Below are 46,563 nucleotides of genomic sequence, written 5' to 3'. Positions count from 1 at the left end.
GTATTGTCCCAGTTCAGGAGGCATTTTCGTGGTTCCCACGCCGATCACCAACGACCGACCGTCCACGGATTCAGGCTTAGAACCCAATCCGGCGATCAGGTTGATAGTGACCGCCAAGACGACCGCGCCCAGCAGATAGGACAGCAGCGCGTGGCGCAACACCGTGGCCCTGATCGATGTCAATCCGATCTCGGTGTCCGACACCTGAAAGGTCATGCCGACGGTGAAGGCGACATACGCGAAGTCCCGGAAGCGGGGCCGCTCCGGGTCGTGGAAGTTGATGCCGCCCGGCTCGCCCGAGTAATAGAGCCGGGCGTAGTGCACGGTGAACAGTGTGTGCACGGCGAACCAGGATGCCGCGACGGTCAGAACGCCGAGCACCGCGGCTTCTATGGCTCCCGGTCCCGAGCGCGACGCAGCGGCCACCACGTAACCGACGCCGCCCAGGCTCGCGACGCTTGCCGACACGATGAGCGCGTCGGATGCCCACCGGGTGGGGTCCTCGCGGGTCGCATATCTGCAGGTTTGGTCGGCATCCATTCCGCCCAGGATCAACCGCGTCCACACCACATAGACACTCGCGGCAACCACCCAGCCGGACAGCGCGAATCGCCAGCCGACGGTGTTACCCACCACAACAGCGACGACAACTCCGAGCGCGGCCGCAACCACTATCCGAACCGCGACCGTGTCGCGGAACAACACAACGAGGGATTTCACAACCCCGACCTAAGCATGCGCAGGCATCGTCGCCGTAGCAACGGCCAAACGCGCGCTCAGACGGCCGTTACAATGTGTCGGGACATAGGTTGTGTTGCGCGGCCTGTATCAGCATCCGGCCGGTACCGGCATCATTCGGGCTCAACTGTCCAACCAACTGATCAGGTGACTCGCCCAAATGCAGTCTGTTGCAAGCCATATAGCCTTGCGCCACCAGCACGCCGTCGGGCATCTGCTGACCTCCGACCGACCAGCCTCCGAAGCCGTTGGATCGAAGTTCGTTGAGAAATCCTTGATCGTCGGCATGAGCCGACGGCGCGCCGATTAACCCGACTGCCAGACCAGCCGCGGCGATAGTTCCGAATACAAGCTGCTTTCTCACGGTGCTATCTCCTGCTCGGCCGAACAATGACGTGACCGTAACAACCGCCATGCCCGTCGAGGGCTGCTCGGCAAAAATCGCAGCTCAGCCGGCATGCGCGTTTAGTCTCCCAGCATGGACCGCATCTTCCAGTGGGTATGGGACCGGTACGGGTCGAGATACTCATGGGCGCTCTGCGCCTTGATGTATCCGTTGTCGCTGCCGGTCTTTCTGCTCTGGTCGTTCGTCATTGTGGCCTTCGAAAGATCCGGTCACTACGGTCAAGCGGCCGCCTTCACGGTTGTCGCCGTCCTGGCGCGGGCGTACGTGCTGGTTCTTCCTGGATTGAAGGGGATGCGCCCTATCGAGCAGTGGGCCGCGGGCCGTGCGGTCGATCCCGCGACGGCATTGGCCGCCACATACGCCTACGCTCGGCGGGCGGTTGGCCGGACAGTTGGGTCCGACGCGGTGTGGACTGCTCTGTTCATGGTCGCCCTTGGTGCGATCGCCGGGGCAACCGGGCCGCGGCTGGTCCAGTACGCGATCCTGGGCGTCGCGAGCGGAGTTGCCAACATGCTGATTGCAGTGCACAGCTTCGCTGAAGGCGCGTTGCGGCCTGCTCGAGCCGCCATCGCGGGTGACAGCGGGATCGGTGACCCCCTGCCCCGCGCTCGCCCGACGTTCGCCAATTGGACGAACCTGTCCATGATCATGACGGCGTTCGCGTTCGGCCTGTCGAGCGCGATACTGGCAGCCGTGTTAGACCTGGCCAGGTACGGCCCCGCGCTCGCCGTGGCGATCGCGTGTGCGCTAACGCTGACCGTCGCGATACCGATTGCAGTGGCCGCCTCGTTCGCGCCGGCGCTGCAACCGATTCGCGACCTCGCCGAAGGCACCAAACGCGTTGCGGCCGGCGACTACAGCCGACGCCTGCCGGTGGTCCAAGACGACGACCTCGGAGCGCTCGCCGCATCGTTCAACCGCATGCAGGCCGGATTGGCTGAGCGGCAACGACTTCAGGCCGCGTTCGGCACCTACGTCGACCCGGCCCTTGCCGCGCGGCTACTCGAACAGGGCGACGACATCTTCACCGGCGAGCGCCGCGAGGTCACCGTGATGTTCGTCGACATCCGCGATTTCACCCCGTTCGCCGAGGCGAACACCGCCGAGGACACCGTCGCCCGGCTCAACGCCCTGTTCGAAATCGTCGTGCCCGCCGTCGTCGACGCCGGTGGCCACGTCAACAAGTTCCTCGGCGACGGTGCACTGGCAGTCTTCAACGCCCCCAACGAACTTAGCCAGCATGCCGACGCGGCCGTGGCCGCGGCGGCGCTGATTCATCGGCGCGTAGCCGAACGGTTCGGCCGCGAACTGCGGATCGGGATCGGCATCAACACCGGTGTGGTGATCGCCGGAACCATCGGCGGCGGAGGCAAGCTCGAGTTCACGCTGATCGGCGACACCGTCAACGTCGCCGCCCGCGTCGAGCAGCTCACCAAGACCACCGGTGACGCGATCCTTCTCACCCAGCAGGCAGTCGACGCCCTGGCTTCTCGACCACTCGGACTGGCCGACAGAGGATTTCACGCGCTCAAGGGCAAGTCCGCTGCCGTGCAGGTGTTCGGCCTCGACCCGGCGAGCGACCCGATTGCGTCCGCGCGAGCAGACTAAGCCGTGCGGCGGATCCCGCGCGAGCGGCCCAAGTCGCGCTTGAGCAGCACGTCACGCTCGGTCTCCGACAGCCCGCCCCAAATGCCGTACGGTTCGCCGACTTCCAGCGCGTGGGTGCGGCACTGCTCGATCACCGGGCAGCGCCGGCACAGTTCCTTGGCCCGCCGCTCGCGTTGAATGCGAGCACGGCCGCGTTCGCCGTCGGGATGGAAGAACACCGACGAATCCACACCGCGGCAAACACCCTGCAGTTGCCATTCCCAGATATCCGCGTTGGGGCCCGGTAGCTGTTCCGGCTGTGGCATGGAAATCCCTCTCTACACGCGCATGTGGGGGCCAGTTGTGATCATGTGAATCGTCAACTGATTCGAGCGATGTCGCCGATGACTACCCGTCGGCATAAAGGTAGGGGTGCGGATGAAATTCCGTCAATAGCAGCGCAAGCTGCCGAATAACTAACTGTGCCTTGAGAATTTACTTTTCGTTCATCGCTGCGATGCTATTGCCGAGGGTGCCGCGTGCTACTGCGAACTCGCTCTATCTCGCGATTTGCCTGTTCGCGCCGGGGCCGGATGGCATCGTTAATTTCCGATGTGGGCGCAACGGTTAATATCGCCGTAACGCAGAAACCACAGACTTTTAACTAATGCTCACAGTGATTGATATCTCTTCCGATCCAACGGTCGAGGCAACCTTGGCCGCGGCCGCATTCGGCGACCAGCCCGGTCGCTGGCCGCTGCCGACCGCCCGGACGCCGCAGCAACTCTGGCTGCGCGCGATCGCCGCGGGCGGGCAGGGCCGCTATGGGAATGCCCGGAGCGACTTGGCAACGCTACTCCGCCTCGCGCCGACGGGTCGGCTCGCCTCGCTGGCGCACAGCACGCAGGGGTCGTTTTGGCGCCAGCTCGGCTGGCACGGGCTGGCCCGCGGCTGGGACGGTCGCGCGTCAACTCTCGCCGGCGACGACCCCGAGGCGGCGGCTGACGCGCTGATCGGCCTGGCCGCCGACGCGCTGGGCATGGGTCGCTTACACGCGTCGGTGGCATTGCTGTGCCGTGCCGAGCCGCTGGCAAAAGAGGCCGCCGTGCACCGACAGCAGGTGCGCCACGCGTGGGTCGCCGCCGAGCTGGCGATGGCCTCCGGCGACGGCCATACCGCTGTCAGGCACGCTGAAACCGCAACCGAATTGGCGGCCTCGGGCGGATCGAGGCGACATCAAGCCAAGAGCGAGGTGGTGCTGGCCGCGGCGCTGTGCAGCGCCGGGAACGTCGAAAAGGCGCGCGCCGTCGGCGACGCCGCGCTGCAGACCACAGCCAAGTTGCGGCTGGTGCCGCTGCGGTGGGCGGTGGCGTGCTTGCTCGTCGACGTCGGAAGCGCAACGCGCACAACGCAACAGCTGCGCGACATCCGCGACGCGTGCGCCGAGGCGGTGCGCCACGCCGGGGGCGCTTGGAGCGCGGGCTAACCCGGAAACCGCGTCACGGCCCTTATGGTTTAGCTGTGCCACCGCGCCGGGCCACGTCCGGTTCGTAACGTTGGAGATGCCGCGGTCGATGACAATCCAAGAAGAACGTCTCGACGCTGTTGTCGCTGACGCCGTGGCAGGGGATCGGGACGCGCTCCGCGAAGTGGTGGAGACGATCCGCCCGATCGTCGTTCGATACTGCCGCGCGCGGGTGGGCACGGTCGAGCGGGGCGGCCTCTCGGCCGACGATGTGGCGCAGGAGGTGTGCTTGGCGGCCATCACGGCGCTGCCGCGCTATCGCGACCGCGGACGCCCCTTCCTGGCCTTTGTGTACGGCATCGCCGCGCACAAGGTGGCCGATGCGCATCGAGCCGCCGGCCGCGACCTTTCGTATCCCGCGGAGTCGCTGCCGGAGCAGCGGTCGGTCGAGGCGGGACCTGAGGAAATGGCGCTCGAAGCCGATTCCGTCACCCGGATGAACGAACTGCTCGAGGTGTTGCCGGACAAGCAGCGCGAGATCCTGATCTTGCGCGTGGTGGTCGGGCTGAGCGCCGAGGAGACCGCCACCGCCGTCGGCACCAGCGCGGGCGCTGTCCGGGTGGCGCAGCATCGCGCGTTGGCGCGGCTGAAGTCCGAGATCGTCGCGGCGGGACGTGACTATGCCTGATTTCAGTCAGCCCGACCTGGCCGCGGTGGCACGCACCGATCGGCTGCTCGACGCCCTCGCGACCCGGCGCCCGGTCGACCTCAGTGAGCCCGGCGACGAGGCGCTGGCCGTGCTGCTGGCGGAGTGGCGCGACGACTTGCGGTGGCCGCCGGCGAGCGCACTGGTGTCGGACCGAGAGGCGGCGGCGGCGCTGCACCAGGGGCTGGCCGAGCGGCCGCCCAGCCGGCGCCGCCTGGCACTGGCCGGGTCGGTGGCCGCGGCCGTGCTGACGCTCGGCGGGTTCGGCGCCATGGTGGGCGGCGCCCAGCCCGGCGACGCGCTCTTCGGCGTGCACACGATGTTGTTCGGTGAGCCTCAGTCGGTGCATGACGACCGCGTCGAGTTGGCCGCCAAAACCGAGATCGAGCAGGTCCAGCAAATGATCAACCAGGGCCAGTGGGATCAGGCCCAGGACAAGCTCGCGGCGCTCAGCACCAGCGTGCAGAGCGTCAACGACAGCACCCGTAAACAGAATCTGATCGACCAGGTGAACCAGCTGAACGCCAAGGTATCCACCCGGGATCCGAATGCGACGGCTGCCCCCAGCTCGACGGCGAATCCCGTTGTCGCACCGGCAACATCGGCGTCCACGACGTCGGTGAGCGCTTCGGAGTCCAGTTCTGAGACGACGACTTCGACGACGTCGTCCCCGACGGCGACGACCACGTCCACTCCGACGCCTTCGGAGGCCGTAACGACATCGCCGACCTCGCCGAGCGCCACGACCCCCTCGTCCACAGCCGCGGCAACCACTACGCCCAGCCAACCGACATCCTCGGGGTCGACGTCCACCATCCCCTGACGGGGTTGCATGGCGATGCAGTTCATCACGCATCATGATGCGTCCGCGTGGGTACCATGGTGTTATGCGCACCACCGTGGTGCTCGATGACGATGTAGCCGCCGCAATCGAACGACTACGTCGTACCGGAATGGGCCTCAGCGAGGCCCTGAATTTTCTGGCACGTCGCGGCATGGTCGACGAAAGCGCCACGACCAAGGCCGCCACGTATCAGCACCGAACGTCGAAGATCGGGTTGAAGGTGGACATCACAAACGTCGCGGATGTGCTTGATCTCCTCGACGATGATCGTTGACGCGAACCTGTTGCTCTATGCGGTGGACGAGAGCAGCAGGCATAACAAAGCGGCTGCAGCCTGGCTGGAGGAAACGCTTCACGGTGATATCCGAGTGGGACTGCCCTGGCAGACCATCGGAGCTTTCCTGCGGGTCGTCACGCATCCGCGAGTTACCGAGAACCCACTTCCAGCCGCCGACGCGTGGAGGTACGTCGAAGATTGGCTCGCAATTCCCGTGGTCTGGATTCCACCCGCGACGGACACCACCGCACGGGTTTACGCGAGACTGTGCGCACAGGTCGAGATCACCGGCAATCTTGTCCTTGACGGACAGCTGGCGGCGCTCGCGATCGAGCATGGGGTCGAATTAGCTTCTGCGGACGCAGATTTCACCCGGTTTCCTGGCCTTCGTTGGACCAATCCGTTGGCCGCGTGACTCAGCGGCGCCCGTGGAACCCCTCGGTGTCCGACGTCGCCTCGTTGAGCGAAGCGTCGGCGTACCCGCGGCAGTAATCCCACGTGACGTAGGCGTCCGGCTCGGGGTCGTAGGCCGGCTCGTGCGGACGGACGGTGCCGTCGACCAGCAGCTGCAGGAGGTTGGCCCGCAGCATGTCCCAGTCGTGGTAGTGGTCCTGCTGACATTCGTCGCAGCACACCACCAGGCCGCGAATTCCCTTGTGCGCCAACAAAGCCTCGTAGACCGCCAGGTCGGCCAGGTCGGCTTCCACCGCCATCCGCTCCTGAGGGTCCAGCGGTTGACCCGGCTCGACGGCGTCCAGCGCTGCCGACGGATCGCACGGGTCGTCGGCAAACGGATCGGGCGGCAAACCCGGTGGAAGGTAGTCGCGCACGTCTCCACATTACGCAGCCCCACAGGCATCGCGCCAGCGGATCACCGGCCCCCCGGCGCGCGTCGCCGCGGGTGCCGGGCGAGCCGATAGGATGGGTTTCTCACTCCGCCTGCGTATGGAGGACCCGGCGATGTCCACCGACGACCTCATTGTCAGCCCGTACGCGCGCGTCGGTGGGATCCCCGAGGACGCGGTGCCCACCGGTGGCGACGATCCGCACAAGGTCGCGATGCTGGGCCTGACCTTCGACGACGTGCTGCTGCTACCGGCGGCCTCCGATGTGGTGCCGGCCACCGCCGATACCTCCAGCCAGCTGACCCGCAAGATCCGGCTGAAGGTGCCGCTGGTCAGCTCGGCGATGGACACCGTCACCGAGTCGCGGATGGCGATCGCGATGGCCCGCGCCGGCGGCATGGGCGTGCTGCACCGCAACCTGTCGGTGGCCGACCAGGCCGGGCAGGTCGAAACCGTCAAGCGTTCCGAGGCCGGTATGGTCACCGATCCGGTCACCTGCCGGCCGGACAACACGTTGGCCGAAGTCGACGCGCTGTGCGCCCGCTTCCGGATCTCCGGCCTGCCGGTGATCGGCGACACCGGCGAGCTGGTCGGGATCATCACCAACCGCGACATGCGCTTCGAGGTCGACCAGTCCAAGCCGGTCTCCGAGGTGATGACCAAAGCCCCGCTGATCACGGCCCAGGAAGGCGTGACCGCCGACGCGGCCCTGGGTCTGCTGCGCCGCCACAAGATCGAGAAGCTTCCGATCGTCGACGGCCGCGGCCGGCTGACCGGGCTGATCACCGTCAAGGACTTCGTCAAGACCGAGCAGCATCCCAACGCCACCAAGGACAGCGACGGTCGGCTGTTGGTCGGCGCCGCCGTCGGCGTCGGCGACGACGCCTGGGTGCGCGCCATGACCCTGGTCGACGCCGGTGTCGACGTGCTGGTCGTCGACACCGCGCACGCCCACAACCGGCTGGTGCTCAACATGGTCGGCAAGCTCAAGGTCGAGGTGGGCGAACGGGTCGAGGTGGTTGGCGGCAACGTCGCCACCCGATCGGCGGCCGCCGCGCTGGTCGAAGCCGGCGCCGACGCGGTCAAGGTCGGGGTGGGCCCCGGATCCATCTGCACTACGCGGGTGGTCGCCGGCGTCGGCGCCCCGCAGATCACCGCGATCCTGGAAGCGGTGGCGGCCTGCGGCCCGGCGGGTGTGCCGGTGATCGCCGACGGCGGGCTGCAGTACTCCGGCGACATCGCCAAGGCGCTGGCCGCCGGGGCCTCGACGACCATGCTCGGGTCGCTGTTGGCCGGCACCGCCGAAGCGCCCGGCGAGCTGATCTTCGTCAACGGCAAGCAGTACAAGAGCTACCGCGGGATGGGATCGCTGGGTGCGATGCAGGGACGCGGCGAGGGCAAGTCGTACTCCAAGGACCGCTACTTTCAGGACGACGCGTTGAGCGAGGACAAGCTGGTCCCCGAGGGCATCGAGGGCCGGGTGCCGTTCCGCGGGCCGCTGGCGACCGTGATCCACCAGCTCACCGGAGGCCTGCGCGCCGCGATGGGCTACACCGGGTCGGCCACCATCGAAATGCTTCAGCAGGCGCAATTCGTCCGCATCACCGCGGCGGGCCTCAAGGAAAGCCACCCGCACGACATCACGATGACCGCCGAAGCGCCCAACTACTACGTGCGGTGAACCGATCGAGAAGGGTCGCTCATGCGTGACATGGTCGAGATCGGCATGGGCCGCACCGCCCGCCGCACCTACGAGCTCGCCGACATCAACATCGTGCCGTCCCGGCGCACCCGCTCCTCCCAAGACGTCTCGACGGCGTGGCAGCTCGACGCCTACCGATTCGAGATCCCCGTCATCGCCCACCCCACCGACGCGCTGGTGTCCCCGGAGTTCGCCATCGAGCTGGGCCGGCTCGGCGGGCTGGGCATACTCAACGGCGAAGGGCTGATCGGCCGGCACGCCGACGTGCAGGCCAAGATCGCCCAGGTCATCGAGGCAGCCGAGAAAGAACCCGAGCCGTCGGCGGCGATCCGGCTGCTGCAGCAGCTGCACGCCGCGCCGCTGGACCCCGAGCTGCTGGGCGCCGCGATCGCCCGCATCCGCGAGGCCGGGGTGACCACCGCGGTGCGGGTCAGTCCGCAAAACGCCCAGGCGCTGACCCCGTCGCTGCTTGCCGCCGGGGTGGACCTGCTGGTCATCCAGGGCACGATCGTCTCCGCCGAACGCGTCGCCAGCGACGGCGAGCCGCTCAACCTCAAGACGTTCATCGCCGAACTCGACGTGCCGGTGGTGGCCGGCGGGGTGCTCGACCATCGCACCGCGTTGCACCTGATGCGCACCGGCGCGGCCGGCGTCATCGTGGGCTACGGCTCGACGCGCGGTGTGACCACCAGCGACGAGGTGCTCGGCATCAGCGTGCCGATGGCCACCGCCATCGCCGACGCCGCCGCCGCCCGGCGCGAATACCTCGACGAGACCGGCGGCCGCTACGTGCACGTGCTGGCCGACGGCGACATCCACAGCTCCGGCGAGCTGGCCAAGGCCATCGCCTGCGGCGCCGACGCGGTGGTGCTGGGCACGCCGCTGGCCGAGGCCGCCGAGGCGCTGGGCGACGGCTGGTTCTGGCCGGCCGCCGCCGCGCACCCGTCGCTGCCGCGCGGCGCGCTGCTTCAGGTCGCGATCGGGGAGCGCCCGCCGCTGCGGCAGGTGCTCACCGGCCCGTCCGACGACCCGTTCGGTTCGCTGAACCTGGTCGGCGGCCTGCGCCGGTCGATGGCCAAGGCCGGCTACTGCGACCTCAAGGAATTCCAGAAGGTCGGCCTGACCGTCGGCAGCTGAGGGCTAGGCTGGCCGGGTGGAACCGGATTACGACGTCCTGATTATCGGTTCGGGTTTCGGGGGCAGCGTCACGGCGCTGCGGCTGACCGAGAAGGGCTACCGAGTCGGCGTGCTCGAGGCCGGCCGCCGCTTCGCCGACGACGAGTTCGCCAAGAACTCGTGGCACCTGCGCGAGTTCCTGTGGGCGCCGAAGCTGGGCTGCTACGGGATCCAGCGCATCCACCTCCTGCAGAACTGCATGATCCTGGCCGGCGCCGGGGTCGGCGGCGGATCGCTGAACTACGCCAACACGCTCTACGTCCCGCCCGATCCGTTCTTCAACGACAAGCAGTGGAGCGGCATCACCGACTGGCGTGCCGAGTTGATGCCGCACTACGAGCAGGCGCAGCGGATGCTCGGCGTGGTCACGAACCCGACCTTCACCGACGCCGATCGCGTGGTCAAAGAGGTCGCCGACGAGATGGGGGTGGGCGACACGTTCGTGCCGACCCCGGTCGGCGTGTTCTTCGGGCCCGACGGCACCAAGGCGCCGGGCAAGACGGTGCCCGACCCATACTTCGGTGGCGTCGGCCCCGACCGCACCGGCTGCCTCGAATGCGGATCCTGCATGACCGGATGCCGCTACGGCGCCAAGAACACCCTGGTGAAGAATTACCTCGGCCTCGCGGAAACCGCTGGGGCACAAGTCATTCCGATGACCACCGTAACCGCGTTCGAGCAGCGGCCCGACGGGATCTGGGAAGTTCGCACCGTGCACACCGGGCGCTGGGTGCGCCGCAAGCGGCGCACCTTCACTGCCAAGTATCTGGTGCTGGCCGCCGGGACGTACAACACCCAGAAGCTGCTGTTCAAGATGCGCGACAAGGGGAGGCTGCCCAAGCTGTCCGAGAGGCTGGGCGAGTTGACCCGCACCAACTCCGAATCGATCGTGGGCGCCGGGCGCCTGGAGGTCAGTCCCGACCTGGACCTGACCCACGGGGTGGCGATCACGTCGTCGATCCACCCGACGTCGGACACCCACATCGAACCGGTCCGGTACGGCAAGGGGTCCAACGCGATGGGCCTGTTGCAGACGCTGATGACCGACGGGCCCGGCCCCGAAGGCACCGACGTGCGGCGCTGGAAACAGCTACTAGAAAACGCCCGGAACGACCCGCGCGGCACGCTGCGGCTGCTCAACCCGCGGCGGTGGAGCGAGCGCACGGTGATCGCTTTGGTCATGCAGCATCTGGACAATTCGATCACCACGTTCACCAAGCGGAACAGGCTCGGCATTCGCCGCTATGCCAGCAAGCAGGGCCATGGCGAACCCAACCCAACGTGGATCCCGGTCGGCAACGAGGTCACCCGCCGGATCGCGAAGAAGATCGACGGCGTGGCCGGCGGCACCTGGGGCGAGCTGTTCAACATCCCGCTCACGGCGCACTTCCTGGGCGGCGCGGTGATCGGCGACAGCCCGGAGCACGGCGTCGTCGACCCGTATCAGCGGGTCTACAACTACCCGACGCTTTCGGTGCACGACGGCGCCGCGATCTCGGCGAATCTCGGTGTCAACCCGTCGCTGTCGATCACCGCGCAGGCCGAGCGGGCCGCGTCGCTGTGGCCCAACAAGGGCGAGGACGACCTGCGTCCGCGCCAGGGTGAGCCGTATCGCCGGCTGGATCCGATCGCGCCGAAGAGCCCCGTGGTGCCCGCCGACGCGCCCGGCGCGCTGCGCTGGCAGCCCAGCGAGCCGACCCGCTCCGCGGGTTAGCTTGCGACTGCCTCCAGGGGCGCGCCGCTGACAACCCGGCTGCGCTGCCCGTGCACGTCGACGGGCACGTCGCCCATCAGCGTGACCCGGTGCATGAGGCGGTGCTGGTCGTCGTAGTCGTCGACGGCGCGGTGCTGGGTGGCCCGGTTGTCCCAGATCGCGACGTCGCCCGGTTCCCAATTCCAGCGGATAGTGTTCTCCGGCACGGTGATTCGCCGTTGCAGCAACTCCAGCAGCACGTGTGACTCGTAACTGTCCACGCCGAGGAAGCCACGCACGAAATCGCCCGCGACCAATGTTCGTTCGCCGGTCTCCGGGTGTACCCGCACCACCGGATGTTCAGTGCGAAAGTCAATCTGCTCGAATGCTTCTCGCAGCGCACGCTGCTGGTCGGTCAGCGCTGCCGGGGCGGCGGCGTAGTCATAGCGATTGCTGTGCAGCGCCCAGAGATTCTCCGCGAGGTGCTTGAGCGGTTCGGGCAGTGCGGTATAGGCGGCCGCGGTGGAGGCCCACAGCGTCGAGCCGCCGTAGCCCGGCAGGGTGACGGCGCGCAGGATCGACGCCGCCGGGTAGTTCGCCACGAATGTCACGTCGGTGTGCCAGCGGTTGGCCTTGCCGTAGTCGGAATCGATCGGCGTGATGACGGGCGCATTGTCCGCCTTGATCGCCGGGTGGCCGATCGGAGTGCCCAGCAGCCGCGCAAATGCGAGCTGCTCGCTGTCATCGAGGTGCTCCTGGCCGCGGAAGAAGATCACCTTGTGGCGCAGCAGCGCCTGATGAATCGCATCGGCCGCGTCGGCGTCGAGGTCGCCGCTCAGGCGCACCCCGTCGATCCGCGCCCCGATGCGGCTGCCCAGCTTGGTCACGTTCAGAGTCATTGAAGTCGTCCTCTCGATCCGACGTGTAGTCATCTGACTACACCAAGGTATGCGCTACTGTAGTCGCATGACTACAGCCGGGTCAAGGGCCAAAAAGGAGCGGCCGCCAGTCGGTCGCGAACAGGTGGTGGCCGCCATCCTGGACGCCGCGTCGGATCTGTTCGCCGAACGCGGTCCGGCGGCGACGTCGATCCGCGACATCGCCGCTCGGTCGAAGGTCAACCACGGCTTGGTGTTTCGCCACTTCGGGACCAAGGAACGACTGGTCGGCGCCGTGCTCGACCACCTGGGTGCCGGCCTGACCGAGCTAATGGAGAACGGGGCGAGGGCCGAGGACATCGACCGGGCCGTCGACCGGCATCTGCGGGTGATGGCCCGGACGCTGCTGGACGGCTACCCGGCGGGGCAGCTGCAGACCCACTTTCCCACCGTGGCGTTGCTGCTCGAACGGGTTCAGCCGCAACACGACAGCGACCGAGGCGCTCGCCTGGCGGTGGCCAATGCCGTTGCGATGCAACTGGGTTGGCGGCTCTTCGAGCCGTTTCTGCGTTCGGCGGCGGGCATCGACGACATGCCCGAGGCGGACCTCAAGAATGCCGTCGGCGCCGAGGTCGCCCGGATTCTCGAACCGCACTGACCGTCGTCAGCTCTGCGGGACCGTCGTGCGCACCCGGGCCAGCGTGCGGCGGTGGGTGGGCTCGCGGCCCGGCGGCTGAGACGGCGGCGGCAGCAGCGGCTCGCAGGGATGCAACTCGATGGTCGTCGGCGACTCGGTGCTGAGCTCGATGTCCTCGCCGGCGTGCCGGATGGTCAACGTCCCGTCGGGCCCGTCGCGCAGGGTGTAGGTGACGTCGTGGTGGGTGATGCTCACGGTGAGCCGAGATCCCCTCCAGCGCAGCCGAAATCGCAGACGCGCGATTCCGTCGGGCAGGTGCGGGTCCAGTGACAACACGCCCTCGTCGTCGCGCAGGCCACCGAATCCGGCCACCAGCGCCGTCCATGCGCCGGCCAGTGACGCCATGTGCAGGCCGTCGCGGGTGTTCGCGTGCAGGTCACGCAGGTCGATCAGCGCCGCCTCGTAGGCGTAGTCGTGGGCCAGCTCGAGGTGTCCGACGTCGGCGCACATCACCGACTGGGTGCACGCCGACAGCGACGAGTCACGCACCATGCGCCGCTCGTAATAGTCGACGTTCCGCGCTTTCTGCTCGCGGGTGAACGCGTGGCTTTGCCATTGCATGGCCAACACCACGTCGGCTTGCTTGATCACTTGCGCCGGGTACAGCCGCACATACGGCGCGTGCAACAGCAACGGATAGCTGGTGTGCCCCTCAAAGTCCCACTCCGCCAACGTGGTGAAGCCTTCACACTGCTGGTGCACACCGAGTTCCTCGTCGTAGGGGATGTGCGCGTCGTCCGCCGCGGCTCGCCATGCGGCCATCTCCTCGGTGCTGACACCCATGTCGTGCGCGGCCAACGGGTGACGGGCGCACGCGTCGGCGGCGACCCGCAGATTGTGCGCCGCCATCAAATTCGTGAAGACGTTGTCGCGGACCACCGCGGTGTACTCGTCGGGTCCGGTGACGCCGTCGAGATGCCAAACACCGTGCCGGTCATGGTGTCCCAGCGACAGCCACAGCCGCGCGGTTTCTACCAACACCGTCAGCCCGCACTCCGCCTCCAGCGAATCGTCGCCGGTGACAATGCGGTACCGCTCGAATGCCATTGCAATGTCGGCGTTGACATGCCAGGCCGCCGTGCCGGCCGGCCAGTAGCCCGAGCACTCCTGACCGCGGATCGTGCGCCACGGAAATGTCGCTCCTTCGAGGCCGAGTTCGGCCGCCCGCTCCTTGGCCAAATCCATGGTGGATGCACGCCAGCGCAGCGCATCGGCCGCGGCGTACGGCGCGGTATAGGTGAGCACCGGTAAAACGAAACCCTCGGTGTCCCAAAACGTGTGCCCGTCGTAGCCGCTGCCGGTTAGGCCCTTGCCGGGGATCGCGCGACGTTCGGCACGCGCGCTGGCCTGCAGCACGTGGAACAACCCGAAGCGCACGGCCTGCTGGATGGCGGGGTCACCTTCGACTTCGACGTCGGCGCTGTCCCAGAACTCGTCGAGATATTTGCGCTGGGCATCCAGCAGGCCCTGCCATCCGCTGTAGCGGGCGCCGGTCAACGCGGCCGCCGCCTGATCGCGCAGCGCGGGCCGCGAGCGCAGACTCGACCATCCGTAGGCCAGGTACTTGACGATGCGCAGCTTCTGGCCGGGACGCAGCCCGCAGATCACCGTGGTGCGGGCCACGTCCGCCCGGGCCTCGGTGGACACCTCGACTCGGCCCGGCACGTCGACCTCGTGGTCCATCACCGCGGCCATCATCAGTTCGCTGGCCTTGGTGCGGTGCATCAGCAGCGAGCGGTGTTCGGTGTGCTCGTGCTCGACCGGTTCCAGCGGGTGTTCCAGGATGGCCGCCACCCGCGGATCCCCGGATGTCTGCGGCTGGTCCTCGTTGGCGACGAGTTCGGATTGCACTGTGACACGGACGAATTCGTCGAGCGCCTCGACGACGTACTCGATGGCCGCGACGCTGCGCTGGGCCAGCGACACCAGTCGCGTCGACGTCACTTTCACCTGCTTGTCCGCCGGTGAGCGCCAGTGCGCGCGGCGGATGAGCGTGCCGGCCCGCAGGTCGAGGCATCGTTCGTGGTCGATCAGCTGGCCGTAGCGCACGTCGAACGGCTCGTCGTCGACCATCAGCCGGATGAGTTTGCCGTTGGTGACGTCGACGACGGTCTGGCCGGCCTCCGGATAGCCGTATCCGGCCTCGGCGTAGGGCAACGGGCGCACCTCGTAGAACGAGTTCAGATAGGTGCCCGGCAGCCCGTACGGCTCGCCCTCGTCGAGGTTGCCGCGCAGCCCGATATGGCCGTTGGACAACGCGAACAGCGACTCCGATTGCGCCAGCACGTTCAGGTCGAGGCGAGTTTCGCGGACCTGCCAGGGTTCGACGGGGAAGGCTTCCTCGGTGATCATGGTCGGGCCTTACAGCAGATCGGCCAGGTCGGTGACGACGACGTCGGCGCCGTTGCGGCGCAAGTCCTCGGCTTGGCCAACTCGGTCGACGCCCACCACGAAGCCGAAGTTACCCGCCCGCCCGGCCTTCACCCCGGACAGGGCGTCCTCGAACACGGCCGCGGCGCCGGGCTCGACCTCGAGTAGCTCCGCTGCCCGCAGAAACGAGTCGGGCGCCGGCTTGCCGGCGATGTGCTCCTCGCGCAGCGTCACCCCGTCGACGCGCTGTCCGATGAACCGGTCCAGCCCGGTGATCTCCAGTACGTCGCGGGTGTTGGCGCTCGACGACACCACCGCGGTGGCCAGCCCCGCGCCGGCCACCGCCTCCAGATAGCGCCGCGACCCGTCGAACACCTGGACGCCGTCGTTGTGCAGCGTCTGCTGGAACGCCTCGTTCTTGCGGTTGCCCAGGCCGTGCACGGTCTCGGCGTCGGGCGGGTCGTCGGGATCGCCGTCGGGCAGCTCGATGCCGCGGCTGGCCAGAAACGACCGCACGCCGTCCTCGCGTTTCTTGCCGTCGACGTATTGGCGGTAGTCGCTTTCGGGGTCGAACGGGACGAACTGCTCACCGGTTCGCTCGGCGCGACGTTTCAGAAACTCGTCGAACATGGCCTTCCAGGCCTTGGTGTGCACGCTCGCGGTGTCGGTGAGAACACCGTCGAGGTCGAACAGACACGCGCGCACTGTTTCCGGCAAACCCAACACAGCAGACCCCCCTTTCGTCGGCCGTTCGCTACCACTTCAGCATGCTCGGGGACGTGCGACGGGAGTTTCGCGGTTATCCAAACCTGCGCGCCTCGGACCGGCAGCCAGCATACGGTCGGCGGGACCTTCGAGGGTGACGACGAGGCGGTGGACGAATTGCGCGCTTCCCGTCAAAAAGAGTCGGCGGAGTCTGCTGTACTCGAACACATGTTCGATTGCGACTGGTTTGAGCGCCGCAATCCGTCGGCCACGGCGGAGTCCGGGGCGCTGGTCGATCGGATTTGTGGGTCGTGGCGAGCGGAGAACCGGGCGGCCGCCGCCCAGTTGGTGGCGATCGGGGAGTTGTTTTGCTATCGGCTCTCGCGCTGCTCGGAGACCGAGGAGTGGGCGGCCGATACCGAAGAAGCGGTGAGCGCGGAGGTGGCTGCAGCGTTGCGGATCAGCCGGGCGCTGGCCGGCAGCCGCCTGCGTTATGCGCGGGCGATGCGCGAACAGCTACTTCAGGTGGGCGCGGTGTTTCGTTCCGGCGACATCGATTACCGGACCTTCCAGATGATCGTGTATCGCACCGAGTTGATCGATGACCGCGAAGTGATGGCCGCCGTGGACGCCAAGTTGGCGGTCAGCGTGCCACGCTGGCCGTCGATGACCCGCGGCCGGCTGGCCGGTCAGATCGACAAAATCGTGGCCCGCGCTGACGCCGATCCGGTGCGGCGGCGCAAAGAACGCCAGGCCGATCGACAGCTGTAGATCTCAGATCTTGCCGAGGATGGGATCTCAGAGATCCATGGCAGCCTGTTTACCCCGGATGCGCAGGCGTTGGATCAGGCCTTGGATGGGTTGGCCGCCAGCGTGTGCGCCCATGATCCGCGCAGTCGTGATCAGCGCCGCGCCGACGCGCTGGGCGCCTAGGCCGTCGGGGCGGAGCGACTGGGCTGCCGCTGCGGGCGAGCTGACTGCACGGCGGGAAATCAGCCCGCGGCGCCAGCGGTGGTCATTCACGTGATCGCCGAGCACGCCAGCATCGATGGGACCGGTAATGAGCCGGGGTCGCTGGTGGGTGCTGATGGGCTCATTCCGCCCGAACTGGTTGCTGAATTGGCGAAGTCGGCCAAACTTGTCCCGCTGATCCACCCCGGTGATGCACCGGCCGAGCCGGGCTATGTGCCCTCAAAAGCCCTGGCGGAGTTTGTCCGCTGCCGGGATTGACGTGTCGCTGGCCGGGTTGCGACAAGCCGGCATGGCAATGCGACCTGGATCATACGATCCCGTTCGCCGAGGGTGGGCTCACGCATGCGTCGAACCTGGTGCTGGTCTGCCCGTATCACCATCGGGCCCACCACCGCGGCGACATCACCATCACCGGAGCCCCCGAGGACCTGATCGTCACCGACAGCGACGGTCAACGACTCAGCCCCGGATCGCTGGCGCGCCCACCCAAGCATCCCCCGCCCAACGTCCCACCATGGTCTGGGCCGCTGGGCGAGCGCGCCGACTGGTGGTGGTACGACCCCTTCCAACCCCAACCACCACCCACACCCAACTAAGATGGCGACCGGCACTGTACCGAAGCCCAAACGGGTTGAGGCATAGAGGAATCCGTTCGCGATACTAATTCGAGCCAAGTCGGCACGGTAGCGCACCACGGTTAGCACGCCGCCGCGACAGAGCCTCGCTACTCCTTAATCGAGATGGCCTGCCGCGGGCACTGCCGCACCGCGTCGCGGATTTGTTCCTCGTTCTCCGGGGTGACTTCGTCCTGCAGGACGGTCAGCATGTCGTCATCGCCGAGATGGAACACCTCGGGGATGATTCCCATACAGACGCCGTTGCTTTCGCACAGCCCGAAGTCGACTTCGACTTTTTTCATCGCAGCACTTTCACGGGCACGTTCTGATAGCCCGCGACGTTCTGCATGTGAACACGTTGCAGGCCCTCCCAATTCACTTCGTAGCGGGGCATAAAGTCGAGCAGCCTCTCCAGTGCGATGCGGCTTTCCATCCGGGCCAGCGCCGCACCCAGGCAGCTGTGAATCCCATACCCGAGACCGAGGTGCTGCGCCTCGGTGTGGTCGCGCTCGATGTCGAACTTCTCAGCGTCGGTGAAGGCTTCGGGGTCGCGGTTGGCCGCGGCGCCGCACAAAAAGACCGGCTTGCCCGGCGGGATGACGCCGCCGCTGACGTGTGCTTCCTTGAGGGTGTAGCGCACGTTGTACTGGACCGGTCCTTCGTAGCGCAGCAGCTCTTCGACCGCCCCCGGAATCTTGCTGCGGTCGTCGAGCAGCTTCTGCCACTGGTCTGGGTGACGGGCGAAGATCACCGCCGCATTCCCGACCAGCTTGGTGACGGTTTCAGCGCCCGCACCGCCGAGAAGTGTCGCGAAGCCGGTGATTTCGATGTCGTCGAGCTTGCGCAGTTGGCCGTTCTCGCCCGGGATTTCGGCGGCGATGAGCCTGCTGATGAAGTCGTCTTGGGGTTGCTCACGCCGCTGCTGCACCAGACCGAAGTAGTACATCGCGGTGTCGATGTTCGCCTGCATGCCGGCTTCGCTGACCTCGATTTGTCCCGGCTCCCGGTGCAGGCTGATGTCGATCCAGTGCCGCACCTGTTGGCGATACTCCTCAGGCACCCCCATCATCGTGGTGATCACCTCGACGGGAAACGGTCCGGAGAAGTCCTGGACGACGTCGAAGTTGTCGGGATCGGCCTTACCCAAGTACTTCTCGATGACGGCGATGACAGTGTCCTGCTGCGATTGGATGGCCCGCGGCGTGAACGCCTTGTTGAGCAGGCTGCGCATGTGGCGGTGCTCCGGCGGGTCCATGAAGATGATCGACTTCTGCTCCGGAGAAATCCCTTTGCGCACCATCGCCAGGTCGCAACCACGCGCCGACGAGTAGGTCTCGAAATCCTTGAACGCGGCCGCCACATCCTCGTGGCGGGTCAACGCGTAGAAGTCCTCTCGCTCGTCGTAGTAGAGCGGGGCGTCCTCGCGCATCCGTCGATAGATCTCGAACGGATTGTTGAAGAACTCCTCGGAGAACGGATCGAAGACGACCTTCGGCTTGGTCATTGCATCTCCTCAGCGGCGGGCTGGCTGCTGCAGCCTTTACGACGGAAGGCTTGACTGTAACGCTAACGGTAAATCACTTTTCTCGGGATGAAAACACCTCAATCACGTTTTCCAGCACCCCGAGATCACTGCCCAGCTCAGCGGCGACGCCGCGCACCACGGCCACGTCCTTGCCGACGAATTCACCGGCCATCTGGGTAAACGACGCGACGGAGCCGCCCGCTGCGACGAGGTCCAGCACCCGGCTGGCCGCGCTGCCATGCGGAAGCGCCGACAGCAGCGTCGGCTCAGGGACACCGAGCCGCTCCGCGAGATCCACTGACGCCGACAGCAACCCGATCTGCGCCGCGAACAGCGCATTGTTGACCAGCTTGACCTTCTGGCCGGCGCCGAGCGGGCCAACGTGCAAGACCGGATCGCCGTAGCAGCTCAACACCGGCCGCGCCCGCGCAACAGCGTCGTCGGCACCGCCCACGAACAGGGTCAGCGTGCCGGCGGCCGCATTGTGCGGACCCCCGCTGACCGGGGCATCGACCACGTCGATCCCAAGCGATACGGCGATGTTCTCGACCGTGCGCGGACTTCCGGTGGTGTGCACGACCAACACGGAACCAGGAGCCATGGACAGATCGCCCTCCAGACACACCTGGCGCACCTGTTCGTCGCTGAAGACGCAGACCACCACGACGTCGGCCTGAGAGGTCACCGAAGCGGCGTCCGCCATCGCCGTCGCCCCCAATTGGCCGATGGCTGCCCGCTTTTCGTCGGACCGGCCCAGCACCCGGACGTCGTGTCCCGCTTCGGCCAGCCGGGCCACCATAGGCCGGCCCATCCGGCCCGCCCCGATGAACCCGACTCTCACCGGGGGTGTGCCATCAGGGCCAGCGTGGCGTCGGCCGCGTCAAGCACGGCCCCGCCGTCGGCGCCGGCGGTGTCGGCGAGGTCGGCGATCAGCCGCGCGTCCTTCTGCAGGAGCGCTCCGGCGAGCCCGGCAAGGCGGTCCAAACCGGCAGCGTCGCCGCCAAGAGCGTTGAGAGCAAAGCTGTTCCCGCTGCCGCGGCAGATGACCTCGGCGAGGCGATCCGGCAAAACACCCAGAGCCTTGCCGAGCGACAGGGCGGTGGCCGCGGTGCCCAGGTTGGCGGTGAACAGCAGGTTGTTCAGCAGCTTGGTGGTTTGTCCGGAGCCCAGATCGCCCAGGTGCACGATCGGGTCGGCGTAGGTCTCGAACACCGGGCGGCAGCGCTCCACCACCCCGGGGTCACCGCCCACCATCACCAGCAGACGGCCTTCCGCGACCGCGGGAGCGCCACCGCTCACCGGGGCGTCGATCACCGAGACACCGTGTGCAGCAGCCTTCTTGGCCAACTCCTGGCAGGTCTTGGGATGGACGGTGCTGTGCACGGCAATGATGCTGCCCGCCCTGGCGCCGGCCAATAGCCCGTCGGCGACTTCCTCGACGTCCGCGTCACCGACCACACACAGGCACATCAGATCGGTGGCCGCCGCGAGTTCGGCCGGCGAGCCGGCAATTTTGGCCGCGGTGTCGGCGAACGGCTCCAGCGATGCCGGCCTGCGCGCCCACAACGTGGTGGGGTAGCCGGCTTCGACGATCCGCCGTGCCATCGGCCCGCCCTGGCTGCCCAGTCCGATAAATCCGACGTGCATCAACCGGCCTCCAAATCGGCTTGCGTAGCGACACATTCTTCGACGAACGCAAAGATCTTCTGGTGGTAGGCCGCGGCCGCGTGGCCGAGGCTCAGATTATGGCCCGCACCGAGTTGCTCGTTGACGGTGAACCGCGGCGCGGCGGAGAACATGGCAGCGATCTCGGCCAGCGCCGCGGCGTCGGCCTGCCATACCTTTTCGTGCTCGGCGACGCTGAATTGCACCGGCACCCGCACCTGGGCGGCCAGTGCCGGGAAGTCGCGGCGGGGCCACTCGGTGACCATTGCCGCTTCGTACGGCGCGCCGCTGGCGGAGTTCGTCAGACCGCCGAGCACCTCGGCGGGATACAGCTCTGTGGGGTGCCACAGCAGCTCGCGCAGGCCGGGCGGCCGATGGGTTGCGCTGGCCGTCTTGAGAACCTCGCGCGCCGCGGGGTGGTAGTGCCTTCCGGTGCCGGCCATTTCGATGCCGAGCAGATCCTGGCCGCGCGCGTCGGCGGCCATCCGCAAAGCCAGCTCGCAGCCGTTGGAATGTGCCACGACGAATAACCCTGCGCCGCTGGGCTTTTCGCTGAGGATGCGGTCGACAGCGCCGTAGGCCAGCCGCACCCGCTGCTCGGGCTCAACCAATGCCTCCGGGTAGGGCGCAGAGCTGCCGTAGCCGGGCCGGTCGAGTGCGATCACCGTGAAGCCGAGCGCCGCACCGGTCCTCAGCAACGACAGCGATGGGTGGCCCGGGCAGTCGAAATACGCTGCGGTAGTGCCTCCGCCGTGCAGTGCGACGACAACCGCACGCGGTTGCGGCGCCTCCGCGACCAGAGCCGACATCGGCACTCCGTTGACGAGCACCACCCTGGGCCGGGGGGTCACGTGTCGGCTCGCAACAGCAGCACGCCGCTGGGTGTCAGGCCCCCGCTGCTGACCACGCCGACGCGGGCCTCGGCGACCTGGCGTTCACCGGCCTCGCCGCGCAGCTGAGTAACGGCTTCATGCAGCAGACCCATGCCGTGGGTACGCCCGTGGGAAAGCTGACCGCCGTGCGTGTTGAGCGGCAGCTGACCGTCGCGGGCGATGTTCTTGCCGCCGTCCAGGAACTCCCTGGCCTCACCGATCCCGCAGAAGCCCAGCGCCTCGATCCAGGACAGGCAGTTCATGGTGAACCCGTCGTACAGCTCGGCGACGTCGACGTCGTCGGGGGTCAGCGAGGTGCGCGACCACATGTGCGCGGACTGGCCGAGCACCTGCGGCTCGTGCGTCAAAGTGCTTTGGTCCCAGTCGATCCGCTCGATGATCTGCGTTCCGGCCGCCTCCACGAGCACCGGCGGCTTGGCCAGGTCGCGGGCGGCGTCGACGGCGGAGACGACGACGGCGATCGCGCCGTCGCAGGGCACGTCGCAGTCGTAGAGCCCGAACGGTGTGGTGATCGGCCGTGCGCTCAGATAGTCCTCCATCGTCATCGGCGAGCGGTAGACCGCCGACGGGTTGAGTTCGGCATTTGCACGCTGGTTCAACGCAATCCAGCCCAGCGTCTCCTTCGTGGTCCCGTACCGATGCATGTGGCGCTGTGCGTTCATCGCCAGCGTGTGCGCGGCCGAGGTGGCGCCGAACGGGAACTGCCAGCTGGCGGTGCGGCCGCCGGGCGGGGCGATCTTGCCCTGTTTAATCAGCTCGTTGTAAGTCGCCTCCCACAACGTGCGGAAGCACAACACATGCCGGGCCAGACCGCCGGCGACCGCGAGCATGGCGGCGATCACCGATCCGCCCGGGCCGAACGTTTCGATGCCGCCGTTGTGCCACACCGGCCGGATTCCCAACGCGGCTTCGAGCGCGGTGATCCCACCTTCGCCGAACCCGCCGAGGTTGCCGCCGCCCGGATACGTTGACAGGCCGTCGATGTCGTCGAAAGTGAGCCCGGCGTCGGCGATCGCGGCCTCGCAGGCCTGCACGGTCAGCTGCAGCGGCGGCACCATCAGCCGACGCCCGATGTCTGACATGCCGATTCCGGTGAGCGCGACCTTGTCCTCGAACTTCTCGCGGCGCAGCATCGGCCGGACGTGCTCGCCGAAACTCTCCGGCGCGATCTCGTCGACCGGCAGCGGTGCAAGCTCGCCATTAATCGGACGGAACAGCGGCAGCCACACGTCGTCGGCCTGCTCGAAGACGACCTCCACCGGCTGGCCGAGCTGCAGCTGATCGGGATCGCACTCAACGATGTTGGTAGTCAACCGGACTCGCGGATCTTCGGCAATCGCCACCTGGGCCACCACATACGGCGCCGGCAGGTCCGGCAGGCTGAACCGGTGGTTGACGGTGAAGCCGGCCAGCGTGCCCCGACCGGACACCGCCCGCACCCCCATGTTGTGGGAGCGGCAATACCGGCACACCGGTGCGGGCGGATGGATCAGCGCGTTGCAGTCGGTGCATTCCTGCAGCCGCAGCGTGCCGTCTTCGCCTGATTTCCAGAAGAACTCGTTGTCCAGCGTGAGCAGGGGCAGCGGGCGACCGGTCAACGGGTGAACCCCCACTCCGCTTCGTTGTCCTCGGCTTTGACGCCGGCGGCGGGGTCTTCCACCGCGGCGGACGACGGCGGATGGGTGCCGGCAGGACGGTGCTCACCGAGCTCCATGATGGCGTGCACCGGGCAGTCCAGCAGCGCTCGCATGACGGCGTCGTGGTCCTCCTCGGCCACGGTGCCGTCGCCGATCAGCGACGCGTATCCCCAGTCGTCGAGCGAGAAATACTTCGGCGCGTGTTTGGCGCAGATGCCGAAGCCGTCGCAGATGGTGCGGTCCAGGCGGATCGTCATGCGCTCGCTCATGCCGGCTCCACCTCGTAGGGGCGATCGGCGCGGTAGATGCCGGCATGGCATGTCTCGCAGGTGTTCTCGAGGTGGCGGTCGACCGCATGCGGGAACTGGTTGAGCAGACTGGCCGCCATGTTGCAGGCGGCGTCCAACGTCGCGCAGGCGCCACGGCCGCGCAGCAGCACCGACCAGCGCCGCAACCGGGTGAGATCCTCACTGGTCGCCACCCCGTCGCGTAACGCGCCGGCCACCGCCGCCATCGCCGCGGTCCCGTTGAAACACGAGCCACACTGCCCGGCGTTCTCCCGGTCGAAGTACGCCAGCACGGACGCGGCGACGGCAACAGCACAGTCGTCGGTGAGCACCGTGATGGCACCGGCGCCCAAACCGCTGCCCAGCCTGCGCAGCGTTTCGTGATCCAGCGTCGCGTCGAGCACGTCGCGGTTGAGCAGCCCGGCGAAGTAGCCGCCCATCAGCGCACCCTTGACGTGGTCGGATGAAACTCCGTGCAGCGCAAGCAGTTCGGTGAACGGCAAGCCGTGCGGGATCTCGTAGAGGCCTGGCGGCCGACCGGCGCCGGTGATCGTCATCAGGAAGGTGCCCGGCGAGGCCGGCGTGCCCTGGGCCCGAAACGCCGCGGCGCCGTGCTCTTGCAGGTAAGGCAGATTGGCCAGCGTCTCGACATTGCTCACCAGCGTGGGCAGCCCACCGACCCCCTCCTGGAACGGCCGCGGCGGCTTGTCGGTTGGCTTGACCGGGCCGCCGTTGAGGGCGCGCACCGCCGCCGTCTCCTCGCCGGCCACGTAGCCGGGATCGACCAGCCGGACGCTCACCGCGACACCCAGATCGTCGGATACCGCATCTTCGACGCTCCGGGCGGACTCGGGATCGGACACGTACACATAAGCGCGGTCTGCGCCCACAATCGCCGACGCCAACCGCAGCCCGTCGAGAACCAGATGCGGCCGGTTGCGCAGCAGCCAGCGATCCTTGGCCGAAGCCGGTTCGCCCTCTTCGCCGTTCGCGACAACCACTGCCCCACCGGCCAATCGGCCGTTGGCGCGCACCGTGCGCAGTTTGACCGCGAGGGGGAAGGCCGCGCCGCCGCGGCCCAGCAGCCCGCTGCGGTCGACCTCGTCGAGCAGATCCTCGGCGGACGCCAAGGGGTGGTAATCGCCGTACGCCGCGTGGTCCTCGCGGCCCGGGTCGTCGCGAAGCAGCCGCGGCGGGGATCCGGGCCAGGCGGCGACGGTTAGGCTGGGGGCCGTGCGAACTGCGGTGGTGCGGGTCGGTGTCGACCCGTCGGGCGTGCTCACCCCGGCGGAATTAGACACGGGCATGACCGCGCTCCAGGAACTCGTCGAGGCGACCGGCGCCGAGGTGCTGCCGGTGTCGCGCCGCGAAGTACAGCTGCTGATCGCCGGCAGTGACCCCGACGTCGTCAAGGAAACCGCTGTGCAGTTGTGCGCCAAGGCATTCGGCACTGCGCCGACCGCGGGTGTGGTCACGTATGTCAGCCGCGGTACCGACGACGACGCACACGGTGTGCTGGCCGGATTCGGGCTGACCGGTGAGATCCGGCGAGTTCCCGGCGACGAGGGGTTCGACGTCGTCTACGTGACACTGCGCGAGGCCGATCTGGAGCGCATCCCGGAAAGCCGCATCCACACCGCGCTGGAGGCCTCGCTCAACTGCGAGGTCCACATTCTCACCACGTAAAGCCATCAGCCGTCCAGAAACTCGAGTATTGCGGGCGCGGCCTGCACCCAGGTGTCGAACATGTTGAAGCGGTCCACCTTGCCCGCCGCGCGCTCTTCGGCGGCCCGCTCCCAGGCGTCCTCGGGCCATGGCGGGTCGATCAGCTTGGATCCCTTGATCAGACAGCTGACCTCCAACGAGGTCCGCTTGGGGTGATCCCAGTCGTTCTCGCCGCCGCGGATGATCAGCGTGGGAACGGTGATCCGGTCGAACATCTCGTCGTCGACGCCGGGAATGGTCTGGCCCGGTTTGGACACAAAGGCGTTGAGCCAGCGCAGCATCACCTTGAGAAACTCGTCGCGGTCGAAGTCGAGGAATCGCTGTTTGTTGTTCGGGTTCTCCTCGATGCGCTCGCGCCATTCGGGGACCTTCACCACGCCTTCCATGCCCGTTCCGCGCGCCGCGAGAATGCTGGGGATCACGTAATACGAACCGAGGACGAAGGTTCCGTAGATGCCGCCGACGATGTTCCACACCACGAGCTTTCTCACCAGCTCCGGATACAGCATCGTGGTCAGCATCGAATCCCGCGCGCCGCCGGAGCCGCCGGCGATGATGCAGGGCCCGGTATCGAGTTTGGTCAGCAGGCCGTGCAGCGTCTCGGCCCGCATGTGCGACTCGCTCTGCCCGTAGAACTGCACATCGGACGCTCCGCAGTTGGGTCGGTCCCACAGCAGTACCCGATATCCGCCGTCGACTAGCGCTTCCGCCAGCGGGCGAAGGCCGGGGATCTCCTTGCTGAACCGGCCTCCGGGCGTCAGCACGATGAGATCACCTGAGCTGCCGAGAATTTCGTAGACGACGTTGCCGCCGTTGATCTCGATGGACGCATTCATGCCTGCACCACCACGTCGTTGCCGACGACCCGCACCGGATAGGTGCGGATACTCCACTCCGGTTTGACCGCCGTCGTCCCGGTGGCCAGCTCGAAACCCCATTGATGCCAGGGGCAGTAGATGTATTCCAGGTCGCGGACCATCACGGCATCGCCGGGCGCAGACTCGTCGACCACGGTGCGGCCCCGGGCGCGCCCCGAACACAACGGCCCACCCTGGTGCGGGCAGAAGTTCGCGATCGCGTAGAACGTGCCGTTGACGTTGTAGACGCCGACGCCGTGCCGGCCGATCGGCACCAGTTTATGTGTGCCGGGCGGGATTTCGTCCACCGTCGCGACGACGTGCTCGCGACCCTGGGCGAGCCGGGGCCGCTTGACTTCTTCGGGCATTCAGAGCACCCGTACTTGACCTTCAAGCACCGGGACCGTCTCCGGCAGGTGATAGGTCGCGATGCCGTTTTTGAACATGACCGCCTCGCGGGCCGCCTTGGGCAGATGCTTGACCAGCCAGCGGGGGTCGTCGAAGGTCCAGTGCGGGTAATCCGAGGAGTACAGCAGGATCTTGTCGCACTCCATCCACTCCAGCGCCCGGGTCAGCTCGGTTTTGTCCTCCGGGTAGTCCAGCGGCTGGGTGGTGAACTTGATGTGCTCCTTGAGGATTTCCGACGGCTTGCGTTTGATCTCCATCCGCGACTTGCGGGCCTCGTAGATGGCGTCCATCCGCCACATCAGCGGCAGCACCCAGGAAAAAGCGTGCTCCACGAACACGATTCGCAGGGTGGGGAAGCGGTCGAAGACGCCGTCGAAGATCAGGCTCATCACCTGGTTGGCGGCCAGCAGCGAGTAGGTGACCATGAAATCGTGGTTGTAGCTGGGGAATCCGACCGGCGGCATCGGCAGCATCTCGTAGTTGCTGCGCGACAGGTGGCAACTCACCGTGATGTCGTGCTTGGTGGCGGCCGCCCAGATCGGGTCGTACATCGGGTGGCCCCACGACGGCCGCGGCTCCGCTTTGATCAGGATCTGCGCCATGTACGGGTGGCCGGCCCACTTTTCGATCTCGCGGGCCGCGCCCTGCGGGTCCTCGATCGCGACGCAGATCGAGCCGCGCCAGCGCTCGTGCCAGTTGTTGTGGCTGTCCAGCCAGTGGTTGGCCTGCCAGTCGTTGAGCGCGGCGGCCATCGCCTGGTGCGCTTCGGGTAGCCGCGGAGTCCGGCCGGCCGGCTCCAGGATCGCGATGTCGGAGCCCGCCTCCATGATCAGTTGCCGGAACGCCATGTCCGGGTCGCTGCCCGGGAATTCGCCGTCCGGCGGGAAGGTGTCCACCCGCATCGCGAACGCGTGGGCGTAGTCGGGAGCGTCGTAGTATATCAGCTCGCCCACCTTGTGGTCGAGGAAGAACTTGCTCCGCCACGGCTCCGGGATGTACTGAGTCAGCTCGCCGCGCTTGGGTACCGGGTGGACGTCGGAGTCCACGCACCGCACGGCGATGCGCTCGGCGGCGGGAACCCGTTCTTGAGTCTGTATCGCAGTCATCGTGGCCTCCCTGTATCTACTGTGCGGCCAACTGGGCCGGAATGTCTATGCCGTAGAGCTCGGCGGCGTTGCGCCAGCAGAACTTCTCGCGCTGCTCGGCGGAATAAGCGCTCGGCACCGACAGGGTGCTCATGTGCCAGTGCGGGTAACTGGACCCGAACATCACCATGTCCTCCTTGCCGGTGAAGCCGAACCACTCGCCGGCGAACTCGACGTCGCCCGGCCCGTCGAAGCGGCCCGCAACGAAGTGCACGTGCCCCGGCAGGTAGTCGCTCGGTATTCGTGGCGCCCACGGCGTCTGCTCCAGATGCGGACGTCCGAAGGTGTCCATCCGCCAGATGAACGGCGTCACGAAGTCCGCGCAGCCGTCTGCCCAGACGAACTTCAGCGTCGGGAACCGCTCGAACACGCCCTCGGCGATCATGTTCATCAAGTGGTACAGGTAGTTCAGCGACATGAAGCTGACGTACTGCTCGTAGGTGAGGGTGTGTCCCGACGGCGTCGGCGGAAACCCAATGCCCTCACCGGTTTCGATGTGCACCGCCACCGGAAGATTCGCCTCGGCAGCGGCTTCCCACAGCGGCCAGAACTGTGGCTTGCCGTAGAGCTCGCGCGACTGCAGGGGGATGCCGATCTGCACCACCTGCGGGTGGTCCTTGTATTTGGCAAGCTCACGCAGAGCGCCGGCGATGTCGTCGGGGTTGACCCGGATCGTGCCGCGGAACCGGTCGGCGTACTGGCCGGACTCCAGCCACCGCGACACCAGCATCTCGTTGTGCGCCGCACACAGCGCGCTGCCCAGGTGCCGATCGGGCATGATGCCGCGACCCATCGGGTGCAGGACCGCGATGTCAACGCCGCGCTCGTTGAACAGTTGGTTGCCGACGAACTCCGGATCCGAGCCCGGGTACCTGCGGTCCGGCCCCTGGGTGTCGGGCGCGTATTCGCTGCCCGGGGCGCCGTACCAGTCCATCTCGTAGTCGGGAAATCCGCGGCTCTTGAACGGCTCGCGGAGAAATTCACGCAGCTCGGGGGTGGACGCGAAGAAGATATGCACGCTGGCGTCGATGACCGGCGTGCGGGTTCCGTCCGGGTGTTCTATCACCTAAACCACCCTCCGCGGCTCCGACCGCTGTGTCGGGCCTGTTGGCGATCCGCTAGGTAACCTAACATTCCACTTTACCGCCATTCAACGGGCTTCCGGTAAGCGTTTCGATTAATCGGCCGACCGGTGGCCGGCCCGCACTGTAAGTCAAGTTCTTCCACTGCGAGAATAGCATTCTGGAATGAGCCTGCCCAGCTGACCCACGTCGCGCGGCCTTCGGGCGGTGAAGGCGCCTAAGCCCGGGCGCCGCGGCCAGCAAGCCCTTTCGCCGCTGCTGAGATGGATACTTTCGCTAACGAGAATGCTATTCTCGGAAGATGCTTCTTGAGTTCGACGCCGATCAGCGGCTGTGGCAGGAAACCGTGCGCGATGTCGTCGCCAAGCAATGCCCGCCGGCGCTGGTGCGCAGTGTCGCCGAGGACGGCGCCGACCCCACCCCGGTGTGGAAGGTGTACGTCGACCTCGGCTGGACCGAGCTGAACGACCCTGCCAGCGCGGTGGAGTTGGCCATCGTGACCGAGGAATTGGGCCGCGCCACAGACCCGACCCCCTACCTGGCAACGATGACCCAATTCGCGCCGCTGGTCGGTGATCGGTTCGACCCGCACGGATCCGGCACCGCCGTCTACAGTGGCGTCTCGGCACACCGCGACGGCGACGGCTGGGTGCTCGACGGCACCGCGCGCCATGTCCTGGACGGCGACCGCGCCGATCGGCTGGCTGTGGTCACCGACGCGGCCGTGTTCGTCGTCGGTGCCGACCAGGTATCCGCCCGTCGCGCATCGGTATTCGATCCGGTGTTGCATGTCGCCGACGTGACCTTCGCCGGGGTTCGGGTGCCCGACACCGCCCGGTTCGACGCCGACACCGAGCGCGCACGCCACGTCGCGCTGACCGGCATGGCAATGACGATGGTCGGCGCCTGCCAACGCATTCTCGACCTGGTTCTCGAACACGTAAGCAGTCGCCAGCAATTCGGCGTTCCGATCGGTTCGTTCCAGGCGGTCCAGCACAAGGCCGTCGACATGTACGTGGCGGTGCAGCGGGCCCGCGCCCTGGCGTACTTCGCCGCGCTGACGATCGCCGAAGACGATCCCCGGCGGCGGCTGGCGGCGGCGATGGCCAAGGCAGCCGCCGGCGAATGCCAGTCGCTGGTGTTTCGCCACGGCCTGCAGCTGCACGGCGCGATGGGCTTCACGTGGGAGAACGATTTGCAATTCGCGCTCAAGCGGGCCAAGGCCGGCGAGCTGATGCTCGGCGGCGCCGCGGAGCACCGGGCCATGATCGCCAAGGAATACCGTGCAACTCACCTTTGATCCGGACGTCGAGGCCTTTCGCGCCGAGTTCGCCGCGTTCCTCGACGAGAACCTGCCCGACGAAGCCGAGACGCTGGAGCGGCCGCGCTCGGTGTCGCACATGCCGGCGTGGGCGCGCCGTTGGCAGCGGCTGCTGTTCGACAACGGGTGGTTATTGCCCGGCCAGCCACCGGAATTCGGCGGGCGCAACGCCACGGTGTTGCAGCAGTTCGTCCACCTCGAGGAGCTGTGCCGGCGACGGATCTACCACAGCTTCAACCCGCAGGGCGTGAATATCGTTGCGGCGTCGCTGCTCTCGTTCGGCAGCGACGAGCAGAAGCAGCGCTGGGCGGTGCCGATCCTGCGGGCCGAGATCACCGCGTCGCTGGGCATGAGCGAGCCCAGCGCCGGCTCGGATCTGGCGTCGCTGCGCACCAGGGCGGTGCGTGACGGCGACGAGTTCGTCGTCAACGGGCAGAAAGTGTGGACGTCGGGCGCGCACGACGCCGACGTGTTGTTGACGTTCGTGCGCACCGACCCCGGCGCGCCAAAACACAAGGGCATCAGCGCATTACTGATTCCTACCGATACGCCTGGGGTGGTGCGCCGGCCGTTCCCGTCGATCTGCTCGATCGACGACCTGGATTTCAACGAGGTGTTCTTCACCGATGCCCGCGTGCCGGCCGAGAACTTGGTCGGGCCGCTGAACCAGGGCTGGCGGGTGGCCAACGGGTCGCTCGGGCACGAGCGCACCATGATGTGGTTGGGTTTCGCCGACCGGCTGGACAACCTGATCAGCGACTTCCATCCGCGAACCGAGCTGGAGCGCGACCAGTACGCCACCTTGGTGATGGACCACCAGGCGCTGCGGCTACTCGGGTCGGCCGCGCTGGCTCGCGCCGCCCGCGGTGAACAGGACGTGGCGGCCGTGTCCGTGCTCAAGCTGCTCGGCTCGGAGGCTGAGCTGAAGGCGTCCGAGCATGCATTGTCGGCGGCGGGCGCCGACGGACTCGTCCACCCCGCGCTCACGGGACCGTATGCGCCGATGAACCTCGACCACTACTTCGCCAGCTGGTTCGAGCGCTACGCCCGCAGCTTCTCCGGCACCATCGCCGGCGGCACATCGGAGATCCAGCGCAACATCATCGCCCAGCGGGTCCTTGGCCTGCCGCACGGCTGAGCGCGAGCAGACGCAGAATCGCCCAAAACGACGCTGGTTTGGGCGATTCTGCGTCTGCTCGGCCTAGATCACGGCGGCTTCCTTCCGTTCGGTGATCGGCCGCGCGAGTTCTTGCTCGTCGCAGATCCGCTGCAGCTTGTCCAGCGTCTCGTCCAGGCCGGCGCCCAGCCGGCGGCCAGGAGTGAAGGTGGCCGGCAACTTTCGCATGCCCTGGATGACGCCGATGGTCTCGTAGTGCACGGTGCCTTCGGGGTCGCACTGGTAGTCGGGCATCCGGTCGAGCACCGCGGTCAGCATCGACTTGAACACGGTGCGTGCCACGTTGGAGCCGATGCAGCGGTGCACGCCGATGCCGAAGCTGAAGTGCCGGTTGCCTTTACGGTCCATCACGATCTCGTTGGGCTCCGGGAACACCGACGGGTCGCGGTTGGCCATCGCCCACGAGATCCACAGCCGCTCACCCTCTTTGAACTGGGTGCCCTCGACTTCCACGTCGTCGGAGAAGGTGCGGCCGTCGCCGGGTGCCGGGGTGAAGTAGCGCAGGAACTCCTCGGTAGCCGGGTCGAGCAGGGTAGCGCGCTCGCGGCTGAGCCGCTCGCGCTGCTCGGGATGCTCGGACAGCCACTCCATCGCATGTGCGGTCAGCGCGGTGGTGGTGTCGAACCCACCGCCGATGACCAGCCCGAGGTTGCCCAGGATCTCGATGTCAGGGGCCGGCTCACCGTCGATCCGCATCTGCAGCAACCCATTCACGATGCCCGGCCGCGGATTCTCGCGGATCTCCAGCATGTTGTTGAGCAGATCCAGCCCCATCTGCCGGTGCATCTCGACCACCCGTTCCATCTCGGGCGAGTGTTCGGGGGTGTACACCGAGGCGTGGACCGGTTCGCTGTAGATCGACCACTTCTTCAGCGGGATGCCCAGCATCGCCAAGGTCAGCACCGCCGGCACGACGTTGGCCAGATCGTCGACGAAGTCGATGTGGCCGCCCTCGATCTTCTCGTCCAGACACGCCCGGACCACCTCGTCGATGAACGGCACCCATCGCTTGACCGCCGCCGGCGACAGGTACGGGTTCAGCACGTTGCGGTAGATGCGGTGCTCCGGCTCGTCCATCTCCAGGATGCCCCCGCGAACGCCGCTGGCGCGTTTGGCCACCGGAATCGAAATGCCTTGGTAGCCACGGCGTTCGCCGTTGACATCGTGATCGTTGGAGACGGCGGGGCAGCGGGCCAGCTCGAACACCGCCTGACTGCCGGCGGCAACCCAATGCCCGCCGTACGTCTCGGTCCAGGCCACCGGACACTTGGCGTGCATCTCCTCGGTGATCTTCTCGAACTGCAGCCGGTATTCGGGCGTGTGCCGGTCGAAGTGATACCGGTTCTTCTTGCGGTCGCTGTCGGTGACGACGTCGTCGACGCTCAAGATGTGGTCTCCGTGTGCTTTGGTGACGACCCGCTGCGCCCGACTTCGTCGCGCTGGCGATCGTCACGGACAAAGATGGCCTGCTCCGGGCACGACTGCGCGGCTTCGCGCACCTTCGACTCCTGGTCGGGCGCAACGTCTTCGGTGACCGCCGAGGAGTGCCCTTCGATGTCGTCGAGCTCAAAGGAATCCGGGGCGATCATGGCGCACAGTGTGTGGCCCTGACAGCGTTCCGGGTCCACCCAGACCTTCATCGTCTTCCCCTTACTTGCTGAAGTCGTACCACTTCAGGTAGCCGCCGGCATCCACCCGCAGCTGCACGCCGGTGACATACCGCGCTTCGTCGGAGGCCAGCCACAGCACCGCGTTGCTGATGTCTTCGGGTTCGATGAACGGAATCCGCATCGCCTGCTGCACACCGAAAACCGGCTCGGCGTCGGCGCGGGTCGGGTTCTCCAGGTCTGGCCGGAACGAGCGGTACATCGGCTCGCTCTGCAGCATCGGGGTGTTGGTGTTGGTCGGGTGGATGACATTGGCCCGAATCCCAAGCGGCGCAAGCTCGGTCGCCAGGTCGTGCACATAGGTCGCTATCGCCCGCTTCGAGTGCACGTAGGCCATGCCGCCGGGGTCGGCGCCCGGGTTGTCCTTCTTGGCGGTGTCCATCAGCGCCGCCGTGGAGCCGGTGGCGATGATCGACGCGCCCTCGCGCAGGTGCGGCAGCGCCACCTGGATCGCGTTGATGGTGCCGACCAGGTTGGTGTTGATCACGTCGCACCAGGCCTGCAGCGGCGGTTGGCCCTTCATGCCCGCGACGCCGGCCTGCGCCACGACGATGTCGAGCTTGCCGAACTCGGCCAGGCCGTTGTCCAATGCGGTGCGCAGTTGCGCGGCTTCGCGGACGTCGGCCTGCGCGATCACCACGCGTTGGCCGGTTTTCTCGATCAGCCGGGCGGTCTCGTCGAGGTCTTCCGGGCTGGCCATCGGATAGCCGATGGTCTCGATGTCGTGACAGACGTCGACCGCGATGATGTCGGCGCCCTCTTCGGCCAACCGCACCGCGTGGCTGCGGCCCTGACCGCGCGCCGCGCCGGTGACGAATGCGACTTTGCCCTCAACACGTCCCACAAGTTTTTCCTTTCGATACTTATGTGTTTCGACCGCCGTTGACGCCCAAGATCTGTCCGGTGATGTAGCCGGCCTCCTCGGACACCAGAAAAGCGCACGCCGCGGCGATGTCCTCCGGCTTGCCCATCCGGCGCACCGGTGTGGCGGCGATGTTCTTCTCGATGTCGCCGAGGAAGCCTTGCTCCTCGGCCTTGCGCAACATCGGGGTGTCGATGAAGCCCGGTGGCACCGCGTTGACCGTGATGCCGTTAGGCCCGTACTCCAGCGCCAGCGACTTGGTCAGCCCGTTCACCGCGGACTTGGCAGCCACGTAGTGGGCCATGTGTGGGGTGCCGGAGTGCGTGCTCGACGACGAGATGTTGACGATTCGGCCCCAGCCGGCCTCCAGCATGTCGGGCAGCACCGCCTGGATCATGTGGAACACGCCGTTGAGGTTGACGTCGATAATCCGCTGCCAGTCCTCGAACCTGATGTGGGTGAACCGCTTGAACCCGTCGAGGCCCGCGGCGTTGACCAGAACGGTCACCGGGCCGAGTTGCTCGCGGATCGCCGAGAGCGCGGCGTCGATCTGCGAACGGTCGGTGACGTCCGCGGTGAACGCGAGCTCGGTGTCCGACGGTTTGAGATCGATCGTGGCGACCTGCAGGCCGTCCTTGCGCAGCCGCTGCGCGATGGCCAGGCCGATGCCCGATCCGCCACCAGTGACGACGGCGGTCCTCATGTCCAGACCCTGCCACGGGCCGTCTCGGTCACAAAGAATCTCCCTTCCGAATATGAGAACCCTACTCTCACGTCGCGCGGTGTCGCAAGGTTCGACGGAAACCCTGGTCTGCCTGCGCAGACGTCGCGGAATCGGGGTGGGTGCCCGCTCGCCGAGTACGGCAGTCTCGTTTCTCCCGTTTTGTTGAATTCTCGAACGCTGAATGTATGATTCGCCGGGGATGAGAATGAAATTACCCATGTGTCTAGGAGGCCTGAATGCCATCGCAGGACACGGCAGCAACCATCACGGATGCTGGCGAGTCGAGGGGAGGCGAGGCCGCCGGCGACAGGCGGCTGCTGATCGACGGTCGCCTCGTCACCGCCGACCGCACCTTCCCGTCGGTCAATCCGGCGACGGGCGACGTCCTCGGGCACGCGCCCGACGCGGGAGCTGAGGAAGCTCAAGCAGCGATTGCGGCAGCGCGGCGCGCATTCGACACCACCGACTGGTCGACCGACGTCGAGTTGAGGATCCGCTGCCTGGACCAGTTGCACCAGGCACTGCTCGACAAGGCCGAAGAACTGCGGGCGCTGACGATCGCCGAAGTCGGCGCCACCCGCGCGCTGACCCACGGTGCGCAACTGGACGAGCCGATCGGGATCGTCCGCTACTACGCCGATCTGCTGCGGACCTACCCGATGACCGAAGACATCGGCGAGGTCGAATCGCGCGGCATGCGCCATCACCGCTGGGTGGAAAAGGAAGCCGCCGGAGTCGTCGGCGCCATCATCGCCTACAACTATCCCAACCAGCTCGCGCTGGCCAAGCTGGCGCCCGCGCTGGCCGCCGGCTGCACCGTGGTGCTCAAGGGCGCGCCGGACACCCCGCTGGTCACCCTGGCGCTCGGCGAGGTGATCGCCAATCACACCGACATCCCGCCCGGCGTGGTGAACGTGCTGAGCTCGTCGGACCCTGCCGTCGGAGCCGCGCTGACCGCCAGCCCGGACGTCGACGTCATCACCTTTACCGGGTCCACCGCCACCGGCCGCAAGATCATGGCCGCGGCCAGCGCAACGGTGAAGCGGGTCTTCCTCGAGCTGGGCGGCAAGTCGGCGGCCATCATCCTCGACGACGCCGACTTCGCCACCGCGAGCATGTTCGCGGCTTTTTCCATGGTCACCCACGCCGGACAGGGTTGCGCGCTCACGTCCCGGCTGCTGGTGCCCAAGCAGCACCACGACGAAATCGTCGAACTGATCGCGGCCAACTTCGCCAACGTCCGCCACGGTGACCCGGCCGACCCGAAAACCTATATGGGCCCGCTGATCAGCGAACGCCAGCGCGACAAGGTCGACGGCATGGTGCAGCGGGCCATCGCTGCGGGAGCCACCCTGGTCACCGGCGGCACGAAAATCGACCCCGGCTACTTCTATGCGCCGACCCTGCTCACCAACGTCGACCCCGACAGCGAGATTGCCCAAGAGGAAATCTTCGGGCCGGTGCTGGTGGTCATCGGGTTCGACGATGACGACGACGCCGTGCGCATCGCCAACAACTCCATCTACGGCCTGTCCGGCGCGGTGTTCAGCGCCGACCAGGACCGCGCGCTGGCGGTGGCCCGCCGGATCCGGACCGGAACGTTCTCCATCAACGGCGGCAACTACTTCGGCGCCAACAGCCCGTTCGGTGGCTTCAAGCAGTCCGGCATCGGCCGGGAGATGGGCGTGGCCGGGCTGGAGGAGTTCCTGGAGCGCAAGACATTTGCCGTACCCGTGAAGGCGGCGGGATGAAGCCGTTAGAAGGCATCCGCGTTCTCGAGGTCGCCATGTACGGGTTCGTCCCGTCGGCCGGCGCGGTGCTGGCCGAGTGGGGCGCCGACGTGATCAAGGTCGAGCATGCGGTGACCGGCGACCCGCAGCGCGGGCTGCGCCAGACCGGCCTGTTGCGCGTCGAGGGTGACCCCAACCCCAACATCGAGCACGCCAACCGCGCCAAGCGCAGCATCGGCCTGGACATGTCGGTGCCCGAAGGCAAGGACGTGCTGCTGGAGTTGGCCCGGCGTGCGGATGTTTTCTTGACCAGTTTCCTGCCGGGACACCGCAAGAAGTTCGGCATCGACGTCGACGACATCCGCTCGGTCAACCCGAAGATCATCTATGCGCGCGGCAGTGCGCTGGGGCCGCGCGGGGCCGAAGCCGAAAAGGGCGGCTACGACATGACCGCCTTCTGGTGCCGGGCGGGAACCGCCGCCACCATCACCCCGCCGGACATGCCCGGCATGATCGGACCGCCCGGACCGGCCTACGGCGACACGATTTCGGGGACCAACCTCGCCGGCGGCATCGCAGCCGCACTGCTCAAGCGCGAACGCACCGGCGAGCCGTCGGTGGTCGACGTCTCGCTGTTGGGCAGCGGCCTGTGGTCCCTGGGGCACACCGTGGCATTGACTGTCCACCTGGGCCAGCGGATGGAGGCGTTTCCGCCCGGCGTGCACGGTTCGCCGATCAACCCGCTGGTGGGGTTGTATGCGACGTCGGACAACCGCTACATCTCCTTCGTGATGATGCAGGCGTCCAAGTTCTGGGCCGACGTCTGCCGGCACATCGACCAGCCCGAACTCGCCGACGACCCGCGGTTTGCCACCGACGAGCAGATCGCCGCCAACACCGCCGAAGCGGTGGAGATCCTGTCCAAGGTGATGGCCACCCGCACGCTCGCCGAATGGAGTGAGCGCTTCGCGACGCTGTCCGGGCCGTGGGCGCCAGTGCAGGACACCCTGCAAGCCGCCAACGATGCGCAGATCCGGGCCAACGACTACCTGGTGCGGGCCGGCGAACTCGAGTTGGTCGCAAACCCGGTGCAATTCGACGTCGCCGCCCCCATAACAGGCCCGGCGCCCGGGTTCGCCGAACAGACCGACGATATCTTGGCCGAACTCGGGTACGACTGGGACCGCATTATCGAGCTCAAGACGGCCGGCGCCGTCACATAAATCGGGGGACTCGATGCCGCACGTCGCTGCGATTGGCACCTACCTGCCGTGCTGGGGCGCGCCCCACCGGCGGGTGGCCGGTGACGACGAAGACGCCATCACGTTGGCCGTCGAAGCCGGCCGAGCAGCGTTGAGCGGTGGCGGCGCGGTCGAACGGGTCGTCGTGGTCAGCCGATGTCTGCCGCTAACCGAAAGCAGCAACGCGGCGGTGCTGCTGGCCGGGCTGGGCCTGGATCCCGAACTGGAAGTCGACGAACGGCTCGGCGGGGCGCCGGCGACGCTGGACGCGTTGAGCTCCGCGCGCCCGCGCACGCTGATCATCGGCATGGACCTCGATCCGGCCGGCGCGGCGGCGGTGCTGACCGCCGAGAAGGGGTTGCACGTCCGAACGGCCGCCCGCATCGCCCGCAGCCTGCCGGTGCGGACCCGCAACGCCGTTGGGGTGGTGCACGATTACGGCGATCCGCGGCTGCTGCAGCAACGCGGCGTGGTGGCCTCCCTGGAGGCGGCCTGGGTCGACACCCCGCTGGCGGTCGCCGGTGTGGAGCACGAGCAGGCGCTCGAACTGTCCACCGGACAACAGCCCCGGCTGCCCACCGTCGGGGCAAGCTCGGGGCTGTTCGCGCTTGCCGACATGGCACAGTCGCAGACCACCGGGCGGCTAGTGGGCGTCGAGCAGGCCAGCCTGTCCGGGATCACTGTGGTCGGCGGGGCAGCGCGGGTCTACCGTCATCAGCCGCCCGCCCGCGCCATACCCGAGACGACGTTCATCCCCGGCGCCGATCTGGCGATCTCGCTGGCCGCCTACGAGCGGGCATTCGAGGCCAAAGTCCGTTGGGAGGCAGGCAAATACGCCGACAGCGACGACCTGGACTTCCCGCCGCGCTACCGCGTGGGTGACGACGGGGCGCTGGCCACCGACTACGAGCTGGTGCCGTTGCCGCGCACCGGCAAGGTGTACACCGCCGTCTCGGTACACATGCCGGTGCCGGGCCTGCGTACTCCGTATGCGCTGGTGATCGTCGAGCTCGACGAGTGCAGCGTGCGTGCCTTGGTGAAGGTGACCGGTGTCGAGCCCGACAGCGTCCGGATCGGCGACCGCGGGCGGTTGGTGTTGCGCCGCATCGCCGTACGGTCGGGGGTTCCCGACTACGGTTACGCCTTCGAACCGCAGGAGGCGGCGGCATGAGGCCAGTGGCCATCGTCGGCGCCGGGATGACGCCGTTCGCCGAGCATTTCGCGCTGGGCATCAAGGACCTGCTGCCGATGGCGTTCGCCGACTGCGCGGCAAGCGTCGACAAGGGTTTGGCCAAAGGCGATCTGCAGGCCGCTTGGTTCGGTGCAATGGGCACCACCGACGGATTCCCGTCCGGTATTCTTGCCGACACCCTCGGGCTGCCCGACCTTCCGGTCACCCGGGTGGAGAACTCCTGCGCCACCGGCAACGACGCGGTGCGCAACGCGCTCTTCGGGGTTGCATCGGGTGCGTTCGACGTCGCGTTGGTCATGGGCGCCGATAAGCTCCGCGAGACCGCGTCGAAGGACCTGTTGTGGGAGTGGGAGGCGATGGCTCGCGACATGGCGTGGGACTATCCGCTCGGCTTGGTTGCGCCGGCCGGATTCGCCCTGCATGTCGCGCGTTACCTGCATGAGTCGGCGGCCACCAAAGAGCACATGGCGATGGTGGCGGTGAAGAACCATCGCCATGGCGTGAACAATCCCAAGGCGCGCTTGCGTTTCGAGATCACTGTTGAACAGGCGTTGAACGCGCCGACGGTGGTCAGCCCGTTCGGCCTTTACGATTGTGCGCCGCAGAGTGACGGCGCTGCCGCGCTGGTGCTCGCCGCCGAGGATGTGGTCGACCGGTTCACCGACCGGCCGGTGTGGATCCGGGGCGCCGGCCTGGGGCTGGATTCGGTGATGCACCAACACAAACCGGATATGACGACGTTTCCGGCCACGGTGCGCGCCGCCAAACGCGCGTTCGCGATGGCCGGTCTGACGCCGTCGGATGTGCATGTCGCCGAAGTCCACGACTACTTCACCGGCATCGAGCTGATCAGCTACGAGGACCTGGGATTCGCCGAACGATTCGGCGCGCACAAACTCGTCGAGGAAGAAGTGACCAGGGTCGGCGGCGCGTTGCCGGTGAACCCCAGCGGAGGTCTGAAGTCGAAGGGCCACCCGCCCGGTGCCACGGGGGTGGCGCAGTGCGTTGAGTTGTTCGAGCAGTTGCGTGGTGAGGCGGCCAATCAGGTCGACGGCGCGCGGATCGGCTTGGCGCACAACATCGGCGGTCCGACGGCGGTTTCGGCCGTCACGATCCTGGAAGGACCCGGGGCCGATGGGGTTTAGGGAGACGGTGGATCGCTGGTCGCCGGGTATCTCGGTGCCGCGGAACTTCTCCGGGCCGATGCAGGCCGTGGGCGGCTTGTTCGCGATGTCGGCGGACGCGGTGAAATTCGCGTTCCGTCGGCCCTTCTTCTGGCGGGAGTTCTTGGAGCAGTCCTGGTTCATCGCCCGGGTTTCGTTGGCACCGACGCTGTTGGTGGCCATCCCCTTTACCGTGCTGGTCAGCTTCACCCTCAACATTTTGTTGCGTGAACTCGGCGCCGCTGACCTTTCCGGTGCGGGTGCCGCCTTCGGCGCCGTCACCCAGGTCGGCCCGATTGTGACGGTGTTGATCGTGGCCGGCGCGGGTGCCACTGCGATCTGTGCGGATTTGGGCTCGCGCACCATCCGCGAGGAAATCGACGCGATGGAGGTGTTGGGCATCAACCCGGTGCAGCGGTTGGTGACCCCACGCATGCTGGCCTCCGGGCTGGTGGCGTTGCTGCTGAACAGCCTGGTGGTCATCGTCGGCATCCTGGGCGGCTACACGTTCTCGGTGTTCGTCCAGGACGTCAATCCCGGTGCATTCGCCGCAGGCATCACGTTGCTCACCGGGGTTCCCGAGGTGATCATTTCCTGTGTCAAGGCAATGCTTTTCGGCCTGATCGCCGGGTTGGTCGCGTGCTATCGAGGCCTGATCATCAGCGGTGGCGGCGCCAAGGCGGTCGGCAACGCGGTCAACGAAACCGTGGTGTATGCGTTCATGTCTCTGTTCGTGGTCAACGTGGTCGTCACGGCGATCGGCATCAAGATGACGGCGAAGTGAGCGGGGGGATGGCATGACGCTGCGAGCCGCCTACCCCCGGCTGTTCCGCCAGTTGGAACGGCCGGTTGGCACGCTGGGCCGCATCGGAGACCACACGCTGTTCTACGGTAAGGCGATCGCCGGGGCGCCCTTCGCAGCTGTGCACTACCGGAGGGAAGTCATTCGTCTGATCGCCGAAATCAGCATGGGTGCCGGCACCTTGGCGATGATCGGCGGCACCGTGGTGATTGTCGGGTTCTTGACGCTGGCCGCCGGCGGCACACTGGCGGTGCAGGGCTATAGCTCGTTGGGCAACATCGGGATCGAGGCGCTGACGGGGTTCTTGGCGGCGTTCATCAACGTGCGGATCTCCGCGCCGGTGGTTGCGGGTATCGGGTTGGCCGCCACCTTCGGCGCCGGAGTCACCGCCCAACTGGGCGCGATGCGGATCAGCGAGGAAATCGACGCACTGGAAGCCATGGCGATTCGCCCCGTTTCGTACTTGGTGAGCACGCGGATCCTGGCTGGGCTGATCGCGATCACGCCGCTGTATTCGATTGCCGTTATCCTTTCGTTCGTCGCAAGCCAATTCACCACGGTGTTCTTGTTCGGTCAGTCCGCCGGACTGTACGACCACTACTTCAACACATTCCTGAACCCGATCGACTTGCTGTGGTCATTCCTGCAGGCGGTGTTGATGGCACTGACGATCCTGTTGATCCATACCTACTTCGGCTATTTCGCCTCGGGCGGCCCCTCGGGCGTCGGCGTTGCAGTGGGCAACGCGGTGCGCACGTCGCTGATCGTGGTGGTGTCGGTGACGTTGCTGGTATCGCTGTCCATTTACGGTTCCAACGGCAACTTCAACCTATCGGGCTAGGGGAGGGGACGTGACGCGCAACCTCGGGCCGGGCCCCATTCACCGGTCTGAAACCGCCAGCGCCGCAAGGCCAGTCGCGGCATCGCCGGGGCGTCACTTCGGCGCGCAGTCATACGCGCGTCCGCTGGCGGGTCTGGCGACCATTGCAGTGGTTGCCGCGATCTTCGCGGTGGCAGTGGGCCTGTTCCAGGGCAGCTTCACCGAAAGTGTGCCGGTGACCGTGATTTCGCCGCGGGCCGGCCTGGTGATGAACCCCGACGCCAAGGTCAAACTGCGCGGCGTGCAGGTGGGCAAGGTAACTTCGATCGACTCGCTGCCCAACGGTCAAGCCGCTCTTCGCCTTGCGATGGATCCATCCCAGTTGCGTTTCATTCCTGCCAACGTCCTCGTCGACATCACATCCTCAACGGTGTTCGGCGCCAAGTTCGTCCAATTGGTGACGCCCGCCGAACCCTCAGCGCAGCGATTGCACGCCGGCCAGACGCTGGCGGGCGAGCACGTCATGGTCGAGGTCAACACCGTCTTCCAACAACTGACGTCGGTGCTGGCGCAAATCGAGCCGGCCAAGCTCAACGAGACACTCGGCGCGTTGGCTAAAGCGTTTAGCGGCCGGGGCGCACAGCTCGGTCAGTCGCTGTCCGACTTGGATTCGTTCCTGGCCGAGCTGGAGCCGAGCCTTCCAGCATTGAGTCATGACATCGCGGTCTCACCGGCGGTATTCAACGCCTATGCCGACGCGGCGCCTAACCTGGTGAAGACGGTCGCCAACGCGTCGAAGATCAGCCAGTCGATTGTCGACGAGCAAAACAACCTGGACGAATTGCTGCTCAGCGCAATCGGGTTGGCCGATGTCGGTAACGAAGTCTTGAGCGCCAACCGCACCCCGCTGACAAATGTGCTGCACCTGCTGGTGCCGACCACCGACCTGACCAGCGAATACCATGAGGTGTTCACCTGCGCTCTCGGCGGCCTCGTAACGTTATCGCACGGTCAGCCCTTGGCGGAGCCGAGCATCAATATCTCGGCGAGTCTCACGTGGGGTGGCGAACGCTATCGGTATCCGACGAACTTGCCCAAAGTCGCGGCGACGGGCGGACCGCATTGCTTGGGCCTGCCGAACCTGCCGTTCAACACGCATCCCCCGCAACTGATCTCAGATATCGGTGCCAACCCGGTGGGTTACGGAAACCCGCAGCTGCTGATCAACTCCGATCTCCTCAAACAGCTGTTGTATGGGCCGATCGCCGGCCCACCCCGCAACTCCGCTCAGATCGGACAGCCCGGATGAGCGGCGTGCGCGCGACGCTGGTCAAGTTCGGTGTCTTTGCCCTCGTGATGTCGGTGCTGACCGCGTTTCTGTTCTTCATCTTCGGCCAGTACCGAACCGGTGCGACGACGGGCTATTCGGCGGTCTTCAACGATGCGTCGCGTCTCAAGACCGGAGATTCAGTGCGGGTCGCCGGCATCCGGGTGGGCACCGTCAACGGCGTCTCGCTGCAGCGGGACAAAAAGGTCGTGGTCAAATTCGACGCGGACCGCAGCATCATGCTCACCGACGGCACCAGGGCGGCGGTTCGCTACCTCAACCTGGTCGGTGATCGCTACCTCGAACTCGTCGACGGCCCGGGCTCGACCAAGCGGCTGCCGGCCGGCGGGCAGATTCCCGTCGACCGCACCGCGCCGGCGCTTGACCTCGATCTACTGCTCGGCGGACTGAAACCCGTTATCCAGGGCCTGAATGCACAGGACGTCAACGCGCTCACGTCGGCGTTGTTGCAAGTCTTCCAGGGCCAGGGGGGGACTCTCGAGTCGCTGTTCGCCAAGACGACGTCGTTTTCGAACGCGTTGGCCGACAACGATCAAACGGTGCAGCAACTGATCGACAACCTGAACACCGTGGTGGCCACGATTTCCAAGGACGGCACCAAGTTCTCCGCCGCGGTCGACAAACTCGAGCGGCTGATCAGTGGCCTTTCCGAGGATCGCGACACCATCGGCACCGCCATCGACGCGCTGGAGAAGGGAACTGCCTCGCTGGCAGATCTGTTGACCAGCGCGCGCCCGCCGCTGGCCGGGACCATAGAGCAGTTGAGTCGGCTGGCGCCGGGTCTCGACGACGACAAGGACCGTCTTGACGCCGCACTCCAGAAGGCGCCGAAGAACTATCGCAAGCTGGTCAGGCTCGGCGTAGCCGGCGCCACCATCCCGTACTACGTCTGCGCGATAACGATCCGTGGCACGGATCTGCAGGGCAAGACGGTGAATGCCCCCTGGTTCAGGTCAGAAGCTGAAAGGTGCAGGGAACCCTGATGCTGAAGTATCGCGGAGCTGGGCTCGTCAAAGCGGGCTTCATCGGCGCTGTCCTGATCGTGCTCGTTATTTTGGTGGGCCTGTCGCCAGATCAGTTGATCTCGTCGGCGACATCGGTCCGATATCAGGCGCTGTTTTCGGAGGCCGGCGGCCTCGCCGTGGGCAACGACGTCACGGTGTCGGGCATCAAGGTCGGCAGCGTGTCGAATGTGTCACTGCGCAACGGCGATGCTCTGGTGACGTTCTCGATGAGAGGCAATGTTCCGCTCGGGTCGGAGACCACCGCGCACATCCGCACCGGCACGCTGCTGGGCGAGCGGGTGCTGACGTTGGAATCCGCCGGCACCGGCACGATGCACCCGATGGCGCTCATCCCGGTCTCGCGGACCTCCTCGCCCTACTCGTTGACCGAAGCGGTCAGCGACTTCACGTCGTATGCCGGCGATACCAACACGGCGACGCTGAATCAGTCGTTGGACACGCTGTCGGCGACGCTCAACCAGATCGCACCGCAATTGGGTCCGACCTTCGACTCACTCTCCCGGCTATCGCGCACCATCAACGGCCGCAACACGACTCTTGGCGACCTGTTCAAGAGTGCCGCCGATGTCACCGGAATCCTGTCGGAACGTAGCCAGCAGGTCAACAAGCTCATCCTCAACTCCGACGATCTGCTCCAAGTTTTGGTCGCGCGCCGGCAAGAGATCGTCGACCTGCTGGCCAACACGTCTGCGGTGGCCAAGCAGCTGACGGGATTGGTGCACGACAACGAAAGCAAATTGGCGCCGACGCTGCAGAAGCTCAATTCGGTGACCGCCATGCTGGAAAAGAACCGCGACAACATCGCCAAAGCACTGCCCGGGCTCAAGAAATTCCAGATCACGGTGGGTGAGGCTATCTCCAGTATGTACGCCTACTCGGCGTTCGTCCCGAACTTCCTTATCCCGCAACTCTTCCAGCCGTTCCTCGACTACCTCTGGGGATTCCGCACTTTCGACACGACCCGTGGTCCCGGCTTCCCTTCACCGGTGCCGCGGTCATTGATGCCCTGGCCGTACAACGGTATTCCAGTGTGCCCTGGCTGTACCTTGGGCGGGCGCATCGGAGGATCTCAATGATTTCTCGAATTCCGTCGATTCCGCGCAACAGGCTAGTGCCCGTCGCCGCGGTCGTCTTGATCGGGCTCATCGTCATCGGCGCGGCCGTGGTGGTCCGTAACACGTTCTTCGGCCCAAAGACGATCACCGCCTACTTCACCACCGCGACCGCGATCTACCCGGGCGACGAGGTGCGGGTCTCAGGTGTCAAAGTCGGCAATATCAAATCCATTCAGCCGCAGGGTACTAAGGCCAAGATGACTCTCAAGGTCGATCACGGCATACCCATTCCCGCCGACGCGAAAGCGGTCATCGTCGCCCAGAACCTGGTGGCCGCCCGCTATGTCGAGCTCACTCCCGCCTACCGGACCAGCGGCCCAGTAATGCCTGACGGCGCGGTGATACCGGAGGAACGCACGGCGGTACCCGTCGAGTGGGACGAGGTCAAAACCCAATTGATGCGGCTGGCAACGGATCTGGGTCCCAACAGTCAGGTCTCGACGCCGTCGGTAGCCCGGTTCATCGACAGCGCCGCCAACGCACTGCAGGGCAACGGCGACAAGCTGCGGCAAACACTTACCCAATTGTCAGGGGTCGGGCGCATCCTCGCCAACGGCAGCGGCAACATCGTCGACATCATCAAAGGTCTGCAAACCTTCGTCACCGCGCTACGCGACAGCAACGTCCAGATCGTGCAGTTCAACGACCGGCTGGCCACCCTGACCAGCGTGGTCAACGACAGCAAATCCGAGCTGGACGCGGCGCTGACCGACTTGTCGGAGGCGGTTGGTGAAGTCCAGCGATTCATCGCCGGGACCCGCGACCAGACCAGCGAACAGATTGTTCGGCTGGCCGATGTCACGCAGGTACTGGTCGACCATCACATGGATCTGGAAAACATTCTGCACGCCGCGCCGAATGCGCTCGGCAACTTCTTCAACGACTACAACGCCGACACCGGAACCATCGTCGGCGGCTTCGGGATCATGGACTTCGCCAATCCCACGGCGTCAGGCTTGATGGTTCCGCTGCCGATTCCCGGCTGCTCGCAAGTCGGCGCCGTCGAGAACGTCACCGCGATCGAATCGGCCAAGCTGTGCGCGCTGTTTATCGGTCCCGGGTTGCGGCTGCTCAACTTCAACAATCTGCCGTTCCCCATCAACATATTCCTGCAGAAGTCGGTAGACCCTTCCAAGATTCTCTACACCGAACAGCGCCTGGCACCCGGCGGAGAGGGCCCGAAACCCGGACCGCCCGAGATCCCGCCCGCGGTGTCGGCCTACACCGGCCTGCCGGGTGATCCCGTGGGACCGCCGGGGGCGGTACCACCGGGGCGGATACCCGGCGCTGCGATGCCGCTGCCGCCGCCGCCGATGACGCCGGCGGAACCGCCGCCACCACCGCCGCCCGCGGCGCCCAGCGTGCCGAGCATGCTGCTGCCGGCCGAAGGGCCGCAATCATGACACCCTCTGTGTCAACCTCAGAGCTGAAATCAGGCTGCTGCGGCGGCGCTGAGCGCGGGTTGGGCGCCGTT

44 protein-coding genes and 3 pseudogenes are annotated in these 46,563 nt (G+C 66.6%); 24 read left to right on the top strand and 23 right to left on the bottom strand.

Annotated elements, in window-relative coordinates; translation table 11 throughout:
* Positions 1–75: 75 nt before the first annotated feature.
* Positions 76–720 (bottom strand): annotated as a pseudogene (locus AWC14_RS21050) (DUF1345 domain-containing protein); the annotation flags it as partial.
* Between the two features lie 67 nt (positions 721–787).
* Positions 788–1,102, bottom strand: a complete 315-nt coding sequence (locus AWC14_RS21045; protein ID WP_057003435.1) for a DUF732 domain-containing protein — start codon at positions 1,100–1,102, stop codon at positions 788–790.
* 114 nt (positions 1,103–1,216) lie between these two features.
* On the opposite strand from AWC14_RS21045, the gene AWC14_RS21040 reads away from it, so the two are divergent.
* Complete coding sequence (locus AWC14_RS21040) at positions 1,217–2,752, top strand: adenylate/guanylate cyclase domain-containing protein (RefSeq protein ID WP_045384901.1); 1,536 nt, start codon at positions 1,217–1,219, stop codon at positions 2,750–2,752.
* Here AWC14_RS21040 and AWC14_RS21035 read toward each other — a convergent pair.
* Positions 2,749–3,057, bottom strand: a complete 309-nt coding sequence (locus AWC14_RS21035; protein ID WP_045384897.1) for a WhiB family transcriptional regulator — start codon at positions 3,055–3,057, stop codon at positions 2,749–2,751. The genes AWC14_RS21040 and AWC14_RS21035 overlap by 4 nt on opposite strands.
* Positions 3,058–3,398: 341 nt before the next feature.
* On the opposite strand from AWC14_RS21035, the gene AWC14_RS21030 reads away from it, so the two are divergent.
* From AWC14_RS21030 to AWC14_RS21010, 5 genes are all read left to right on the top strand, one after another.
* Positions 3,399–4,217: a hypothetical protein gene (locus tag AWC14_RS21030; RefSeq protein ID WP_045384896.1), complete on the top strand. Its 819-nt coding sequence runs from the start codon at positions 3,399–3,401 to the stop codon at positions 4,215–4,217.
* A gap of 88 nt (positions 4,218–4,305) precedes the next feature.
* Positions 4,306–4,884, top strand: coding sequence for a sigma-70 family RNA polymerase sigma factor (locus AWC14_RS21025; protein ID WP_045384907.1), 579 nt, complete (start codon positions 4,306–4,308; stop codon positions 4,882–4,884).
* Positions 4,877–5,725: an anti-sigma-D factor RsdA gene (locus AWC14_RS21020; RefSeq protein WP_045384895.1), complete on the top strand. Its 849-nt coding sequence runs from the start codon at positions 4,877–4,879 to the stop codon at positions 5,723–5,725. Before AWC14_RS21025 ends, AWC14_RS21020 begins: the two co-directional genes overlap by 8 nt.
* Before the next feature lie 64 nt (positions 5,726–5,789).
* The gene (locus tag AWC14_RS21015) at positions 5,790–6,020 is read left to right on the top strand and encodes a hypothetical protein (RefSeq protein ID WP_045384894.1); all 231 of its coding nucleotides are present in this window, start codon (positions 5,790–5,792) and stop codon (positions 6,018–6,020) included.
* Positions 6,010–6,438 (top strand): TA system VapC family ribonuclease toxin, encoded by a 429-nt coding sequence (locus AWC14_RS21010; RefSeq protein ID WP_045384893.1) that lies wholly within the window; start codon positions 6,010–6,012, stop codon positions 6,436–6,438. Before AWC14_RS21015 ends, AWC14_RS21010 begins: the two co-directional genes overlap by 11 nt.
* Before the next feature lies 1 nt (position 6,439).
* Here the strand turns inward: AWC14_RS21010 and AWC14_RS21005 are convergent, their stop codons facing one another.
* Positions 6,440–6,853, bottom strand: a complete 414-nt coding sequence (locus AWC14_RS21005; protein ID WP_045384891.1) for a DUF5319 domain-containing protein — start codon at positions 6,851–6,853, stop codon at positions 6,440–6,442.
* Between the two features lie 115 nt (positions 6,854–6,968).
* Here AWC14_RS21005 and guaB point away from each other — a divergent pair, with 115 nt between their 5' ends.
* Genes guaB through AWC14_RS20990 form a run of 3 tightly spaced genes read left to right on the top strand, consistent with a single transcriptional unit; the run spans position 6,969 to position 11,460 of the window.
* The gene (gene guaB / locus AWC14_RS21000; RefSeq protein WP_045384904.1) at positions 6,969–8,549 is read left to right on the top strand and encodes an IMP dehydrogenase; all 1,581 of its coding nucleotides are present in this window, start codon (positions 6,969–6,971) and stop codon (positions 8,547–8,549) included.
* Between the two features lie 30 nt (positions 8,550–8,579).
* Positions 8,580–9,707, top strand: a complete 1,128-nt coding sequence (locus AWC14_RS20995; RefSeq protein ID WP_142281784.1) for a GuaB3 family IMP dehydrogenase-related protein — start codon at positions 8,580–8,582, stop codon at positions 9,705–9,707.
* A 16-nt stretch (positions 9,708–9,723) separates the two neighbouring features.
* Positions 9,724–11,460, top strand: a complete 1,737-nt coding sequence (locus AWC14_RS20990) for a GMC family oxidoreductase N-terminal domain-containing protein (RefSeq protein ID WP_045384887.1) — start codon at positions 9,724–9,726, stop codon at positions 11,458–11,460.
* Here the strand turns inward: AWC14_RS20990 and AWC14_RS20985 are convergent.
* Entirely contained in the window at positions 11,457–12,338 is an 882-nt protein-coding gene (locus tag AWC14_RS20985; protein ID WP_045384886.1) for a TauD/TfdA dioxygenase family protein, read from the bottom strand. The two genes, AWC14_RS20990 and AWC14_RS20985, sit on opposite strands and share 4 nt — an antisense overlap.
* A 67-nt stretch (positions 12,339–12,405) precedes the next feature.
* Here AWC14_RS20985 and AWC14_RS20980 point away from each other — a divergent pair, with 67 nt between their 5' ends.
* Positions 12,406–12,975 (top strand): TetR/AcrR family transcriptional regulator, encoded by a 570-nt coding sequence (locus tag AWC14_RS20980; RefSeq protein ID WP_081968358.1) that lies wholly within the window; start codon positions 12,406–12,408, stop codon positions 12,973–12,975.
* Between the two features lie 6 nt (positions 12,976–12,981).
* On the opposite strand, the gene AWC14_RS20975 is transcribed toward AWC14_RS20980, so the two are convergent.
* Together AWC14_RS20975 and AWC14_RS20970 are read right to left on the bottom strand one after the other, a co-directional pair.
* Entirely contained in the window at positions 12,982–15,366 is a 2,385-nt protein-coding gene (locus tag AWC14_RS20975) for a glycoside hydrolase family 65 protein (RefSeq protein WP_045384884.1), read from the bottom strand.
* A 9-nt stretch (positions 15,367–15,375) separates the two neighbouring features.
* Positions 15,376–16,110 (bottom strand): beta-phosphoglucomutase family hydrolase, encoded by a 735-nt coding sequence (locus AWC14_RS20970; protein WP_057003436.1) that lies wholly within the window; start codon positions 16,108–16,110, stop codon positions 15,376–15,378.
* A 207-nt stretch (positions 16,111–16,317) separates the two neighbouring features.
* On the opposite strand from AWC14_RS20970, the pseudogene AWC14_RS29260 reads away from it, so the two are divergent.
* A pseudogene (locus AWC14_RS29260) lies at positions 16,318–17,657 on the top strand (HNH endonuclease signature motif containing protein).
* 128 nt (positions 17,658–17,785) lie between these two features.
* Here AWC14_RS29260 and AWC14_RS20945 read toward each other — a convergent pair.
* From AWC14_RS20945 to AWC14_RS20910, 8 genes are all read right to left on the bottom strand, one after another.
* Positions 17,786–17,980, bottom strand: coding sequence for a ferredoxin (locus AWC14_RS20945; protein ID WP_045384414.1), 195 nt, complete (start codon positions 17,978–17,980; stop codon positions 17,786–17,788).
* On the bottom strand, positions 17,977–19,182 hold the full coding sequence (locus AWC14_RS20940; protein ID WP_045384411.1) for a cytochrome P450: 1,206 nt from the start codon (positions 19,180–19,182) through the stop codon (positions 17,977–17,979). Before AWC14_RS20940 ends, AWC14_RS20945 begins: the two co-directional genes overlap by 4 nt.
* 73 nt (positions 19,183–19,255) lie before the next feature.
* Positions 19,256–20,044 carry an NAD(P)-dependent oxidoreductase gene (locus tag AWC14_RS20935; RefSeq protein ID WP_081968328.1) on the bottom strand — a complete coding sequence of 263 codons (789 nt, stop codon included), beginning with the start codon at positions 20,042–20,044 and terminating at the stop codon, positions 19,256–19,258.
* Positions 20,041–20,850: an NAD(P)-dependent oxidoreductase gene (locus tag AWC14_RS20930; protein WP_045384406.1), complete on the bottom strand. Its 810-nt coding sequence runs from the start codon at positions 20,848–20,850 to the stop codon at positions 20,041–20,043. The genes AWC14_RS20935 and AWC14_RS20930 overlap by 4 nt, the downstream gene beginning before the upstream one ends.
* Positions 20,850–21,677, bottom strand: coding sequence for an alpha/beta hydrolase (locus AWC14_RS20925; RefSeq protein ID WP_045384443.1), 828 nt, complete (start codon positions 21,675–21,677; stop codon positions 20,850–20,852). The genes AWC14_RS20930 and AWC14_RS20925 overlap by 1 nt, the downstream gene beginning before the upstream one ends.
* A 38-nt stretch (positions 21,678–21,715) precedes the next feature.
* The gene (locus AWC14_RS20920) at positions 21,716–23,359 is read right to left on the bottom strand and encodes a thiolase C-terminal domain-containing protein (RefSeq protein WP_045384440.1); all 1,644 of its coding nucleotides are present in this window, start codon (positions 23,357–23,359) and stop codon (positions 21,716–21,718) included.
* Positions 23,356–23,655: a ferredoxin gene (locus AWC14_RS20915; protein ID WP_081968332.1), complete on the bottom strand. Its 300-nt coding sequence runs from the start codon at positions 23,653–23,655 to the stop codon at positions 23,356–23,358. The genes AWC14_RS20920 and AWC14_RS20915 overlap by 4 nt, the downstream gene beginning before the upstream one ends.
* Before the next feature lie 8 nt (positions 23,656–23,663).
* Positions 23,664–24,872: an NADH-ubiquinone oxidoreductase-F iron-sulfur binding region domain-containing protein gene (locus AWC14_RS20910; protein WP_045384437.1), complete on the bottom strand. Its 1,209-nt coding sequence runs from the start codon at positions 24,870–24,872 to the stop codon at positions 23,664–23,666.
* Between the two features lie 46 nt (positions 24,873–24,918).
* Here AWC14_RS20910 and AWC14_RS20905 point away from each other — a divergent pair, with 46 nt between their 5' ends.
* On the top strand, positions 24,919–25,371 hold the full coding sequence (locus AWC14_RS20905; protein ID WP_081968333.1) for a hypothetical protein: 453 nt from the start codon (positions 24,919–24,921) through the stop codon (positions 25,369–25,371).
* A gap of 5 nt (positions 25,372–25,376) precedes the next feature.
* Here the strand turns inward: AWC14_RS20905 and AWC14_RS20900 are convergent, their stop codons facing one another.
* Genes AWC14_RS20900 through AWC14_RS20885 form a run of 4 tightly spaced genes read right to left on the bottom strand, consistent with a single transcriptional unit; the run spans position 25,377 to position 28,886 of the window.
* The gene (locus tag AWC14_RS20900) at positions 25,377–26,246 is read right to left on the bottom strand and encodes an alpha/beta fold hydrolase (protein WP_045384397.1); all 870 of its coding nucleotides are present in this window, start codon (positions 26,244–26,246) and stop codon (positions 25,377–25,379) included.
* Positions 26,243–26,635, bottom strand: a complete 393-nt coding sequence (locus AWC14_RS20895; RefSeq protein WP_045384394.1) for a Rieske (2Fe-2S) protein — start codon at positions 26,633–26,635, stop codon at positions 26,243–26,245. The genes AWC14_RS20900 and AWC14_RS20895 overlap by 4 nt, the downstream gene beginning before the upstream one ends.
* Positions 26,636–27,781, bottom strand: coding sequence for an amidohydrolase family protein (locus AWC14_RS20890; RefSeq protein ID WP_045384391.1), 1,146 nt, complete (start codon positions 27,779–27,781; stop codon positions 26,636–26,638).
* A 16-nt stretch (positions 27,782–27,797) separates the two neighbouring features.
* A complete protein-coding gene (locus tag AWC14_RS20885) occupies positions 27,798–28,886 on the bottom strand; it encodes an amidohydrolase family protein (RefSeq protein ID WP_045384388.1) in 1,089 nt (362 codons plus the stop codon).
* A 317-nt stretch (positions 28,887–29,203) separates the two neighbouring features.
* Between AWC14_RS20885 and AWC14_RS20880 the strand changes: the two genes are divergently transcribed.
* Together AWC14_RS20880 and AWC14_RS20875 are read left to right on the top strand one after the other, a co-directional pair.
* Entirely contained in the window at positions 29,204–30,202 is a 999-nt protein-coding gene (locus tag AWC14_RS20880) for an acyl-CoA dehydrogenase family protein (RefSeq protein ID WP_045384385.1), read from the top strand.
* Positions 30,186–31,361: an acyl-CoA dehydrogenase family protein gene (locus AWC14_RS20875; RefSeq protein ID WP_045384383.1), complete on the top strand. Its 1,176-nt coding sequence runs from the start codon at positions 30,186–30,188 to the stop codon at positions 31,359–31,361. Before AWC14_RS20880 ends, AWC14_RS20875 begins: the two co-directional genes overlap by 17 nt.
* 63 nt (positions 31,362–31,424) lie before the next feature.
* Here AWC14_RS20875 and AWC14_RS20870 read toward each other — a convergent pair whose 3' ends face one another.
* From AWC14_RS20870 to AWC14_RS20855, 4 genes and pseudogenes are all read right to left on the bottom strand, one after another.
* Positions 31,425–32,786: a cytochrome P450 gene (locus tag AWC14_RS20870; protein WP_045384380.1), complete on the bottom strand. Its 1,362-nt coding sequence runs from the start codon at positions 32,784–32,786 to the stop codon at positions 31,425–31,427.
* 59 nt (positions 32,787–32,845) lie between these two features.
* A pseudogene (locus AWC14_RS20865) lies at positions 32,846–33,040 on the bottom strand (ferredoxin); the annotation flags it as partial.
* Positions 33,041–33,050: 10 nt separating this feature from the next.
* The gene (locus AWC14_RS20860; protein ID WP_045384378.1) at positions 33,051–33,911 is read right to left on the bottom strand and encodes a mycofactocin-coupled SDR family oxidoreductase; all 861 of its coding nucleotides are present in this window, start codon (positions 33,909–33,911) and stop codon (positions 33,051–33,053) included.
* A gap of 19 nt (positions 33,912–33,930) precedes the next feature.
* A complete protein-coding gene (locus AWC14_RS20855) occupies positions 33,931–34,632 on the bottom strand; it encodes an SDR family NAD(P)-dependent oxidoreductase (protein WP_045384376.1) in 702 nt (233 codons plus the stop codon).
* A 257-nt stretch (positions 34,633–34,889) separates the two neighbouring features.
* Between AWC14_RS20855 and AWC14_RS20850 the strand changes: the two genes are divergently transcribed.
* From AWC14_RS20850 to AWC14_RS20805, 10 genes are read left to right on the top strand one after another with little or no spacing between them, the layout of a single operon-like run.
* Positions 34,890–36,404, top strand: a complete 1,515-nt coding sequence (locus AWC14_RS20850; protein WP_045384374.1) for an aldehyde dehydrogenase family protein — start codon at positions 34,890–34,892, stop codon at positions 36,402–36,404.
* Positions 36,401–37,606, top strand: a complete 1,206-nt coding sequence (locus AWC14_RS20845; RefSeq protein ID WP_045384372.1) for a CaiB/BaiF CoA transferase family protein — start codon at positions 36,401–36,403, stop codon at positions 37,604–37,606. Before AWC14_RS20850 ends, AWC14_RS20845 begins: the two co-directional genes overlap by 4 nt.
* A gap of 13 nt (positions 37,607–37,619) precedes the next feature.
* Entirely contained in the window at positions 37,620–38,795 is a 1,176-nt protein-coding gene (locus AWC14_RS20840; protein ID WP_045384369.1) for an OB-fold domain-containing protein, read from the top strand.
* Positions 38,792–39,961, top strand: a complete 1,170-nt coding sequence (locus AWC14_RS20835) for a thiolase C-terminal domain-containing protein (RefSeq protein WP_045384367.1) — start codon at positions 38,792–38,794, stop codon at positions 39,959–39,961. Before AWC14_RS20840 ends, AWC14_RS20835 begins: the two co-directional genes overlap by 4 nt.
* Positions 39,951–40,763: an MlaE family ABC transporter permease gene (locus AWC14_RS20830; RefSeq protein WP_045384365.1), complete on the top strand. Its 813-nt coding sequence runs from the start codon at positions 39,951–39,953 to the stop codon at positions 40,761–40,763. Before AWC14_RS20835 ends, AWC14_RS20830 begins: the two co-directional genes overlap by 11 nt.
* 13 nt (positions 40,764–40,776) lie before the next feature.
* Entirely contained in the window at positions 40,777–41,622 is an 846-nt protein-coding gene (locus AWC14_RS20825) for an MlaE family ABC transporter permease (protein WP_045384362.1), read from the top strand.
* A gap of 10 nt (positions 41,623–41,632) precedes the next feature.
* Complete coding sequence (locus tag AWC14_RS20820) at positions 41,633–42,910, top strand: MCE family protein (protein ID WP_057003168.1); 1,278 nt, start codon at positions 41,633–41,635, stop codon at positions 42,908–42,910.
* Positions 42,907–43,932, top strand: a complete 1,026-nt coding sequence (locus tag AWC14_RS20815) for an MCE family protein (RefSeq protein ID WP_045384359.1) — start codon at positions 42,907–42,909, stop codon at positions 43,930–43,932. Before AWC14_RS20820 ends, AWC14_RS20815 begins: the two co-directional genes overlap by 4 nt.
* Positions 43,932–45,050, top strand: a complete 1,119-nt coding sequence (locus AWC14_RS20810) for an MCE family protein (protein WP_045384429.1) — start codon at positions 43,932–43,934, stop codon at positions 45,048–45,050. Before AWC14_RS20815 ends, AWC14_RS20810 begins: the two co-directional genes overlap by 1 nt.
* The gene (locus tag AWC14_RS20805) at positions 45,047–46,492 is read left to right on the top strand and encodes an MCE family protein (protein ID WP_045384357.1); all 1,446 of its coding nucleotides are present in this window, start codon (positions 45,047–45,049) and stop codon (positions 46,490–46,492) included. Before AWC14_RS20810 ends, AWC14_RS20805 begins: the two co-directional genes overlap by 4 nt.
* Positions 46,493–46,563 lie beyond the last annotated feature (71 nt).

Source organism: Mycobacterium kyorinense (assembly GCF_002101735.1).
GTDB lineage: Bacteria > Actinomycetota > Actinomycetes > Mycobacteriales > Mycobacteriaceae > Mycobacterium > Mycobacterium kyorinense.
The sequence above is the reverse complement of the archived record's forward strand: the minus strand, read 5'-3'. Positions and strand labels throughout refer to the sequence as shown.

What these genes read in the sequence shown, in the direction of transcription:
- AWC14_RS20895 (WP_045384394.1), bottom strand. Translation starts at nt 26,635, where the DNA reads ATGCCCGAAGAAGTCAAGCGGCCCCGGCTCGCCCAGGGTCGCGAGCAC.
- guaB (WP_045384904.1), top strand. Translation starts at nt 6,969, where the DNA reads ATGGAGGACCCGGCGATGTCCACCGACGACCTCATTGTCAGCCCGTAC.
- AWC14_RS20805 (WP_045384357.1), top strand. Translation starts at nt 45,047, where the DNA reads ATGATTTCTCGAATTCCGTCGATTCCGCGCAACAGGCTAGTGCCCGTC.
- AWC14_RS21040 (WP_045384901.1), top strand. Translation starts at nt 1,217, where the DNA reads ATGGACCGCATCTTCCAGTGGGTATGGGACCGGTACGGGTCGAGATAC.
- AWC14_RS20985 (WP_045384886.1), bottom strand. Translation starts at nt 12,338, where the DNA reads ATGACTCTGAACGTGACCAAGCTGGGCAGCCGCATCGGGGCGCGGATC.
- AWC14_RS20900 (WP_045384397.1), bottom strand. Translation starts at nt 26,246, where the DNA reads ATGAATGCGTCCATCGAGATCAACGGCGGCAACGTCGTCTACGAAATT.
- AWC14_RS20835 (WP_045384367.1), top strand. Translation starts at nt 38,792, where the DNA reads ATGAGGCCAGTGGCCATCGTCGGCGCCGGGATGACGCCGTTCGCCGAG.
- AWC14_RS21020 (WP_045384895.1), top strand. Translation starts at nt 4,877, where the DNA reads ATGCCTGATTTCAGTCAGCCCGACCTGGCCGCGGTGGCACGCACCGAT.
- AWC14_RS20855 (WP_045384376.1), bottom strand. Translation starts at nt 34,632, where the DNA reads ATGAGGACCGCCGTCGTCACTGGTGGCGGATCGGGCATCGGCCTGGCC.
- AWC14_RS20930 (WP_045384406.1), bottom strand. Translation starts at nt 20,850, where the DNA reads ATGCACGTCGGATTTATCGGACTGGGCAGCCAGGGCGGGCCGATGGCA.
- AWC14_RS20825 (WP_045384362.1), top strand. Translation starts at nt 40,777, where the DNA reads ATGACGCTGCGAGCCGCCTACCCCCGGCTGTTCCGCCAGTTGGAACGG.
- AWC14_RS20845 (WP_045384372.1), top strand. Translation starts at nt 36,401, where the DNA reads ATGAAGCCGTTAGAAGGCATCCGCGTTCTCGAGGTCGCCATGTACGGG.
- AWC14_RS20945 (WP_045384414.1), bottom strand. Translation starts at nt 17,980, where the DNA reads ATGAAAAAAGTCGAAGTCGACTTCGGGCTGTGCGAAAGCAACGGCGTC.
- AWC14_RS20850 (WP_045384374.1), top strand. Translation starts at nt 34,890, where the DNA reads ATGCCATCGCAGGACACGGCAGCAACCATCACGGATGCTGGCGAGTCG.
- AWC14_RS20815 (WP_045384359.1), top strand. Translation starts at nt 42,907, where the DNA reads ATGAGCGGCGTGCGCGCGACGCTGGTCAAGTTCGGTGTCTTTGCCCTC.
- AWC14_RS20980 (WP_081968358.1), top strand. Translation starts at nt 12,406, where the DNA reads ATGACTACAGCCGGGTCAAGGGCCAAAAAGGAGCGGCCGCCAGTCGGT.
- AWC14_RS20880 (WP_045384385.1), top strand. Translation starts at nt 29,204, where the DNA reads ATGCTTCTTGAGTTCGACGCCGATCAGCGGCTGTGGCAGGAAACCGTG.
- AWC14_RS20810 (WP_045384429.1), top strand. Translation starts at nt 43,932, where the DNA reads ATGCTGAAGTATCGCGGAGCTGGGCTCGTCAAAGCGGGCTTCATCGGC.
- AWC14_RS20830 (WP_045384365.1), top strand. Translation starts at nt 39,951, where the DNA reads ATGGGGTTTAGGGAGACGGTGGATCGCTGGTCGCCGGGTATCTCGGTG.
- AWC14_RS20975 (WP_045384884.1), bottom strand. Translation starts at nt 15,366, where the DNA reads ATGATCACCGAGGAAGCCTTCCCCGTCGAACCCTGGCAGGTCCGCGAA.
- AWC14_RS20840 (WP_045384369.1), top strand. Translation starts at nt 37,620, where the DNA reads ATGCCGCACGTCGCTGCGATTGGCACCTACCTGCCGTGCTGGGGCGCG.
- AWC14_RS20940 (WP_045384411.1), bottom strand. Translation starts at nt 19,182, where the DNA reads ATGACCAAGCCGAAGGTCGTCTTCGATCCGTTCTCCGAGGAGTTCTTC.
- AWC14_RS20890 (WP_045384391.1), bottom strand. Translation starts at nt 27,781, where the DNA reads ATGACTGCGATACAGACTCAAGAACGGGTTCCCGCCGCCGAGCGCATC.
- AWC14_RS20915 (WP_081968332.1), bottom strand. Translation starts at nt 23,655, where the DNA reads ATGACGATCCGCCTGGACCGCACCATCTGCGACGGCTTCGGCATCTGC.
- AWC14_RS21015 (WP_045384894.1), top strand. Translation starts at nt 5,790, where the DNA reads ATGCGCACCACCGTGGTGCTCGATGACGATGTAGCCGCCGCAATCGAA.
- AWC14_RS21025 (WP_045384907.1), top strand. Translation starts at nt 4,306, where the DNA reads ATGACAATCCAAGAAGAACGTCTCGACGCTGTTGTCGCTGACGCCGTG.
- AWC14_RS20925 (WP_045384443.1), bottom strand. Translation starts at nt 21,677, where the DNA reads ATGTCGGCTCTGGTCGCGGAGGCGCCGCAACCGCGTGCGGTTGTCGTC.
- AWC14_RS21035 (WP_045384897.1), bottom strand. Translation starts at nt 3,057, where the DNA reads ATGCCACAGCCGGAACAGCTACCGGGCCCCAACGCGGATATCTGGGAA.
- AWC14_RS21010 (WP_045384893.1), top strand. Translation starts at nt 6,010, where the DNA reads ATGATCGTTGACGCGAACCTGTTGCTCTATGCGGTGGACGAGAGCAGC.
- AWC14_RS21030 (WP_045384896.1), top strand. Translation starts at nt 3,399, where the DNA reads ATGCTCACAGTGATTGATATCTCTTCCGATCCAACGGTCGAGGCAACC.
- AWC14_RS20995 (WP_142281784.1), top strand. Translation starts at nt 8,580, where the DNA reads ATGGTCGAGATCGGCATGGGCCGCACCGCCCGCCGCACCTACGAGCTC.